Source organism: Ochrobactrum chromiisoli, assembly GCF_026241335.1.
Classification (GTDB): Bacteria; Pseudomonadota; Alphaproteobacteria; order Rhizobiales; family Rhizobiaceae; genus Brucella; species Brucella chromiisoli.
Map to the genome: position 1 here is coordinate 517,779 of NZ_JAPHAV010000001.1, position 57,671 is coordinate 575,449.

Genomic DNA, 57,671 nt, shown 5'->3' on the forward strand with positions numbered 1-57,671 from the left:
TCGATGCTTATTATGCGATGTTCTCAGGCGCAGGCGGTGGCGGTATTCCGGTCTGGGATTATTTCCGCAATTCGCTGATTATCTCGGTCACATCGACCCTCATTGCGCTGGTTGTCGGTGTTTCGGGTGGGTATGCCTTTGCGCGCTTCCGCTTCTTTGGCAAATCGACGACATTCCTTGGTCTCATGCTGACGCGTTCGGTGCCGGGTATAGCGCTTTCGTTGCCGCTCTTCATGCTCTATTCGCGTATTGGCATCATCGACACGCATTTCGGCCTGATTATCACCTATGTGGCGCTCAATGTGCCTTTCACCATCTGGCTGATCGACGGCTTCTTCCGTCAGGTGCCAAAAGACTTGGCGGAAGCAGCGCAGATTGATGGCTGCACACGCTGGCAGGCTTTCTGGCAGGTGGAGTTTCCACTGGCTGGTCCGGGCATTGCGACCGCAGGCATCTTCGCTTTTCTCACCTCATGGAACGAATATGCGCTGGCTTCCCAGCTCACCCGTTCTATTAATTCCAAGACCCTTCCTGTTGGTCTTCTCGATTACACCGCTGAATTCACCATCGACTGGCGTGGCATGTGCGCGCTGGCGGTTGTGATGATTATTCCGGCGCTGACCCTCACATTCATCGTTCAGAAGCATCTTGTTGCTGGTCTGACGTTCGGCGCGGTTAAAGGTTGATATAAAATGGCTCAGCTTTCCATTAAAAATCTTGTCAAGCGTTATGGCACTGTCGAAGTGGTGCATGGCATCAATCTCGAAATCGCCGACAAGGAATTTGTTGCGCTTGTTGGTCCTTCGGGCTGTGGCAAGTCCACGACGCTGCGCATGATCGCAGGTCTTGAAAGCATCTCGGATGGCGCGCTCGAAATCGGCGGCAGGCAAGTCAACGATTTGCCGCCGCGTGATCGCAACATCTCCATGGTGTTCCAGTCCTATGCGCTTTATCCGCATATGTCGGTGCGTGAGAACATGGGCTTCTCGCTCAAAATCGCTAAGCAGCCGCAGGCGGAAATCGACCGCCGCGTGAATGAAGCATCCAGCATTCTTGGCCTTGAAGCGCTGATGGAACGTCGTCCGGCGCAGCTTTCAGGCGGTCAGCGCCAGCGCGTTGCCATGGGCCGCGCGATCGTGCGCAATCCGGAAGTGTTTCTGTTTGACGAACCGCTTTCAAACCTCGATGCGAAGCTGCGCACGCAGATGCGCACTGAGATCAAGAAGCTCCATGCCAAGGTTCAGTCGACAGTTGTTTACGTGACGCATGATCAGGTCGAGGCCATGACGCTGGCTGATCGTATCGTCATCATGCGCGATGGCCATATTGAGCAGGTCGGAACACCGGATGAAGTGTTCAAGCGTCCGGCAACGCAGTTTGTCGCTGGCTTCATTGGCTCGCCGCCGATGAATATGGCTGAGGCAACGGTTCAAGGTGCAGAATTGGTTTTTGCCACGGGTGAACGTCTGCCAGTGCCCGCACAATTCAAAGCCAAGGTCACGGAAGGCGCGAAGGTGACATTCGGCCTTCGCCCGGATGATCTGTTCCCGACCGGCCACGGCATTTCTACCGGCGATGCCGGAACATCGCATGAGCAGGATATGACTGTCTCGATCACCGAACCGCTTGGCAATGAAACGCTGGTCTTTGTCGAGTTTGCCGGAAAGGAATGGGTGGCGCGCATGCTCAACCCGCGTCACCTTAACTCCGGCGAAGCGATCTCAATGCATTTTGATCTGTCGCAGGCGCATCTGTTTGATGCGGCAAGTGGTAAGAGTTTGGCGGTTTAATCATGGCACGGATTGAAAAAGTCGAACTGCGCATGGTTGACCTTCCGCCGAAGGTTAAGCGTACCGATGCGATCCAGAGCTTTGTCAGTCAGGAAACGCCAATCGTCACCATCACCGACAGCGATGGTGCTGTCGGCACTGGCTACAGCTACACGATCGGTACAGGCGGCTCATCCATCATGCGGCTGTTGAGCGATCATCTGGTGCCGCTGATTATCAACGAGGATGCCGATTGCATTGAGGCGATCTGGCGCAAGCTCGAATTTGCAACCCATGCCACAACCATTGGTGCGATTACGGCCTTAGCGCTTGCCGCAATCGACACGGCCCTCTGGGATCTGCGTGCGAAAAAGCAGAACCTGCCACTGTGGAAACTTGCGGGTGGTGCCAAGGATCGCTGTCCGCTTTACACGACCGAAGGCGGTTGGTTGCATATCGAGAAAGAAGCACTGGTTGAGGATGCACTAGTTGCCAAGGCCAAGGGCTTTTCCGGTTCCAAGGTCAAGATCGGCAAGCCGCATGGTTCGGAAGACTATGCACGTCTTGCGGCTGTTCGTGCAGCCGTTGGTAATGGCTTTGAGATCATGACCGACTGCAATCAGGGCTTTAGCGTGGATGAAGCGATCCGCCGCGCCGAGCGTCTGAAAGAACTTGATCTTGCATGGATTGAGGAGCCGCTTCCGGCGGATGATCTTGACGGCCATATCCGCCTGACCCGTTCCACACCGACACCGATTGCGGTGGGTGAATCGATCTATTCGATCCGCCATTTCCGCGAATATATGCAAAGGGGCGCGTGCTCTATCGTGCAGGTGGATGTGGCGCGTATCGGCGGCATTACGCCATGGCTGAAAGTGGCGCATACGGCTGAAGCTTTCGACATTCCGGTCTGCCCGCACTTCCTTATGGAACTGCATGTCAGCCTCACCTGTGCCGTGCAGAATGGGCGCTATGTCGAATATATTCCGCAGCTTGATGATCTGACCACAAAGGGCATGGAAATTCGTGATGGCCACGCCATTGCCCCATCGGAAGCTGGCATTGGTATTTCGTGGGATTGGGATTCTGTACGCGCTCGTTCGGTTTCCGAATTCACCCGCGAGATCGTGAGATCGTAATGGTTCAAAGAATGGGTATGGTGATCGGGCTGAAGCCTGAAAAGATCGCAGACTATAAAAAGTTGCACGCGAGCGTGTGGCCGGAAATTCTCGCACTCATTTCCGAATGCAACATCACCAATTATACGATCTTTCTCAAAGAGCCGGAAAACCTGCTGTTCGGCACCTGGGACTATGTCGGCACCGACTTTAGAGCCGACATGAAAAAGATGGCCGACAATCCCAAAAATCAGGAATGGTGGTCGGTCTGCATGCCATGCCAGAAGCCACTTGAAACCCGTAAAGACGGCGAGTGGTGGGCAATGATGGAGGAGGTTTTCCATCATGACTGAGGTCTTTGATCCAAAAGCCCTGCGCCAGTGGTGGCCGAAGCCCAAGCAGCCAAAGCCGATCGTGATTTTCGGTGCGGGCAGTATTGTCGGCGACGCGCATCTGCCAGCCTACAAGCAGGGCGGCTTGCCAGTTGCGGGCATTTTTGATCCCAATTTTGAAAAAGCATCAGCACTTGCTGATCAGTGGGGCGTGAAAGCTTTCGCAAACTTGCAAGAGGCGCTTGCGGTTGAAGACGCAATCTTTGATCTGGCAACGCCGCCCTCAGCCCATGCTTCGATCCTGTCGCAATTGCCGGAAGGTTCTGCGGTTCTGATCCAGAAGCCGATGGGCAGCGACTTGGAAAGTGCTACGAAAATCCTGAAAGTCTGCCGTGCGCGCAATCTCAAAGCCGCGGTGAATTTCCAGCTGCGTTTTGCGCCGATGATGTCGGCACTTTACGATGCCGTGGATAAAGGCTTGCTTGGCGAAGTGGTGGATTTCGACGCATGGCTGGCGCTTGCGACCCCTTGGGGTCTGTGGCCGTTCCTCAAAGGCCTGCCGCGCATCGAGATCGCCATGCACTCGATCCATTATCTTGATTTCGTGCGCGGTCTGCTTGGCAATCCGCAAGGTGTTCATGCCAAAACCATTGGCCATCCGAACCACGAAGTCGCCCAGACCCGCACGGCTGCTATTCTCGATTACGGCAACCGCGTGCGCTGTGCGCTGTCGATCAATCACGACCATGATTTTGGCCGCAAGTTTCAGGCCTGCGAGTTCCGCATTTGCGGCACCGAAGGGGCTGCCTATGTGAAACTCGGTGTCAATCTTGACTATCCGCGCGGGGAACCGGACGAGCTTTGGATCAAGCCAAAGGGTGGCGACGACTGGGTGCAGGTGGAGCTTCAAGGCGCATGGTTCCCGGACGCTTTCCTCAATCGCATGGCACAGTTGCAGCGCTTCGCCACTGGTGAAGATGCAGAACTGATCGGCTCGGTCGAAGATGCATGGCACACCATGGCGCTGGTCGAAGCCGCTTATCAGTCGAGCAGCCAGCCCGCCACGCCGCTCGCTGCAAAACCGGAGTTCTGATTATGTCTGAACAGACGATCTATTTTGAAGACTATGAGCTTGAGGCTCAGCGCATAACTTATGGCCGCACGATCACCGAAACGGATTTCGTGGTGCATGCCGGTCATACGGGTGATTTCTTTCCGCACCACATGGATGCGGAATTTGCAAAAACTCTGCCGGGCGGACAGCGTATTGCGCATGGGACAATGATCTTTGCAATCGGTGTCGGTCTGACTGCGACGCTGATTAACCCTGTTGCGTTTTCCTATGGCTATGATCGCCTTCGCTTCGTGCGTCCGGTGCATATCGGCGATACGATCCGCACGCGCGTGACGATCAGCGCAAAGGAAGACGATCCGAAACGGACAAATATGGGCCGCGTTACTGAGCGGTGCGAAGTGCTTAATCAGCGGGACGAAGTGGTGCTGGCTTGCGACCACATCCTGCTTGTTGAACGGAAGGCATGACTATGACGATACGATTTGATGGAAAAACAGCGCTGATCACAGCGGCTGCGCAGGGCATTGGCCGTGCCAGTGCTTTGGCATTTGCGCAAGCCGGTGCAAAGGTCTATGCGACCGACATCAACGAGGCAGCACTCAAAGAACTCGAAGGCGTTTCCGGCATCATCACACGCAAGCTCAATGTGCTTGACGAGGCCGAAGTAAAGACGCTCGTTGCCGAGATCGGTCAGGTCGACATTTTGTTCAACTGCGCGGGCGTCGTGCATGGTGGTTCTATCCTCGAAATGAAGGACGAAGACCTCGACTTCGCGATTAATCTCAACGTCAAGGCCATGATCCGCACGATTCAGGCCGTTCTGCCGGGCATGCTGGAACGCCAAGACGGCGCCATCGTCAACATGGCCTCCGTTGCTTCGAGCGTCAAAGGCGTGCCGAACCGTTTTGCTTATGGTGTCACCAAAGCGGCTGTCATTGGTCTCACCAAGGCTGTTGCTGCTGATTATGTTGCCAAAGGCATTCGCTGCAACGCCATCTGCCCCGGTACGGTTGAAAGCCCGTCGCTTCAGGATCGTCTGCGCGCACAGGGCGATTACGAAGAACAGCGCGCCGCTTTCATCGCGCGTCAGCCAATTGGTCGTATTGGTCAGCCGGAAGAAATCGCCGATCTCGCGGTCTATCTCGCAGGTGCCACTTACACGACTGGTCAGGCGTATAACATCGACGGCGGCTGGACAATTTAAGTTCGCTGCTGCAAATCCCCACAAGGAGTAAACTTATGAAATTTCTTCGTTATGGCGAAACGGGTCAGGAAAAGCCGGGCCTTCTCGATGCAGACGGCAATATCCGTGATCTTTCTGCGCATATCAGTGATCTGTCCGGTGCCGTTCTCAGCCCTGAAGCGCTCGCAAAGCTTGGCTCGCTTGACGTCAACGCACTGCCAAAGGTTGAAGGCAATCCACGTCTCGGCCCATGTGTTGCAGGCACTGGCAAGTTTATCTGCATCGGCCTCAATTATGCCGATCACGCAGCAGAATCCGGTATGGCTGTGCCGCCAGAGCCAGTTATCTTCATGAAGGCAACTTCGGCTATCGTTGGCCCGAATGATGATCTCATCATCCCGCGTGGCTCGGAAAAAACCGACTGGGAAGTCGAATTCGGTATCGTTATCGGCAAGACCGCGAAATATGTCTCGGAAGACGATGCGCTTGATTACGTTGCTGGCTATTGCACGCTGCATGACGTCTCGGAACGCGCTTTCCAGATCGAACGCGCGGGCCAGTGGACCAAGGGCAAGTCTTGCGACACATTCGGCCCGACCGGTCCATGGCTGGTGACAAAGGACGAAGTTGCTGATCCGCAGAACCTCAAAATGTGGCTCACGGTCAATGGCGAAACCATGCAGGACGGCTCGACCAAGACCATGGTCTATGGCGTGCGTTATCTGGTTTCCTATCTGTCGCAGTTCATGTCATTGCAGCCGGGTGACATCATCTCCACTGGGACGCCTCCCGGCGTTGGCATGGGCATGAAGCCCCCGCGCTATCTCAAGGCTGGCGACGTTGTTGAACTTGGCATTGAAGGCCTCGGCACACAGAAGCAAAACGTGCGCGCCGACGTTTAATTATTTTGGGCATGCCCCCAAACGGTTGAGGTTTGGGGGATCATGCTCGGATAACGGATAAAACATGACCAAAATTACTGATCTGCGCGTCTTCGATCTGCGCTTCCCGACTTCGCAAAGTCTGGATGGCTCTGACGCAATGAACCCGGACCCGGACTATTCGGCCGCTTATGTCATTCTCGATACGGATGACGAGGCGTTGAAGGGCCATGGTCTCACTTTCACCATCGGTCGCGGTAATGACATTTGCTGTCAGGCCATTCTTGCCATGCGTCATCTGGTGGTCGGCGTTGACCTTGACGTGGTCCGCGAGGCGCCGGGCAAGTTCTGGCGCCATCTGACAAGCGACAGCCAGTTGCGCTGGATCGGCCCTGAAAAGGGTGCGATGCATCTGGCAACTGGTGCTGTCGTCAACGCGTTTTGGGATCTGCTGGCAAAGCAGTCGGGCAAGCCGGTTTGGCGTCTGGTTTCAGAACTTTCCGCTGAGGAAATCGCCGACATCGTCGATTACCGCTATCTGACCGATGTGCTGACCCGTGACGAAGCTGTCGAAATTCTGCGCAAAGCAGAAAGTGGCAAGGCTGAACGTATCGCTAAGCTCGAAGCCACGGGCTATCCTTGCTACACGACTTCTGCTGGTTGGCTTGGCTATGATGATGAAAAGCTGCGTCGTCTGTGTCAGGAGGCCATTGATGAAGGCTTCAATCACGTCAAGATGAAGGTTGGCCGTGATCTCGAAGACGATATTCGTCGTCTCACCATTGCGCGTGAAGTGATTGGCCCGGATCGTTATCTGATGATTGACGCCAATCAGGTCTGGGAAGTCGATCAGGCAATCGCGTGGGTTAACAAGCTTGCCTTCTCTAAGCCGTTCTTCATCGAAGAGCCGACCAGCCCGGATGATGTTGCAGGACATCGCAAAATCCGCCAAGCCATTGGCGATGTGAAGGTTGCAACTGGTGAAATGTGCCAGAACCGCATCATGTTCAAGCAGTTTATCGCCGAAGGCGCTATCGATATCGTCCAGATCGATTCATGCCGCATGGGTGGCCTGAATGAAGTTCTGGCCGTGCTGCTGATTGCTGCGAAATACAACAAGCCTGTTTGGCCACATGCCGGCGGCGTTGGCCTTTGCGAATATGTGCAGCACCTGTCGATGATTGATTATGTTGCCGTTTCCGGCACTATGGATGGTCGCGTGATCGAATATGTCGATCATCTGCACGAGCATTTCATTGAGCCATGCATCATCAAGGATGCGGCCTATATGCCGCCATCACTGCCGGGCTTCTCAATTGAAATGAAGCCAGAGTCGATTATGCAATATACGTTCAAGGGCTGATACAAAAGCATTTGAGCTCGAAGCCGCGCTGCCGAAAATATCTTTCGTAGCGCGGCTTTTTATTATTGATCGCTTAAGAATACTCTGTTCCTTTGGGAACTGTTGATTTGGCAAAGGTGTTAAGATGAATAAGGCAATTTGGATACTCGGTGCTTCCGTTCTTTTGGCGGCAACATCATCCGGCTCTGCGCAGGTTAGCGCTGAAGTCGGCGTGCTTTCTTGCGATGTGTCCGCCGGTATCGGCCTGATCATCGAGCAGAAGCAGAAGGTTAGCTGTACGCTGTCGAACGGCAATGGTTTGTCACAGCAGTATAAGGGGTCGATTGATCAATATGGTCTGGAACTGGGTGAAACGACCGGCGGCCAGATGACCTGGACTGTTCTTGCTGCAACCACAACTGTTGAGCCGGGCGCACTTGCTGGCACCTATGCGGGCGCGCAGGCGGATGCAAGCCTTGGCCTCGGCGCAGGCGTTCAGGTTCTGGTCGGCGGAACCGGCCAGTCTTTCACATTGCAGCCGCTGGCTGTCGATACCGAAAAGGGAACAGCTCTCTCTGCCGGTGTTGAAACGCTGACGCTGGAATATGTTCAGCCGTAAATTGGGTTGCTGATGGCTTCAAAAAAAGCGCACCAAAGGTCGGTGCGCTTTTTTATTTGAGCATTTCCATTGGGTCAATCAAACAGGAAAGGCACGGGCGATGATGGCGGCTTGGACAGCTTTGTCATGAGCCGCAAAGCACTGCGGCACGAAGGCCGCGCTCACGAATCGTCGCTTTAAAACCCCAAATGAAAGCATCGCAGAATGAAAAATCAGCTGTTGCATGGGAAGTATTGTGCTAAAGCACGTCGCAGCTAAAGGGGCTCATTTAGCATTTGCAAATATGCGGCAATGACACGCTTTAAGCGCGACATATTCTAGTGCTCCTCGCGATAAATAGAAGTATGGAAATCTTCAAAAGATGGAATGGATTCCTATAGTTTTGATGGGGTTCAAGGTTGTCGTATTAGGCGTGGCCATGTTCTTTGCCATCAAGTGGCATTACGATAAAGATAAGGCGAAAAAGGATAGCGAAACAAACCTACCGTAAGTATTCGCAAATCGCGAGCAACCATGTTTGAGGGCAGAATCCTGAAACTGCATGTCATACCACGGCTCGCCGATCCGCGCGACAAGCCCGGATTTACCAGAAGCCGAGTTTGCGATTTTGGCGCGGTGAGGCATTGAGGCATTATACCATTGCTCCCGAATAGCCCACTCTAAGCGGGCTTTTTCGTGCGCGTAATAAAATGGGCCTGCAATAACGCTCGTTCTTATTGCAAGATTGTCAGTTTGTTATGAATCTAAAAACGAAGGACTTTGGGGGAGTGTGAATGGTGCCCGGAGACGGATTTGAACCGCCGACACGCGGATTTTCAATCCGCTGCTCTACCAACTGAGCTATCCGGGCATCCTCGCAGTGATTTCTCACCATGTGGCGGTGTTGGTGTCCGCCGGAAGTGGGTGCGTTATAGCATTAAATTTCACGCTGTCCAGCACCCTATCGCAATTTTTATAAGATTTCTTATAAGCTTGCTAAACTACCGATTTGACTGTGGAAATCAGAGCCACACATACTCAGTTGTCGTTCTCTTCCTCTTCATCAATCGGCTTACCGGGAATCACATAGCTTCCCGAAAGCCAACGATTGAGGTCAATGCTTTTGCAACGCGGTGAGCAGAACGGATAAGCATCACGAACCGATGGCTTGCCACATTCAGGGCAGGGACGAACAGGGCGCAAGGGCGTGACGCGAGCGTCCGGCGCTGTGGAGATATCTTTCTTGTCGCTCATGGGATTTTCAGACCTTGCCGTTTTGCCAATTGGCGTAGACAGGATAGCCACCATCGGCCAGCAGGCTCACCGTTTCCTGCAAGGGAAGCCCCACCACGCTGGTGTAGGAGCCAACAAGCTTGACCACGAAGCTGCCTGCAAGTCCCTGAATGGCATAACCACCAGCCTTGCCGCGCCATTCGCCGGACGCGAGATAGGCGTCGATCTGCAAGCGCGTCAAACGCTCAAAACGCAGACGTGTTTCAACAAGTGTCTGGCGCAGATTTCCATTGGGCAGAACAAGGCAGACACCGGTAAAAACCTTATGCGTACGCCCTGACAAAAGACGCAGGCATTCCCGCGCTTCATCGTTGATCTCGGCCTTTGGCAAAATGCGGCGCCCGACGGCAACAACCGTATCAGCCGCAAGAACAAAAGCTTTGCCGAAATTTTCATCGCCCTGCAATTGTTCCTGCGCAGCCTTTGCCTTTTCACGCGAAAGCCGCCGCGCCAGAGAACGCGGATGCTCCGCACGCTGGGGCGTTTCATCAATATCAGCTGGCTGAATATGATCCGGCTCAATGCCGGCTTGACCCAGAAGCTCAATTCTTCGGGGGGAGCCGGACGCAAGAACCAGCTTATGTTGCGCGCTTATAGACAAGGCTTTTTCCGAAAAAGCGAGTGATTGGCTTATTTGAAGCGGTAGGTGATACGGCCCTTGGTCAGGTCGTAAGGGGTCATTTCGACCAGAACCTTGTCGCCAGCGAGAACGCGGATGCGGTTCTTGCGCATGCGGCCGGCAGTGTGGGCAATGATTTCATGTTCGTTTTCGAGCTTCACGCGGAACATTGCATTTGGCAGCAGTTCCGTAACAACACCCGGAAATTCGAGGACTTCTTCTTTCGCCATGCGATACCTGTTTCTTTCTTTGATAGAATTGGCCCGAAACCGGGCCATAGCTTTAAATTTGGCCGGAACCTATATGATTAGACGGCATTTGTGAACAACCGAATTGGATGATGTTATTTTGGAGCTAAACGCTCTGTAATCTGGTGCTTCAAACGGTCTCGCACATCACGATAAGCATCCAAAATCTGCCCGCGGCTGCCTGTAACAAGTGTAGGGTCCGGTGTCGGCCAATATTCGACATCGACCGAAAATCCGCGCATACGTTCAAGCACCGTATGATGTGCAAGCGGAGTGAGCGTGATGATAAGGTCAAAATAGCCATCCGCCAGCTCTTCCAACCCGCGAGGTTGCCGGTCATCAAGCGACAAACCTTCTTCATTCAAAACGGCATCAACAAACGGATCACGCTCACCGCGCTGCACGCCTGCCGACGCAATATACATATTGGGCGACAACAGCTTTCTTGCAAGAAGCTCGGCCATTGGAGAACGGATTGCGTTTTTGCCACAGACGAAAAGTATAGACGTGGGCCGTTTGGCAGCTTCGGCGTCTTCCGCTTTTTCAACCGCATCATCACCGTGCATTTGATCTCAGCCCCGCCAATGCAGCACGCATACCAGTGTGAAGAGACGCCGCGCCGTCGCAAAATCAACTTCAATCTTGCCGTTCAGACGCGTTTGCAGCGTTTGGGATCCTTCATTATGCAGGCCGCGCCGTCCCATATCGATGGCTTCAATCTTGCTTGGAGACGCGGAACGGATTGCCTCGTAATAGCTTTCGCACACCATGAAATAATCGCGAACGATGCGTTTCAATGGTGTCAGCGATAGAATGTGGGTCGCAACGTTTTCACCGTTTTCACGTGTGATCGAAAAAATGAGTCGCGTTTCCATAAGCGACAGGCGAAGCTTGTATGGCCCACCTGTGGCATCGCCGACCGGATAGAAGGTATTTTCCTCAATCAGATCAAAAATAGCGACTGCGCGTTCATGCTCGACATCAGGCGTCGAGCGCCCGATGGTTTCATCCAGCTCGACGTCGATCAATCGGGCATTAGGAACGCCGACAGTCATGATCCCTCATAGGTTGAGCCGGATGGCAACGGATTGCGCGTGGGCGTCAAGGCCTTCTGCGCGAGCGATTTCAATAGCGGCAGGTCCAAGCGCACGCAGCTGATCGGGACCGAGCTTTAGAAGTGATGTGCGCTTCATATAATCAAGCACCGACAGGCCGGACGAGAATCGCGCCGAACGTGCGGTCGGCAGAACGTGATTGCAGCCGCCGACATAATCGCCGATCACTTCCGGCGTATAGGCACCAATGAAGATTGAGCCGGCATTGCGAATTCGGGGCAGCAAGGCTTCGGGATCGGCAGTGGCGATTTCCAGATGCTCGGCTGCAATGCGATTTGCCAGCGGGATGGCAGCATCAAAGTCCTCAACCAAAATGACTGCGCCAAAATCGCGCCAGCTTGCCGCTGCCGTTTCTGCACGCGGCAAAGTTTTCAGCTGGCGCTCAACGGCGTCTTCAACAGCCTTCGCGAAAGGCTCGTCATCGGTCATCAGGATAGATTGCGCGGCCGTATCGTGTTCTGCCTGCGCGAGAATGTCGGCCGCCAGCCAGTCCGGATTGTTGTCCTTGTCGGCAATCACCAGCACTTCGGAAGGTCCGGCAATCATGTCAATGCCGACCGTACCAAAGACAATGCGCTTGGCAGCCGCAACATATGCGTTGCCGGGGCCAACAATTTTTGCAACCGGCGCAATGGTTTGCGTACCAAAGGCGAGAGCCGCCACAGCCTGCGCGCCGCCAACACGGTAGATTTCTGAAACACCGGCAAGGCGGGCTGCCACCAGAACCAGCGGGTTGAGCTTGCCATCAGGCGAGGGCACAACCATCACAATCCGCTCAACCCCTGCAACCTTTGCAGGCACAGCATTCATCAACACCGAACTTGGATAGCTCGCAGTGCCGCCCGGCACATAAAGACCGACGGCTTCTATGGCTGTCCAGCGCGAACCGAGTTCCACGCCAAGCGCATCGGTGTAGCGATCATCCTTAGGGAGTTGGCGCGAGTGGTGTTTTTCAATACGTTCATGCGCCAGTTTCAGCGCTTCAATGGTTGAGGCAGGTGCTTGATCGAAAGCCGCATCGATTTCTGCTTCCGTAACCCGAATGCCGGTTTTATTCAGATCGATACGATCAAAACGCAGCGAATATTCAATCAGGGCGGCATCGCCTTCGCGGCGTACACGATCAACGATTTCGCGGGCAGCGCGATCCACATCTTCAGAGACCTCGCGCTTGCCGGTCAGGAAAGCTGCAAAGTTCTTTTCAAAATCGGGGTCGGTTTGTCTGAGCGTCGTGACCACGCTGGTATTCCTTTAACTGTCGGTCCGGGCAAAGCCCTGTTGTCTTGTGTAATGAGAAATCTTGTCGTGAACCGCAATCAGGCGTCGTGTCGCGGTACGGAACTGGTTTCCCACGCAGCCCCCAGATCCGTCAGCTGCGCTTCGATACATTCCACATCCAGACGGATAGCGGCATTTGCTGAAAAAGTCAGTTCCAAAGTTCCAGCAGGTGCTTCACCAGGAATAAAACGAATGGCCAGCAGTGACAAAACCTCTTCGGGTTTCTGCCGGTCGATGCCGCTGCCTTTGACAGCCGTGACGCGGTTAAAATGCAAAGCAGTGCGGCGACGCTGATATTGCGGCTTTCGGAAAAGCTTCGGTTTGACCTTTTCCCACGCAAAGCGATTGAGTGTCAGCACGAAGCGCTTCTCCGCCGCCAGATATTGCAGATCTGACACTTTGAGAACCGCGTCCTGAAGATGGGCGGACAGGACCTGCAAATCTTCTTCATCCAGCGCCACAAGCTTCAACATTTCCATATCTGGCCCATATCTTGCGTTGTTCCCTGCTACTCTCAAATATCGTGTGTGCAACTTTGCATGTCAGCACAAAAAAATCGACAGGCTTTTCAGCCTGTTGACGAATAAGCCGGAAATGAAAGAAAAGCCGGACTGCATTAGGCAAATCCGGCTTTTAAATGATTAACCGCTGATGCGCTCAACATGAGCGCCACAGCGCGAGAGCTTTTCTTCCAATCGCTCAAAGCCGCGATCAAGGTGATAGACGCGGTTGACGGTTGTTTCACCCTCAGCAGCAAGGCCCGCGATAACCAGTGAAACCGATGCGCGCAGATCCGTTGCCATAACCTGTGCACCCTTGAGACGTTCTACACCTTCAACGGTTGCAGTCTGGCCCGACAAAGAAATCTTTGCACCCAGACGCGCCAGCTCCTGCACATGCATGAAGCGATTTTCGAAGATCGTCTCGGTAATGCGTGATGTCCCCTGTGCCATCGTCATCAGGCCCATGAACTGCGCCTGAAGATCGGTCGGAAAGCCGGGGAACGGATCGGTGGTTACATCGACTGGATGAATACCATGGCCATTGCGCACGACACGCAGGCCGCTGTTGGTTTCGGTGATTTCCGCGCCCGCCTGACGCAAGGTTTCAAGCGCTGCGGTAAGCTGGCTTTCCTGTGCGCCTTCAAGCAGCACATCACCGCCTGTCATGGCAACAGCCATGGCGTAAGTGCCGGTTTCAATACGGTCTGGGATAACGCGAACGCGTGCGCCCGACAGGCTGGTAACACCCTGCACATGGATTGTGTCGGTGCCTGCGCCGGTGATTTTTGCGCCCATGGCATTCAGGCAGTCGGCGAGATTGACAACCTCCGGCTCGCGCGCAGGGTTTTCGATAATTGTTTCGCCTTTGGCAAGTGCTGCTGCCACCAGCATGACGTGGGTCGCGCCAACTGAAACCTTTGGGAAGCGATAGCGTGCACCAACAAGGCCGCCCTTTGGTGCGCGCGCCTTTGCATATCCATTCTCAATGTCGATCTGCGCACCGAGCGCTTCAAGGCATTCGAGCAGCAGATCAACCGGGCGTGTACCAATGGCGCAACCGCCAGGCAGCGAAACGGTTGCTTCACCCATACGCGCCAGAAGCGGGCCGATGACCCAGAAGCTCGCACGCATCTTGGAAACCAGCTCATAAGGAGCAACGGTATCGACAATGTTGCGCGCCGTGAAATGGATGGTGCGCGAATAGGCGCCATTCTGATGTTCGCGGCGCCCATTGACGGAATAGTCAACGCCATGATTGGAAAGAATGCGGATCAACTGCTCGACATCGGCGAGGTGCGGCACGTTTTCAAGCGTCAGCGTATCGTCGGTGAGAAGCGAAGCGATCATCAATGGCAGCGCTGCATTTTTAGCGCCAGAGATAGGAATGACGCCGTTGAGCTTGTTGCCGCCGATGATTTTGATGCGATCCATGCTGTTTCACCTTCTGGGCCGAAGCTTTTGCCCGGCAATCGATATTTGCAAATTCCGCAGCACTTGAGACTGGCAGCGTTGCATTAAGAAATGACTGTTCATGCGGCGGAATTACGTCGAACACGAATCACAGTCGTATCGCGGTACCACCGAGAATTGATCTGTGCTTTTAACGCAGCCGCTTTCTATCTTCAAGGAAGGCTTTATTACATGATATTCTGCTTGAAAAGCAGCGCCGAACGCGCAGGTGCTTTTTAGCGGGGAAAGGTTCAGTCTATGTCTTCTTTGCCCGCGGTTATGCCATCATTGCGTTCATCGGCATCGCCTGCACGTCGTGAGCGCGATTGCACTTTGCGCCGCATGAGATTCGCACGCAATTGCTCAGCGCGCCGCTTCTCGCGCGGATCGATATGATTTTTTTTGTCGTCTTTGGTCTTTTTTTCGCTCATGGCTTCTATGTACTCCGGTAAAAACCCTTCGAAAAGCGGGTTTTAAAGTGAGTATCCAATGATTTCCACATTAAGTGAAAAGAAATGCAATTGCTTGCTTGCGATTCACGCAATGATGTGGCAGAAGTCCGCCGCGTTCAAGAGAATGCTGCGGTAGCTCAGTGGTAGAGCACTCCATTGGTAATGGAGAGGTCGAGAGTTCAATCCTCTCTCGCAGCACCATTCTATCTACTTGAATTGATAGAACTTCCTGAAAAACAAAGACTTTTAGACGGCCTTCTGGTACACAGAGGTGGTCCACATGAGTTTGTCAATGCCTTCACCTGTTAAGCATTCGAAGACCGGAACGTATTACCTCAGGCAGCGAGTTCCCGTTGATTTGAAGGCGAAGGCACGGGGAAAGAGCGTCGCACTTCCTGTCGATCAAGCGCTGAAGTCCGTAACGATAGGCGAAAGCGTTAAGGTGTCTCTGGCGACCAAGGATCCAGCCGAGGCCAAGGCCCGTTACAGGGAGGCCGATGCTGTCTTATCGAAATTCTGGGGAGCTTTGCGAAATGGACCGATGAGGCTCACTCAGAAGGAAGTCGCGGAACGGGCTGGGCTTGTCTATGGGTTTTTTGCCGACACGTTCGAAGAGGACGCAGAAGACCCAGAATTTTGGGCAAGGTCGCAGCGCATAGACAAGGTAGTTCTGTGGAGGGCTAAGATAGGCGAGCGCCCTTGTTATCCCTTAACGACACACCAGCGCGAAACCCTTGAGCCACGATTTGGGCCGTTTGTCGATCAGGTCCTTTTTAACACAGGGGAGGAGATAGACGCCGAAAGCCGCGATAAACTGTTGGTAGCTGTGGCGTCCGCATTGCAGAACGCACAGGCGACAATTCTCAGAAGAGCAGATGGCGACTATAGACCCGATACCGAGATACGACAGCGTTACCCGGAATATGCGCCAAGCGTGGAACCAAAAGACGAACCTGACGCGACGTCGAATAATGCAGAGAAGGGAGCGGGACTCGATCTATTCATGCTTCTCGATCACAAGTTCAAAGACAAGGGAACGGCGAAGACATATCGGGCCTATCTCGGAGATTTGAAACTGTTTGTCGAATTTATCGGGCACAGTGATGCCGAGCGTGTCACAAAGGACAATGTTCGCGAGTGGAAAGATGCTCTGATCAAGCAAGGCTTGTCCGCCAAAACGATCAATGACAAAAAGTTGTCTGCTGTAAAGGCTACAATTGCGCATGGTGTCAATGAATTTAGCTTAACCCAAAACGTTGCTGTTTCGATCCGTGATAAGCGTGACGCCCCAGTGCCGATAGGTTCTCGTTCATACACACACGAGCAAGCTACAGCTATCCTTCAGGCGACCTTTAAAGGTACGGAGAAAGGCTTGGATCCCCATCACCAGAGGGCAGTCTTCTGGGTGCCGTGGATATGTGCCTATACAGGTTTGCGGGTATCTGAGGCCGCGCAAATTCAAGGCAAAAATGTTCGTATTGAGAATGGCCATCCAATCTTTTTCATCGATCCAGCAGATGGCGGAACGAAGAGCAAAGCAGCTTGGACGACTGGTATTCATGAGCATCTCATCAATATGGGCATTCTTGAAATGTTCAAGTCTGTAGGTGACGGTCCAGCGTTCTATCGTGCTTACCCTGAAGGTACTGATATGCGGGGGATGGAGGAAACGCACAGGGCGAAGTATAGCGGCTCACGTGTTGGGGACTGGACACAAAGCATTTTGACCGAACCTGCACCGGGAGGGCGACCTAACCACGCGTGGCGTCATCTATTTACGACCCTTTCACGTCGTTTCAAGATGACTAAGGAAACCCGTGATTATATGCTTGGCAGCCGGAAGAAGGCAGATGCCCGAGAAGGCTATGGCGATTTCACGCCGGATGTCGTTTGTGGTGAAATCAACAAGCTTCCTAGGTTCGGCGTGAAGGACACTGGATACCGCCCGACACTAGAAGTGTTGGAACCCGAACCCGTGAAAGATCGCCCAGAAAAACCCCAAAAGACAAAGGAAGGGAAGCTTATTCTCGTGCCGCCGAGACGCTAGCTAACCACCATTGACGTAAATGCGCGAACAATTCAACGGAGCTTAGGCGCTAATGATCGACTCGGTTTTCATGAGCATCTCTGAGGCTTTCATAAAGCTTCCCCGGCCCCAAGAGTATATCCTTTAACCCATCGCGTACCTTTTCCGAACCGAGTGCCTGTTTGCTCATTGTTTCATGTGCTGCAAATGCGTCCATGATAGCATCCACGATGGCATTCTTGAGATCAGGGGAGCTTGCGAACTGTTCCTTACTGTTGTTAGCTGCCTGTTTAACAAGGACAGGCGATTGCAGCAGTTTTCCCTTAAGGACGTTGTTCACGTAAACGAGCTGGTCATCGTCGGTGAGATCGCCGTCAAACAAATCGTTGATCTTATCTATGATCTCCTGAAGGAGCGCCTTTTCCTTTTCTTGAACAGATCCTGAGCCTGTTTCCGTCACTGGTTGCAGCAATGGTTTATCATTACCCTTGAGGGCTAACGGCTTCTTTCCAAGGTTTCTGAGATTATGATGGGTCAGCACAATCTTGGACAGATCAACGCCGTCGCGGTCTCTGCCGAACTGGAGTAGAGGGATCAGGCGTTTATAGAAGATTGAACGGGCTTCAATTGCCGAATTGCCATAGTCGAATATCTGAGAAAGAAAAGCGTACAGACGCTGAAATGCCTGCATGTCACTCTTGAACAGCAGAAGAGCGTTGATTTCGTCCTTGGCAGCTTCGATGACCTTCTCGTCAGCTTTGCTCTGCGCAGCTTTCAACTCGTCCTGTGCCTGCTTGTACTTCTTCAGGATACGGTCAGCGACAGGCTCAATTGCTGCGATAAGGTCCCCTTGTTTGGACTTAGGATTGAGCTCAACGGCCACGACGCGATCAACTTCAAAGTTATCGTAGTAGCCCTGCGCGTCGAGTTTTGCGCGAATATCGAAGATCAGGTTAGGGTCTGTCGTGGCTGCCAATTGCGCAGTGTCGAAGTATGTGAGGAATGCATCAAGGATCTCGTCGGCATTGTTCGCAAAATCGAGAACGTAAGTCGTGTCCTTGCCGGGATATGCTCTGTTCAGCCGCGACAGGGTTTGCACCGCCTGAATGCCAGCCAAGCGCCTATCTACATACATGCCGCAAAGCAGCGGCTGATCGAACCCCGTCTGGAACTTATTGGCGACGAGCAGAATTTGATATTCCGGCAGCTTGAACGCTTCCCGTATATCGCGACCTTTTAGATCCGGGTTCAGAGATTTACTCGCCTCGGTGAACGGATCGGGACCGCTCTCGGAATCATCTACCTCACCCGAGAATGCCACCAGCGTATCCATCTGGTAGCCCTTGGATTTGATATACTTCTTGATCGCTAGTTGCCAGCGGACGGCTTCCAGACGGCTTCCTGTGACGACCATCGCTTTCGCCTTGCAATCCAGCAGCGGTGCGACATTAGCAAGGAAATGCTCGACGACGATTTCAACCTTCTGGCTGATATTGTACGGATGCAGTCTTACCCATTTCATGATGTGCTTGAGTGCAGAGCTGGCTTCGACTTCAGTCTCTGTGAGTTCCTTCCCATCGTTGGCAAGTTTGAACGCCAAACTGTACGGAGTGTAATTTTGAAGTACGTCGAGGATGAAGCCCTCTTCAATTGCCTGCCGCATCGAATAGACATGAAATGGCGCTGGCAAATTGTGAGGGCCACTTGGCTGCTCTGGCTCAGGTTTGCGTCCGAAGAGCTCCAAGGTCTTTGCCTTGGGTGTTGCCGTGAATGCGACGTAAGTGATCCCTGCGTCATCTGCACGTGCACCCATTCTAGCAGCCAAGATGTCCTCAGCGCTCAATTCTGCTCCGTCTGCCAAGGCTTGCAATTCATCAGCAGCAAGCAACTCCTTCAGCTTTGACGCGGCTTCGCCAGTTTGTGAGCTGTGAGCTTCATCAGCAATTACCGCAAAATGTTTTCCTTGGGTTGCTGTAAGCTTTCGTACGGCTTCAATGGCGTAAGGGAACGTCTGTATCGTGCAGACGATGATTTTCTTCCCTTCATCGAGCGCCTTGGCCAGCGATCCGCTCTTGCTGCCGTCCTCGTTGCGAATTACGGCGACCACGCCCTGTACGCGCTGGAAATCGAAGATGGCTTCCTGAAGCTGGGTATCGATCACGTTACGATCTGAGACGACGATGATGCTGTCAAAAATCTTCTTGTGGCTAGCATCATGAAGATCCGCGAGGAAATGCGCAGACCAAGCAATCGAATTGGTTTTTCCTGATCCTGCTGAATGCTGGATGAGAAACTTTCCGCCGACACCCTCGCCAAGAACCGCTGCTTGAAGTTTCCGCGTGGCGTCCAACTGGTGGTAGCGCGGGAAGATGACTGAGGTGATGTTCTTCTTGGTGTCGCGTTTCGTGACCATGTAGCGCCCGAGGATTTCGAGGAAACTTTCGCGTTCCCAGACCTCTTGCCACAGATAAGACGTTCGGTGTCCGTGTGGATTAACGGGATTGCCTTTGCCGCCGTTGTCGCCCTTATTGAATGGCAGAAAGCGTGTCGACACTCCTTCGAGCTTTGTCGTCATCATCACTTCGGAATTGCTGACCGCGAAGTGTACCAGCGCCCCGCTCGGGAAAGTCAGCAATGGCTCTGGGGATTTCCCTTTTGGCTTCGGATCCCGGTCGAACCTGTACTGATCAATCGCATCGGTAACGCTCTGAGTGAAATTCGTCTTCAGCTCGGTTGTTGTGACAGGGATGCCGTTCAAAAACAGAACAAGGTCAATGCTGTTCTCGTTATGCAGGGAGTACCGAACTTGGCGGACTACCCGGAGACGGTTGGCGTGGTACTTGGTCAAGATGTCTGCATTCATTGCCAATGCAGGCTTGAACTGTGCAAGGCTCAGGGGTGCCCGAAGCCCGATCATTTCTACGCCATAACGCAGAACGTCGAGTGTGCCTCGGTCGTCTAGCTGTTTACGTACTCGGTCTAGCAGGACGGTTTCAGCGTTGGTACCGTGGGTCTTCTTAAGGCTATCCCAAGCTTTCGGCTGGGTCTCCTTGAGCCAAGACACGAGATCAGAAGGAAACAACGCCCGGGTGCGATCATAATGCGCTGCATCGCCGATATTACAGAGCCAGCTGTTCTCAGAGAGATGGCTGGTTATCTCGTCCTCAAAGCTGATTTCCTTGTGAATGCTCATTCTCGTGCCCCCTCGGCGGAATTATTCTGCTGCCACTTGCTGATCAGGAACAGAGCCAAGCACGTCGATCTTACCCGTAACAGCTGCGGAAATAAGTGCAGAGCGACGTTCAAGCAACAATTTAATTGCTGCTTCCGATTGATCCAATATTTCCTTAGTCCTTTGGATTTCCGTATGAATTTTATCAACTATTATTAGCTGCTCTTGTAGAGGAGGTACAACTAAACAAAAAGCCTTGAATTGATCCTGTGATAGGTTTTGCATACTCGAACTTGTTCCCGCACAAGCAATATGAACTTGCGCTCTGTATTCGAGCGTGAGCGTCCATAGATGAATAAAAGCTGCCGAAGCATCACAAAATTGAATTTGCCAAAGGCGATCTGGTAAAAATATGTTCGACAGATTTTCTATTGATAATCCTGCTGCTCCTACGAGATCCGGCGTATTCATTCTACTCACGATAAGCGAGTCAGATATCACTGGGCAAGATACCCTCGGGTATTCTTCAGGTATTATTGTTTTATTTTCTGATGGATTAAATTCGCCGCTATAAACGCAACTAGTTTTTAATACACCCAATTCATTTTCAGTAGCAGGTGTATCGATAGCGTTAACACTCGTTCCAGACAAAATAGACTTGATTAAGTGCCGAAGCTGCTTGACTTCCCAATGCTCTGGCACGTCACCTAGCCATTCCACACCGGACGACTTCAGTTTAACATTCGGATCGAGTCCTTTGGTAACCGCATGAGAAATGACCGCTTGACGTTTTTCCTTGAGCAGTTTGATCATGCGTTTTTGCTCGTTGACCAAGGCGTCGATTTTGGCTGTCTCACGGTCGAGGAACGTTGCAATCGCGTTTTGCTCGACGAGTGGTGGAAGCACCAATGGAAGCCATTTCACATCAGAGTACTTCATCGACTGACGAAGTCCTCCGCCCATTGAATACAAAACTTTGGATTGATCGTACGAGCGTAGCAGATAGTTAAGGAAGTTGGACGAGACGCCGGAGGGGCATATTGCGACATATGCAGAGGTAATAATTCCCTGCTGCTGTACACGAGCAGAACGTAAGCTTCGTTTATCATTCTGAAGATCAGTCAGCCGAAGAACAATATCATCTTGGTGAACAACCTGATAGGTTTCAAACGATTGAGGCAGCAGCCCGTCATTAGACGATATGTCCTTTGTTATAATTTTTCCATAACTTAATGAAAGTAGATTGTCTTCTTTCATCCCTGTATTGGGCTCTTTTCTTTCCGCTGCAACGCTGAACAAAGGTACAACTGACCAATGAGATGGAATAGAACCAATCCATGGGACATTTATTTCGCAATAATCTCTGTGAGGCGCAATCGTCATGCTGAAAGCCCCCCGATCATCTCAAGGATCCGCCCAGTGACCAACTTCAGATCAGCATCGATATCGTCTAATGAACGCGGTGGCTCGAACACATAGAAGTGCCGATTGAACGGGATTTCGTAGCCGACCTTGGTCTTCTCATGGTCAATCCAAGCGCCTTTCGCAAAGGGCAGCACTTCCCGCTTGAAGTAGTCTTCGACATCTTCCGAAAGCGGAACATTCTCAGTGTCACGTAAGGCCGCATTTGGCTGTAGAGCGCCTTTGTGCTTTCCTCTGGTTCCGACTATAGGCTTGCCGTCATCGTCGCATAGGGGGCGCTCTACGGTGATTGTACGATAGCCGAATGCATCGTTAGGGAAGATCTTGGAGATAGGCGCTAACTTGACCTTTCCACCTTCTGGGACATCAGGTTCCTGCTCACCATCTCTGACAATCTGTCTGCCTATTTCTTTGCCACCGGCATCGAATATCGTCGCCAACCTTGCCTCTTCAAAGCTTCCAAACAGCTTTGTCACCTCAGCAATGTCCGTCTCGCTCATTTCCTTGCGCTTGGACCCGAGGCTCTTTCTCATCTTCTGCCAAAGGCTTGACGCATCGATGAGCTGGGTTTTGCCCTTGCGATGAGATGGCTTGCGATTTGAAAGGATCCAGACGTATGTCGAAATACCTGTGTTGTAGAACATGTCGGTCGGCAGCGCGATGATCGCTTCGACAAGATCATTCTCAAGCACATAACGGCGAATTTCACTTTCACCGCTGCCAGCACCGCCAGTGAACAGAGGAGAACCGTTAAGGACAATGCCAAAGCGGCTACCACCTTCTGACGCTGGTCGCATCTTCGACAGCAAGTGCATCAGGAACAGCAGAGAACCATCGGAAACCCTTGGTAGCCCCGGGCCAAACCTTCCGTTGAACCCTTGGGCCTCGTGTTCCTTGCGGACTTCTTTCTCCACCTTCTTCCATTCAACACCAAATGGCGGATTGGAAAGCATGTAATCGAACTTGGAATTTGTATGACCGTCATCAGAAAGCGTATTGCCGGGAATTATGTTGCTGACGTCTTGACCTTTGATCAGCATGTCAGCTTTGCAGATGGCGTAGCTTTCGTCATTCAGCTCCTGACCGTTCATGATCAAACGAGCATGGGGGTTGTGCTCACTGAGATACTCATCGGCCACCGAAAGCATGCCTCCCGTTCCAGCAGTCGGGTCATAAATGCTGCGAACGATACCGGGCTTACTGAGGATCTGATCATCCTCGACAAACAGAAGGTGAACCATAAGCCGAATGACTTCGCGTGGCGTAAAGTGTTCACCAGCCGTTTCGTTGGAGAGTTCCGAGAACTTCCGAATGAGCTCTTCAAAGATCAGCCCCATCTGCATGTTACTAACGTGATCAGGATGCAGATCAATCTTGGTGAACTTCTCAGTTACCTGATAAAGCAGCCCAGCTTTGGCCAAGCGGTCAATCTGAGTGTGGAATTGGAAACGCTCGAAGATATCCCGTACAGCTGGAGAGAAGGCTTGTATGTAGGTGTAAAGGTTCGCAGCGATATTGTCCTGATCACCCATCAGCGTCTTCATATCGAGCTCTGACGTGTTGTAGAACGTCTGCCCAGCTTTGCGCAGCAGGAACGGAACAGGATTGATGCCGAGTTTCTCTTTTTCAGCGAACTCAGCAAGCACGTCAGCTTTGGTACTGGCAAGAACGCAATCAATGCGGCGCAGCACGGTGAATGGCAATATCACCTTTCCATAGTCTGCTTGCTTATAATCGCCGCGCAATAGATCAGCTACTGACCAGATGAACGCTGAAAGTGCCTGTTGGTTCATTCGAATGATTTCCCCGAGAATGCCTTACTGGACAACCTATGGCTGACGGGTCAGATGCAATCAAGCAAATTTAACAGCGGCTTCAACTGCCTGACCATCTTGACCATAGTTGCACTTAAAGTCAGCTGCGATGTACCACGACGAGCAATAATTACGCTTTCTGACCTGATGATATACGAGCATTCAATCGGGTTTTCTTTGGGTGAGCCGCAATTGATACCTTGGGTCAATTCTACGTTCGTAGGTCGACCCCAAGCATGCTGTTGCAGACGTGCAAAGCTGAATGACGTTAATGAGCAGAATATTAAGAATGCGAAGCACAATAATGATATGATTGTAATCGTGAATTCGGTTCAAATTCGTATCGAATGATTACCGAATATGACATTACGTAAATATTGATATGTTTTATTAATTTCTCTTCTCGAGGAAGAGCGAAGCGATAATCAAATAAAAGGAACAGGCTCAGGGTAAACTCATACAATGGTAAGATGGTCTTACCGAACAATGAGATCAACCTGAGGAAAACCCTAATTAATAGGTCTTCGCTTCTCGCTCCAAAGTCTCTTCGCCTTAAGGGTCTTCAGTCAAGTCGAGCAAAGCGAGGACCAACGAGAGGTTCCACTATAGTTATAGCGGAATGGTTTACGCTGATCCCCGCATTTCCGGGCTTTTTCGTCGATAACGCTTTGAGCAGTTACAGCGGGATGGTTTACGCTGCGATTTGCATTATAGTTTTCTCGTCGTCATCTTTCCATGATCCCTTGATAGGCCAGTCCGTCAATCGGGGTGGCAAGTTCGCTAGACGTTTACCTACGGCCTGTTTGCTGCATCCAAGCTGATTTCCGATTTCGGATAGTGAAAGCCCCGCCGCTCTTAGCTTCTCGACTTCGGTTTCCGTCTGGTTCGTTGCCTCGAGGTTGGTGACGATGAGCACCATTCCATCAGGCAGAATCAAATCATAGAACAACGTGGGCTGGTCCTTGGGTCGTTTCTGGTAAACCGTCCCATAACACTTTCTGATGGCGACCTCGGTCAATCTGTGCCGCTTTCCCGTGTGTTCCACGATCCCCAGCAGTTTCAGGCGGCGCATCAGGTCGGCTGTAGTCGTCCCGATCATATTCGCAAAGTCGCTGTAGGACTTAGTGCCGTCGTGCCACCGTCCGGTGTGATCCCGAACTTCACCAAGGACAGTGCTGGCGCAGCGCAAATCATTCATCGTGCGTTTCATGAGCGCACCTCATTCGGCGCTACAGATGTTATCGAACTGCTATCGCTGATGGGCTGCGTGTCATCGCCGAAGAAAGCTGCACGTTCACGCACGGCTCGTTTGCTTTTGGCTTCCAAGGCAGCAGTCTTTCGCTTGGCGATTTCCATGCCATAGGAAATGAACCCGGTCGGATAGACGATTTCCCAGAGTGTCCTGATGGTCTTCGGCGGTGTTTCCCTGAAGCGGCTGCGTTCCATCTTACCGTTGCGCCACTGGTATTGCGCTTCACGCGGATTGAGGCGCAAAAGCATGCGGATGGTCTGGAACCGGAAACCATCGTCATATTTCCAGAAACGGGGATCGTCCTGATACCAAAAGCCCATGGCGATCAGCAGGACACCAATGGTTTCGGCGTTCTGTTCCCGGTCAAGCGACAGGATGGCCCGATAAGCCTGCATTTCGTAGTTGATAAATGGCTTGCCTTGATTGGCCCGATCAATGAACCTCTCGGCGTCCCTCACGATACGCCTCCAAGCGTCACTGATGACAGCCTGAGCTTTGCCCTGATGGTTGCTCGTTAGGAAAGCGTAAATTTCCGCGATGTACGGCCTCAGGTCAGCTTTCTTGATACCGATCTGGTATGGATGCCCATGACGGGCGAGATTTCGTTTATGTTTTTCACAGTACGAACTATACCCGTATGCCTTCTTGCAGCATCCGTTGGCCTTGCATGCTCTCATAATAAATTCTTTTCATCATTATTGCTCTGGTCTCCTTTCAGGCGCTTAGGCCTACTATCGTTTCCGTACCTAGACCTACAGGCACGGGCGTGGACATATTTGAATGCTCCGGCGTCAGCGTGTCCGAAGCAAGGGAACTGTATATGTGGGCTGTAAAAACGCAAGAAGATTTTTAAAAAGGATAAGTGAATTCAAATACTTGGTCACAAAATCCGTTAACCCCCAATAAAAAAGCTCTAGTGCGGATCATTTGATTTCTCGGCAAAATTTGTGTGTATTCGTCACAGAATTTGTCACAAGGTCAGAATATCCGCCCATGAAAAAAGTTATTCAGGTGCGAGATCACGCTGGCGAAATTTACACGTTGATTGTCCATTGTTGCCGTTAGCTATTCGCCTGACCGGATCACATACCCCATTTGGCAAGCATAGCTTCTGCTGCTGCCGGATCGCTCTTTATTCGGATAACGGTTTGCCGAGTTAAATTTGTAGCTCTGGCAATCTCTGACGTACCACCATCGTTCGACAGCATATCCTGAATGACCGTCAGCTGTTCACGATTATAACTCGGCTTCCTTCCGAGATAGACCTTGCTGTTTCCAGATCTGGCTGCGGCAATTCCTGCCTTCTGAGCTTCTTTAGTGGCCTCAGCTTGCGCCTGTGCAGTTGCTGCCATGAACGCAATCAGCGCGTCTCTTACAGCCATTTGAATCGGGTCCTGTGTTGAGCCATCGAATGTCATGCCGTTTATGACTGTGCGGATAATTACGCCCAGGCGCATGAAATGCCGTATGGTATCCGTAACGTCCTGATAATTGCGCCCGAGACGGTCCACCCAACGGACGACCAAAGTGTCACCTCTTCTTAGCATGTCGAACAGGCGCTTGCCTTCTGGTCGATTGGCCATCGTCGTATTAATGCCCGATACTCCGTGATCGGCAATCACCTGATCAATAATGAACCCAGCCGCTTCTGCCTGTGTCTTCTGGTGGCCGATGTTCTGTTCGTCTGTCGATACACGGGCATAAAGGATGGTCTGCATTTCATTGTCCATTAGTGTACGTTGAAGTTATGTACATATGGATATGTGTACGTATGTTGAATGTCAACTCTTGCGTACATGTTGATAGCCATTAATTCACCTGTACGCTGTGGTATAGCCATACGGACATTTGCTTTAATGAGTGATCTTGGGAGGGGCGGCCCCTTACCGACGATTTCATTTAAAGCGAAATCTATGGACGAAGGGGACCTCCCATGATCGCGATATATTCATGTGATAGCTGAGGCGTCTCACGGTGGCTGAGCGGGGCTTAAAAGAGTGGGTAGGAGGGGGGGATACTCCAATCTTGATCTATTTGATCGGGTGCTCGAAAATTTATCGCAAAATATACCTGAATATTTTGAGGACCAACGATCTTAACAAACCAGCCTGATATTAATCACTAATCTTGCCCACAACCTTTCCGAGATGGGAGAGGCGCTTTGCCATTTCTTGAACAGTCATCACTGTTTGAGCCGGAGGCAGAACAATTGCTTTTTTAGATGCTTCGCGTCGTTTAGTCTTGTCTTCAAGCCGTTCTGCCGAGGTTGATGGTTTCTCATTGAACATCAATCTCAAAAGAAAATAGACCAGCCGCGGTGTCCATAACGAGCCTGAGGCTGTTTTATAGCCCTGCTCATTGAGACGATGAGAAACATCCCTTGGTTTACGAATCCCTTCTCGGGCATATATTTTTACGACTGGCTCTAATTTACTGAAGAGGTCTGAAAGCGAAACGCGCTTGTTATTGAAGTGCACCATTTCCGCCTCAGTAAGGTCCGATAAATGATTATTGGGATGGTTGGGTTTCGGCTGCTTGTGTAGGTTTCGCTTCGCTTTAGTCGAAGCCTTTGCGATGAGCCGTAAGTCCTTTGAGAGCGTTTCTCGGGGTGAGGCTTTGTCCGTAAATTGCTTGCCGATTATCTCGACAGATTTGGGTTTGGGGGCTTGCTTTTTAACAATGGTCAGGACTTTTTCGGCCGTCTCAGTTTTTTGTGTGACGTCCGGTTGGACTAGCTTTGCACCTGCCACGAAATGCATTGGCAACAGGGTCAGGGGATCAATGAACGAAATCTCATTGCCTTTGACGGATACGAAACCGCCAGCCTCAAACATAGGCGCTTCCGAATAACACGAGAATCGGAACTTCTCGTTTGTCTCAGAATCTAAGAATTCGCCTTCGACCAAATTCTCTTCACCAAAACGACTGACCGCCGAAATGATAACTAGCGACCACTCCGCGCTGCTTCTCTGGCCGAATAAACGGTAACTCGAGAGACCGGCTACGCTCGCAGCGTTAAGAAGTTCCTTAATTTCCCCTTTTTTGCGCCGAGTTGGGCGAGTTGTGGGGATGGAGTGGGAGGGAATAGATCGTCTTGGATTATCCGTACATTCGTGTTTTGGCCAAGGAGGGCCAAGATCGTTGAAATAGACTCGGCTTCCCGCAGCGTTGGCATAAAAAAACACGGGAGCCCCACAACAGGGACAACGTGCATTGGAATTAATGTAGCATCCCGCGACTGAGCCAGCGCCAGACTTTTTAAGAGTTAGCCGAGCAGTTCGCTCCTCAAAACTCTGCTCGTAATTCGCGAGTGTTGCCTTTGAACGACCATTGTTTACACACCATCCGCAAGTGCAATGAGGATAGTGATTATTGCCCGTCATGCTCGCCCCCGATTTACTATTTGTTCAAAAGTCTTTTTCCGTTCAAGGTAGCGTATGAGTGGAGGACGTGTCTACTTCGGGCGTCGATGTTGCGCACCCGAATATGCGTTTAGTGTATTCAAAATTAGGTGGCCGTAAAAATTTTAATAGGCTTGTGAACTAGACCCGCCGGTGGTACACAGACTGTATTGGTCACGAAGAAATTCTTAGTTTTTTCAGTGTCTTGCGATAAGAGGTCGAAAATTCAATCCTCTCTCGCAGCACCAGTCTTTTCCATAACAGAGTCAAAAGTTTAGCGTTTTCCGTGGCTTCCATCAGTGTGGATTGCGATTGAATCGTGCTTTGGCTATGGTTTTTAGGCGATGGCGGATGAGGGGCTCTTGAAACAAAAAGCTTCTGATGCTTGGCCGGACCGGTTTAGAATTCCAGAAGAGGCTTTGGCGTGAAAAGGCGCGGCTCACTGAGCTAGGCATCTCCGATATCGGTAAGAGTCAAGAATTTGCGCAGTCTACAGGGTGGGCTTTGAAAACAATCAAAGTTTATCACACGGGATGGGGCAGTTTGTCCTGGGGCAATTCTAGGTGTTAGAGGCGAGCTAAAGCGTATCCGGGGGGCACAATAACCTCAACTTATAAAATTCATCCATTTCAATTTCTTAGATGAAATATCTGGCGGAGAGAGCGGGATTCGAACCCGCGATACGGTTCCCCGTATACACACTTTCCAGGCGTGCGCCTTCAACCACTCGGCCACCTCTCCGTCTTTTGCTGTCTTGAAATCCGCAACTGCGGTAAGAACTCTTGCAAAAAGCACACCGCTCTTCAAATCAGGCATTGGTTCGTTGCCAAAACAGCTGGTGCGGCGCGCAATATAGCCAGAATACGCATATGTTCAACTGCTATTTGCCAGTTTTTGCTTTAATTTGTCCGGAACCGCTGGATCTAAACGTAAATTTACGCAAGTCTCTGTTTTATAAGGATATAATTCAATCAAAAACTTGTGCTTTGTTTAAGTCTGCTCCCTCTGTCCGCTTTATGTTATGATGAAGCAATGCTTTACGCAGAGGATTGATGGTATCAAGCACGCATTTTTGCATGATGAAACTGGGTAAAATCAAAGGCAGAGAATCGTGTTTCGTTTTGTTTTGCGCAGTTTTGCGGTCGTGTTTCTGGCGTTGGCAGTGATCTTCGCTGTTCTGGATGGTGCACGTTCGGTTGGTGCGTCGGAATGGGTCGTCAAACCGCTTCTGGATATATGGGCGCGCGGTGCGCCTGAAAGCTTGGGGGATGCAGAAGCCTTCATGACGCATTATATAGGGGCTGCGGGCTGGGACACTGTCTTCGTTCCCGTGCTTGAGCAGCCTGGTTGGTTGGTTTTTGGTGTTCTTGCGCTGCTTTTTTACCTGGCCGGTTATCGTCGCAAAAAGCCCTTTGGCAGTTTCAGCGCGCGCTGAAATGCATTTCAGGAGATGTTAAATGAGTTTGCTGGATAGCTATCGTAAGAAGGTCGAGATGCCTTCAAAACAAGACGCTTTGCCCGGTCGCGATGCAGCGCTCGCTACAGCCTCTGTGCATTTTGTATCTCAAAAGCCGCTGAAAGGCCCATGGCCCGCAGGTTTGAAACAGGTCATGTTTGGCATGGGTTGTTTCTGGGGTGCAGAGCGGCTTTTCTGGCAGGTGCCGGGTGTCTATGTGACGGCGGTTGGTTATGCCGGTGGAATAACGCCCAACCCAACTTATGAGGAAACCTGTACGGGTTTGACCGGCCATGCTGAAGTTGTTCTTGTGGTTTATGATCCGAAGGCGGTGAGCCTCGGTGCTTTGCTGACACTGTTTTGGGAAGAGCACGATCCAACGCAGGGTATGCGACAGGGCAATGATATCGGCACAACATATCGCTCGGTGATCTACACGTTCGATGAGACGGATCGTGAAGCGGTTGAGAAGAGCCGGGATGCCTATCAGGCAGCTTTGTCTGCGCGCGGTCTTGGCCTGATTACAACTGAAATTGCAGATGCTCCAACATTCTATTATGCGGAGGATTATCATCAGCAGTATCTGGCCAAGAACCCGAATGGTTATTGCGGCTTGCGCGGAACAGGTGTGAGCTGTCCGATACCGGCGGCATCATAAGAATGAAAATCGATCGCGCAGTTAAACCTGCGCGATTTTCTTATGGAGGATCAGCATGCCTTCATTTTCGCCGGAGAGTGTCTCAAAATCATCCCAGGCCATTTTGCGATAAAGATCAGGCTTGCTGGTATAGAGATAGGCTTCACCATAGCCCAGCTCCTGCGCTGCCGCTTCAATCGAGGCCATCAGTGCCTTGGCAACGCCGCGCCCACGAAACGCGGGTGCAACCAGGACACTTGCAACCCATGGTTTGAGGTGAGGGTGACTGTCAAGATCACTATGGATCAACAGGACAAAGCCCGCGAGTTCTCCATTCCATAAAGCTGCACGCGCCGTCTGACCGTCGGCCGAATGGATAATTTGCTGCAAGGCTGAAGCAACTTGCTCTTCGGTTGCACCCGCCGCTTGTCCCCACTCTTTGTGGTTCCATTTGGCACAGGTGGCAACAAGATCATTGCGATCTTCGAGTGTGATGATTTCAATCATGGCTTTACCAGTGTGGAGGCTTGGTGATCGGGATTTCGGGTGCTGTCTGTTCTTCGAGTGTCAGGAAACGGTCCGTCAGGGCCAAGTGTTTTTTATTCAGCCGGTCGATCGCTTTCCATTGTTCGGCAAGGACCGCAGACAGCTCTTCAATCGTCTTTTCCTGTTCGGCGACCCGAATTTCGAGTTCTGTCAGGCGGGCTTCGGTAGACATGATTGATGTTCCATCTTTGTGATGCTGAGATGATAAAAAATCCGCGCTGGCCACTCAATACCAATTGTCGAGCGGCCACAACGCGGATTCGTTTCTTGCTTATCGTAAGGTTTGAAACTTACTTCGTGCCATACATGCGATCACCGGCATCGCCGAGGCCAGGGATGATATAGCCCTTTTCATCAAGGCTGTCGTCGATGGAGGCGGTGAAGACATCCACGTCTGGGTGCGCTGTGGTAAAACGCTCAATGCCTTCGGGCGCTGCCAGCAGGCAGAGGAAGCGGATATTGGTTGCGCCGCGCTCTTTCAGCTTGTCGATGGCTGCGATGGCTGAATGGCCGGTCGCAAGCATTGGATCGACCACGATGATGAGGCGGTTAACGATGTCTTCGGGTGCCTTGAAGTAATATTCGATTGGCTGAAGTGTATCGTGATCGCGATAAAGGCCGATATGCGCCACGCGTGCGGCTGGCACCAGATCCAGCATGCCTTCGAGAAGGCCGTTGCCTGCGCGCAGGATGGAGGCGAAAACCAGCTTTTTGCCTTCGAGGATCGGCGCTTCCATTGGCATCATCGGGGTGTCGATGTGCATGGTGGTCAGTTCGAGATCGCGCGTCACCTCATAGCAAAGCAGCAGCGATATTTCTTTCAGCAGGCGCCGGAAGCTCGCGGTCGAAGTTTCGCGCTTGCGCATAATGGTAAGCTTGTGCTGGACAAGCGGATGGCTGACGACATTAACGCCCATGTTGTTTCCACTTTTCTTGTTATCGTTTTTCACTTTAACGGCGAATAGTGCCGGAGAAAACGCGTGGCAGGCGCGCACGCACAGTTTTCTATGTCTTTTAACATTTTGCACAGATGCGCAAGTGGAGATCACAAAAGGGGTATCGGCTTACGGTCTGTGCTTGTATCGTCCGGTACAAGCTTTATATGCATCAGGCAAACGGAAAGCGAAGATCGTCTTCGTTTCGCATACGAACCGGCAGGATAGTTATGAGCCAGCAGAACGGCAATGCAGACCGCGTGGGTGCACAAGGTGGCATGGAACATTCATTCGGCTTCAAAGCAGTCGATGAAGATGTCAAGCAGGGACTGGTCAACGAGGTTTTCCATAAGGTTGCCAAGCGTTACGATGTAATGAACGATCTGATGTCCGCTGGCATGCATCGTGTCTGGAAAGATGCGATGATCAGCTGGCTTTCGCCTTCCAGGCGTCCGGGCTGGACTTCGCTCGATGTTGCCGGTGGTACGGGCGATATCGCGTTCCGCATTGTTGAAGCTTCAGGCCGTCAGGCCCATGTCACCATTCTCGATATCAACGGTTCGATGCTTGGTGTCGGGCGCGAGCGCGCCATCAAGAAGGGACTTGCCGACAATCTCGAATTTGTTGAAGCCAGTGCGGAAGAACTGCCGTTTGAAGATGCAAGCTTCGATGCTTACACCATTTCATTCGGCATCCGGAATGTGCCGCATATCGACAAAGCGCTGTCTGAAGCCTATCGCGTATTGAAGCCGGGCGGGCGTTTTATGTGCCTCGAATTTTCCGAAGTCGAACTTCCTTTGCTTGATAAAATTTACGACCAGTGGTCGTTTCAGGCGATTCCGCGCATTGGCAAGATGATTACGGGTGATGCCGATTCCTACCACTATCTCGTAGAATCAATCCGCAAGTTTCCAAAACAGGAAGATTTTGCGCGGATGATTCGCGAGGCTGGTTTCGAGCGTGTCAGCTATCGTAATTTCACCGGCGGCATTGCTGCACTTCATTCCGGCTGGAAGCTCTGAGACCGACATGAGCAATATTTCTGCGGCCCTAAGGTTGATGCGTGCTGGCTGGATCATGGCGCGCGAAGGCGTGTTGAGCGCACTGCCTGTTGATGATGCGGCGGGTTTGCCTGCATTGGGGCATAAGTTTGCCAAAGTGCTGGCGCGCAAGCGTGCGAAAGATGCCCCGCGTTCAGAGCGCATTTCGCGGGCAATGAACAAGCTTGGTCCTTCTTATGTGAAATTGGGTCAGTTTCTGGCCACGCGTCCGGATATTGTCGGCAAGGATGTAGCCGCCGATTTGGAGCTATTGCAGGATCGGCTTGATTATTTTCCACAAGCTGAGGCAGTTTCTGCCATTGAAGCCTCTCTTGGCCGCAAGATTGATGATCTTTATGTAAGTTTTGATGCGCCGATTGCGGCGGCGTCCATGGCACAGGTCCATCCGGCCTATGTGATGAAAGATGGCGCACCGCACAAGGTTGCCGTCAAGGTGATCCGTCCGGGTGTCCGTCAGCGTTTTGCGCGCGATCTTGAAAGCTTTTTCATGGTCGCCCGAATGCAGGAGCGGCATGTGCCGTTCACGCGCCGTCTGCGCCCGGTTCAGGTGGTGGAAACACTGCACCAGACGACGCGCATCGAGATGGATCTGCGGCTTGAGGCGGCAGCACTTTCCGAGATTGCCGAAAATATCAAGGATGATGCAGGCTTTCGTGTTCCGAATGTCGATTGGGAGCGGACGGGCCGCGATGTTCTGACACTTGAATGGATCGATGGCATCAAGATGTCCGACATCGACGCATTGCGGGGTGCCGGTTTTGATCTCAAGAAGCTTGGCGAAACGCTGATCCAGTCTTTCCTGCGTCATACGTTGCGTGATGGTTTTTTCCATGCCGATATGCATCCGGGCAATCTGTTCGTCGATCCGCAGGGCGTCATTGTCGCCGTGGATTTCGGCATTACCGGGCGGCTCAACAAGCAGCAGCGGCGTTTTTTGGCCGAGATCCTCTATGGCTTCATCACCCGCGATTATATGCGCGTTGCGGAAGTGCATTTTGAAGCGGGGTATGTGCCGCATACGCATGATGTGGCAAGCTTTGCGCAGGCAATCCGCGCTATTGGCGAGCCAATCCATGGACAGCCTGCCGAAACCATTTCCATGGCAAAGCTGCTGACGCTTCTGTTTGAAGTGACTGAGTTGTTTGACATGGAAACACGGCCTGAGCTTCTGATGCTACAGAAGACGATGGTGGTGGTGGAAGGTGTTTCGCGCACGCTTGATCCGCATTTCAATATGTGGAAAGCGGCAGAACCTGTCGTTGGCGACTGGATACGCAAAAATCTTGGGCCACAGGGCATGTTGTTGGATGCAAAGGACAGCGCCTATGCGCTGCTCCATTTCACCCGCAAAACGCCGGAACTGGTCGCAAGAATGGATCGTGCGTCTGCGGCGCTTGATGCGATGGCCGCAAATGGTCTGCGCTTCGACAATGCGACCGCAGAAGCCATTGGTAAGGCCGAAGCACGGCATTCGCGCTGGGGACGTATCGCGCAGATTGTGATGGCAATTTCATTGGCTGCGATAGCGCTTAAGCTCTATATTGAGCTTTAATTCAACTGAATGTTGATTATTCGTAAGAATAGTGATTTCATTGATTGCACTGAAATTGATCCGGTGCAATCAAATGGCCAGCATTACAATCCGCAATCTTGATGATGCCGCGAAAGAACGGCTGCGTGTGAGAGCCGCCCAGAACGGCCGCTCCATGGAAGAAGAAGCAAGGCTTCTTCTTGGCGGTTTGGAAGAGGCAAAGCCGGTTGCTGTTGTTTCTTCACCGATTGCCGGTTCATTGCGCGATAAGCGTATTCTTCTCATCATCAGCGGTGGGATTGCAGCTTACAAAACACCGGATCTCATTCGTCGCCTGCGCGAGCGCGGTGCCCATGTGCGCCCGTTGATGACAGATGCAGCGCAACAATTCGTGACGCCACTAACCATTGGCGCAGTTGCTGCCGATCATGTGTTTACGGATCTTTTCTCGCGCGAAGATGAGCAGGATGTCGGCCATATCCGCCTTGCGCGTGATGCCGATCTGATCGTGGTTGCACCGGCAACGGCTGGGCTTATGGCGAAGATGGCCAATGGTTTTGCGGACGATCTCGCGAGTGCCGCGCTCCTCGCACGTAAAATTCCGGTGCTGGTGGCGCCTGCCATGAACCCTGCCATGTGGGACAATGCCGCGACCCGGCGCAACCGCCTGACACTGGAAAAAGACGGCGTACATTTCATCGGCCCTGAAAAGGGTGAGATGGCGGAAAGCGGAGAGGCGGGCACAGGCCGCATGAGCGAGCCGCTGACAATTGTCGCGGCAATAGAAAATCTGCTTGCACCACAGCCAAAGCCGCTTGCAGGCAAAGTGATCGTTATGACCTCCGGCCCGACCCATGAGCCGATTGATCCGGTGCGCTACATCGCCAACCGTTCCTCAGGCAAGCAGGGCCATGCCATTGCGAGCGCATTAGTGCAGTTGGGCGCAACCGTGCATCTGGTGTCTGGTCCGGTCACGATCCCCGACCCGCAGGGCGTCAATGTCATCCATGTCGAGACCGCGCGCGAAATGCAGGCAGCGGTCGAAAAGCATCTTCCTGCTGATGCGGCAGTGATGGTCGCAGCCGTTGCCGATTGGCGGACAGTCAATGCTGCGGATCAGAAGATCAAAAAACAGCCGGGCGAGGGTGCACCAACGCTCAGCATGGTTGAGAACCCGGATATTCTGGCGGGTGTGGGCCATAGCGACAAGCGCCCCGGTCTTGTGGTGGGCTTTGCTGCGGAAACGCAGGACGTTCTCGCCAATGCTACTCGCAAGCTCGACAAGAAAGGCGCCGACTGGATCGTTGCCAATGATGTGTCTGGCGATGTGATGGGTGGTGATCACAACCGTGTGCGTATCTTAAGCCACGCTGGCATTGAAGAATGGCCGGACATGAGCAAGGAGCACGTGGCCCGAAACCTTGCAGAAAAAATTGCAGCCGCACTTCTTGAAACAAAAAACTGATTTTTTGATGCGGGGCATGTCACATTCCCATGCAGCTATCTCGTCCTGATGGTGAACGACAAGATATTGGTCGGCATCTAGGAGAAAAATCATGGAACAGAGACTTGCCCCTTACACTTTCGCACCGCAGATCATGCAGGCAATGGTGGAGCTGGAAAAGCGTGTTGCTGCATCAGGGCTTGAATATAGCCTTTATGAGCTGGTGAAAATCCGCGCTTCGCAGATCAATGGCTGCGCCTATTGTATCTATATGCATACGGCTGATGCGCGGAAGGCTGGCGAAACCGAAGAGCGCCTCTATCTGGTTGCTGCATGGCGTGAATCCCCGCTTTATACTGCGCGGGAGCGGGCGGCACTTGGCTGGACAGAGGCGCTGACCCTGTTGGCGCAGACGGGCGCACCGGATAAGGATTTTGATGCTTTGAAAGCGCATTTCTCAGACGAAGAGATCGTCAATCTGACCCTGCTGATTACCACCATTAATGCATGGAACCGCATTGCCGTTGGCTTTCGTCTCGTTCATCCGGTCAAAACCGATGCAACCCTCGCCTGAGCTTGCGATAAATGATACGGATGTGTTCGAGGCCTTGCGGCCTCGGCTCATTCGCATTGCCTATCGTATGGTTGGCACCCATGCCGAAGCCGAAGACATTGTGCAGGATGCATGGTTGCGCTGGAGTGCTGCGGATCGGGCAACCATCCGTGAGCCGCAGGGCTGGCTCACGCGCGTGGTCAGCCGTCTAGCGCTCGACCATCTGAAATCTGCCCGTGTGCGGCGCGAGACTTATCCCGGCACATGGTTGCCTGAACCCCTTGTCGAGCATGAGGAAGATCACAGCGATGACATCACGCTGACACTGATGTTGGCGCTCGACCGTCTGTCGCCGCTGGAGCGGGCAGCATTTCTCTTGCATGACGTGTTCGATATGGGTTTTGACGAGGTTGCGCGCGTGCTTGATCGCGATGCTGTGGCCTGTCGCCAGTTGGCTAGCCGCGCACGCAGCCATGTCCGGCAGGAGAAGACACGGTTCTCCATGCCCGAGGATCGTGGGCGCACACTTGCCGAGGCTTTCTTTCAGGCGTCCCGCAGCGGTGACATGACGGCGCTGAAAGGTCTTCTCGCGGAAGATGTCGTGATGTATTCCGATGGCGGCGGTATCCGCAATGCGGCGCTGAACCCGATATATGGGCGTGAAAAGATTATGCGGCTTTATGAAGGGATCGCTCGAAAGGCTTGTGGGCAGGTGCCTGCCATCCATCATTTCGCGCTGTTTGATGGTTTGCCCGGCCATATGAGCCTTGAAGCAGATGGTTTGCCGCAAGTGGCAGCTCTTCAGATCGAAGCCGGGCTAGTCCAAACGATCTATCTGATCCGAAATCCGCAGAAGCTGACGCATCTGCGGATGGAGTAAGGGGTTGATCAGGCTTTATCGCGCACCTGATAATCCTTGATCGTGTCAAAGCGGATTGCCTTCCAACGCTCGGCTTCATAGTTGAGCGAGAAGCCGTTCTGCGCGAGAAATACCGGATCATTGTCGAGATCATGCGCAATGTCGGCGCGGTGTGCGGCAATGAAGCGGTCGAGTTCTGCCGGATCATCTGCCGAAATCCAACGGCAAATCGAGAAACGCGACATTTCAAAGCCAACGGGCAGAGAATATTCGATCTTGAGACGTTCGGTCAGAACATCAATTTGCAGCGCGCCAACCACGCCGACAATTGCCGGTGAACCATCATCCGGCACGAAGAGCTGCACGACGCCTTCTTCCGCCATCTGCTGAAGCGCTTCACGCAGTTTCTTTGCCTTCATTGCATCATCAAGCCGGACGCGGCGCAGGATTTCCGGTGCGAAGTTTGGCACGCCGCGGAACAGGATATCTTCCCCCTCGGTCAGCGTGTCGCCAATACGCAATGTGCCATGGTTCGGGATGCCCACAACATCGCCCGCAAAGGCTTCGTCAGCAATCTGGCGGGAGCGTGCAAAGAAGAATTGCGGCGCAGACAGGCTCATCGGCTTGCCTGTACGCACCAGCTTGGCCTTCATGCCGCGTGACAGCTTGCCCGAACAGACGCGCAGGAAGGCAATACGGTCACGGTGGTTCGGGTCCATATTGGCCTGAATTTTGAACACAAAGCCGGTCATCTTGTCTTCGGTCGCACCGACCATGCGGGTGTCGGCCTGCTGATCGCGTGGGGAAGGGCCGAAGTCGCAGAAGGCTTCGATCAGATCGCGCACGCCGTAATTTTTGAGTGCCGAACCGAAATAAACCGGCGTCATGTGGCCTTCACGGAAGGACGCAAGATCAAACGGGCGGCAGACGCCGCGCGCAAGTTCCACACTTTCAATCCATGCTTCGCGTTCATTTTCAGGCAGAAGCTTCGCGGCTTCTTCCGGTCCGCTGACCTTGGTGGGGTGCTCTTCGGCATCTTTCTGGCGCACGGTATCGTTGTGTAGGTCATAAGTGCCGGCAAAGCTTTTGCCCGAACCGATAGGCCAGGTGATCGGCGCTGTATCAAGCGCCAGCTTTTCTTCAATTTCATCAAGGATTTCGAGTGGATCGCGTGCTTCGCGGTCCATCTTGTTGATGAAGGTGACAATTGGAATGTCACGCATACGGCACACTTCAAAGAGCTTCAGCGTGCGTGGTTCAATGCCCTTTGCGGCATCGATGACCATGACGGCAGAATCCACAGCGGTCAGCGTGCGATAGGTGTCGTCGGCAAAATCTTCGTGGCCCGGCGTATCGAGCAGGTTGAAGATGCAATCCTTATACTCAAATGTCATTACCGAAGTGACAACGGAGATACCGCGGTCGCGTTCGATGTTCATCCAGTCCGAACGGGTCTGGATGCGATCCTTTTTGGCTTTCACTTCACCGGCGAGCTGGATGGCGCCACCAAACAGCAGCAGCTTTTCGGTCAGCGTGGTTTTACCAGCATCCGGGTGCGCGATGATCGCGAAGGTACGGCGCTTTGAAACAGGATGATCAGCGGGCATGAAGAAACTCGTAATGGCAAAGGGTGGGCGGCGCGACACGCAGCTGCGAAGATTGTGCGCAGCATCTAGCAGTCCTTGATGAAAAGGTCGAGTTGAAATGAAAAAGCGGCGTGGGATACGCCGCTTTTGAGGCTTTCGCGTTCAGATTTTAGCGCTTGATGCCAAGACCGAAAGCAATGAACGACCAGCCCTGGAAGATCAGATCGATTGCGAGAAAAAGGCCGAGAATGAACAGGCTATTGACCGGCCACTGAAATGCGATGACCAATCCGGCAAGTGCGGTGACAACGCCTGCCGCAACAATCCAGCCCCAACCGGCGGCAGGTTTTGACTGAAAGCCCATCCAGATACGGAAAATACCTGCACCGAGAAGGGCTGCTGCAAGCAGGAATGTCAGAACGCCAGCGGCCAGAATTGGATTGATAAAGGCAACGATTCCAGCTGCGGCATAGAGCAGACCACTCAAGAGCCAGAAGAAAAAGCTTCCCCAGCTTTTCACGCCGAATGCGTGGATGATTTCAATCACACCCGCAGTCAGCATCATAATGCCAACGTAATAAACGGAGACGACCGTTGCCAGAACGAGATTGCCGAACGCAATGCCACCAAGAATGAGCAATGCAACGCCAAGTGCGACAAACCAGCCCCATTTGGACGAAAGTTCGCTCGGAAGATTTGCCGGATTAAAATTACTCTGAGTTGTTGCCATGTGATGTCCCTCTAATTTCCAGTCCCGCCGCTAATATAAAGGAAAACATTCGGTTGAACAGTGGTCCTAAAAGAGTTTGGGCAGATCGAGAAAACATTGTTGGCTGATCGGCGGTTCCACTATATCTCTTGGCTGTTGCGTTGATTTATGGGGTAAGGTCAGGTCATGTTTGATATTCTTTCGCACTATTGGCCACATATCCTCGCCGCCGTGTCCATAATCCTGGGCACGATAGCTGCCATCCATGCAACGCTTACCAAAGACGAGGTGCGCACTGCGCTTGGCTGGGTTGGTGTTATTGTGCTTTCGCCGATCGTTGGAGCGGTCGTGTATGCCTTGGCGGGCGTCAACCGCATCAGGCGTAGCACGCTTGGCCATCAGCGCGACATGGGCAATATCGCGCTTTATCACCTGTCGCATTTCGATACGACCAATGATCGTGTTCGTGCAGCCTTTGGCCAACAATTTGGCGCGATGAAAATTCTCGGCGACACCGTCAGCCTTTATGATTTCACCAGTGGCAACACCATTCAAATGCTGGAAACCGGCGACGAAGCCTATGCGCAAATGCTTGAAGCCATTGGCAAAGCCGAGCGCAGCATTATGCTCGAAACCTATATTTTTGATCGCGATGCCATTGGCCAGCAATTTGCCGATGCTCTGGAGAATGCGGTTAAACGGGGTGTGGAAGTTCGCGTTCTGGTCGATGCAGTCGGTGCGCGCTATTCCATTCCAAGCATTGTCGGCCTTTTGAAGCAAAAAAATATCGCCGTTGATGTGTTCAATGGCAACATCATCATGGGGCTGCGTCTGCCTTATGCGAATTTGCGCACACACCGTAAGATACTGATCATTGACGGCAAGCTTGCCTTTACCGGCGGCATGAATATTCGCGGTGCTTTCGTGCAGGCCATTGCTGGCGACGCGGTGGCCTTTGACACGCATTTTCGCGTCGAAGGCCCGGCGATCGCTGATTTGTTTCATGTGGCTTCCGAGGATTGGCGCTTTGCAACGGGCGAGTTGCTGACGGGTGACGCATGGAGCATTGCCGCGCCCAAGGATCCGCCTGGAACGGGCAAGCTTATCCGCATTGTCGGGTCGGGGCCGGACAAGAATATTGAAACCAACCATCGCATGATGATGGGTGCGTTTTCGGTTGCACAGGAGCATATCCTGATTATGTCACCCTATCTTCTGCCGGATCGTGAATTGATCAGTGCGCTGGTCACAGCGGCACGACGTGGCGTATCGGTCGATGTGGTTGTGCCGGGTGTCAATAATCTCAAGCTGGTGGATCGTGCCATGCGTGCACAGTTCGATCAGCTGCTTCAGGGCGGCTGCCGCATCTGGCGCGCGGGCGGCGCTTTCAATCACTCCAAGCTCATGACCATTGATAGCGCCTGGTCTTATGTCGGTTCATCCAATCTGGATGCGCGTTCGCTTCGGCTGAATTTTGAGATCGATATGGAAATTCTGGATCGGGACATAGCCCTTCAGGTAGAAGAAAGAATCGGAAAAGCGATCGAAACCAGCCGTGAAGTGAACCTTGCGCGCCTCAAAAGTCGCCCATTTTATGAGCGGCTGATTGATCGTATTATTTGGCTCGGGTCGCCTTATCTTTAGAGCATTTCCAGCAAAAGTGCGTAGCGGTTTTGCGTAGGATAATGCGTGAGCAAAAGAGCATTTCCAGCAAAAGTGCGTAGCGGTTTTGCGTAGGATAATGCGTGAGCAAAAGAGCATTTCCAGCAAAAGTGCGCAGCGGTTTTGCGCAGGATAATGCGTGAGCAAAAGAGCATTTCCAGCAAAAGTGCGTAGCGGCTTTTGCGCAGGATAATGCGTGAGCAAAAGAGCATTTCCAGCAAAAGTGCGTAGCGGTTTTGCGCGGAATAATGCGTGAAAACAACAGGCAAAGCATTTTCAATGCTTCAATCGAAACAGGAAACACTTTAGGTCTCAAGAGTAGAATTGCTGGTCAGCAGTGACGGGTTGAATTCTTCCAGAAGGTGTGTGGCTGTCTTGAGGTCAAGATGGGCTTTGATTGGCAGATGATCCGATGCGATGCGTGCAAGCGGCGTGTTGTGCACTTCTACAGATGTCACCAGATTATGCGGCGTTCCCAGAACGCGATCCAGTGCAAAGACCGGAAAACGCGAGGGGAAGCTTGGCACGGCGGTCGCGACATGGTTGAAGGTCGGCATCAATGAGGCCAGCGATGAACGTTTGCCGATACGCCATTCATTGAGATCGCCAATCAACAGCGTCGGCAGCGTATCGGCTTCCTGCAAGGCGGAGAGGATGCTTTCGGCCTGCTGTTCGCGCGACCGTTTCAAAAGTCCCAAATGGGCCGCGATGACCCGCAACGGACCTGTGGCAAATTGCAGATCGGCAACCAGTGCACCGCGCGGTTCTACGCCGGGCAGCGATAATTGCCGGACATTGCGCACCACACCTTCGCGAAACAGCAACACATTGCCATGCCAGCCATGGCCTTTGGGCATGGTTGAGGTGATGGGGACCGGCACAAGGCCGTGCCGCTTTTCGAGCAGGCCGAGATCAAGCAGGCCCGAGCGCTCACCAAAGCGCTTGTCGGCCTCCTGCAATGCAATCACATCGGCATCAATTTCACTGATAACATCGGCCGTACGCTGTGGATCAAAGATCTTATCGACACCAATGCATTTGTGCACATTATAGGACGCAATCACAATGTCGCCCTCAGCGACATTGGCATGAGGCGGTCGGAATCCGGGCCTGTTGCGGATTGCGGTCAATATCTTCTTTGAAATGCGACCTGGGTCTTTTTTCTTCTGCACCCGTGACTGCCTCGTTGTTTGCCGGATTTTGAACAATTCTCATATAAATAGGGCATTTTACAGTTTGAACAGTATCTGTTTTCTATCTTGTGATGAAGCGAATGATACGGTCCGTGAGGCCGGAGTAGGGCGGCTTGATCAAATCGGTGGGCGCTGGCGCATATTTTGTCAGCACCGGCATGGCCTTTGAGAATGTCAAAAAGCCATCCCTGCCATGATAATGGCCCATGCCACTGTGGCCAACCCCGCCAAAAGGCAGATCACCGCAAGCAAAATGGTAGAGCGTGTCGTTAATGCAGACACCGCCTGCAACCACGTGTGAAAGCACGGCTTCGATTTCAGCTGTGTTGTCGCTGAAACAATAAAGCGCCAGTGGACGCTCCTGTGCGAGCATAATGGCAATGGCCTCATCAATGGAGCGATAGCTCAGAACGGGCAGCAGCGGGCCGAAAATTTCCTCATTCATGATCGCGCTGTCGGCGTGGGGTTCAAGAATGAGCGCAGGCGTCATCGCTCGCGTATGGCTTTGTGTGGGAGATGTTTCAAGAAGCGGAATAATGGCTTCGCTTTTGTCCTTCGCATCTTCGAGCAGACCGGAAAGGCGCGCATATTGCATGTCATTGATGATTGTCGTGCGATCGGCGGATGCTGAATATCCCGTATAGCGCTTTTGCGTTTCTTCACGCATTAAGGCCACAAACGCATCGCGCTTGCTGTGATGGATCAGCACATAATCTGGCGCTATGCAGGTTTGGCCTGCATTGAAATATTTGCCGGTGGCAATGGATGCCGCAGCCCGCTTGAGATTGGCGCTGTCACTGACAATTGCTGGCGATTTTCCACCAAGCTCAAGCGTGACCGGCGTGAGGTTTTCAGCGGCGGCTTTCATGATTTTTCGGCCTACAGCCGTCGAGCCGGTAAAAAGTAAATGATCAAAGGGCAGAGCGGAGAAAGCCGCTGACAATTTGGCATCCCCCAGCGCAACCGCTGCTCTTTCTGGAGCAAAGACGTCGCCAATCAGCCGGCGTAAAAATGCGGCGGTCTGAGGCGTGTGCTCGGAGGGTTTGAGAAAGACGTGATTTCCGGCAGCAATCGCTGCCACAAGCGGCGCCAGTGCCAGATTGACCGGATAGTTCCACGGCGAAATAATACCGACCACGCCAAGCGGCACAAAACGCACCTCCGCTTTCGCAGGCCATAATTTCCAGCCGGCCTTGCGGCGCTGCGGCTTCATCCAGCGTTTGAGATGATGGATGGTCTCGTCAATTTCGGCGAAAACAACACTTGCTTCGCCCAGCAAGGTTTCGTGCACAGATCTGTGTCCGAAATCCGCACTGACAGCCTTTGCCATATCGTCAAGGCGTTCATGGAGAGTTTTGCGCAGAAGGCGCAAATCATCCACGCGCTGCTCATAGGCGGGGCGATGGCTGATCCAGTTTTGTCGCAAGCGCTCAAAGGTGGTCTGCAATTGCTGCGGCTGCGATAGGGCTTGATCAGCGTTCATAGGCAAAATTCTCAGTTGAGCGGGCAAAAAGGAATTGCGCCACATAATAGGTGCCAAGAACCCAGAGTCCAGAAAGCGGAATGGGTGTGTGGAAGCGGTTAAAGGCAAGCAATGTATCACTTAACATGAAGAATAACCCGCCAGCCGCTGCAAGCCACGCACTGTAATGCGCGATGGTTTCAGACGCGGTTGAGAGTGCGCGGCTGAAAGCCTGCGCGCCCATAAGGCCAATTGCGCCTGCATAAATCACAACAGGTATTTTTAACGCGCCTGGTATGCCCGTCCACAAACCGGCAATGATAGCGATTGAAAGCGCGGCGAAGACAATGAGAACGCGTTTATGCTGAGTAAAATGCGCTTTGCGGCACAGAGCATAAATATAGATGCAATGGGTTATGAAAAAGCAGATCAGACCGGCCAGAAAATAATCGCCGGGAAGCATAAGGAAAAAATCACCGGCTGCGGCAAAGGCGAGGCCCGTTGCAATGGCAAAGCCATAAGCCTTTGAAATCAGGCGCGGGGCATTGAGGATCGCACACAGCAGAAGCAGTGTTGCCGTCGGCTTGGTGAGATAATGCACAGAGCGCCAGAAGCTGCTGTCACCATGCTGGCTCACCACGCTGCTGAGAACGGCACATGCGGCGCATACGAAAAACAGCCGGTAAAATACGCCCTGTCGTCCAAAAGATATGAGCCCTTTGCGGCGCATCTTTTCCCTCCTCCTTTTGCCGTGTCAGGTTAATTTGATCTGTGTTCTTTATGTCTTGGTTCGGTTGAATTCCCGGCCTCCCGCCGACGTTTTCGACCGATGCGTTCGGCGTGCGTCGATAGCTCTGCATTGCCTTCCAAATCGGATTGCAGAATGAGCTTATGTTGTTTCAGCCAACGGATCATTTCGCCGAATTCGAGATCATAGGCTGGCTGGTCCATTGGGTCTCTCCACAAATCATGTCGTGCAGGCAAAGGATGCGCGGAGTTGATGCATGTGGCAAGCTCCAAAGCTTTGCGGTGCGCTTGAGGATAAAGCGTGTAAACAAATGCGGGAATATTTCCAACAACGCAATCAAAGCGGGAAATGGCCCTCAAGGGAGCGCCTTCAAAATGATGTGGGGGTGATGCTTCAATGTCACAGCGCATGGGCGGGTCATAGCCCCCTTTCTGCGCTTGAGCTGCGGGTGGTGATGCTTCAATGTTTCGGGCTTTTTGCAAACCGCTGATCGGATTCTCAAATAAATTCAATTCATAATAGCAATTCTTATTTTAGCATGTAAAAACATAGTAACTATTATTTATTGGTATATATATGAAGAATATTAGATATAGCTAGCAATTTTCTACACGAATTGACAAATAAATATTTATGATCTTATTGTCATTTCGGTTTTTGAATTGTGATTCAGCTTGCTTTTTATTCTGTTCGTCTGCTTAAAGGGCGGCTGAATGTACAAGACTCGTTATTGATATATTGGACCTGTTGCCTTTTGTTTTTCGAAAACAAGCGGTTGCGGGAGCATAAGATTGCAGAAAAGCATGCGGGGCCGGTCGTTTTGGCCAGACAAAGCCCGAGCAACGGAGATGGATAATCGACATGACGGATAAGCAAAACATGAGACTGCGCAATGCTGCCGGTGCAAAGTCGCGTATGGCGGGGCGCACGTTGCTTTTATGTGGGGTTTCCACGCTGACACTCGCAGTCAGTGGCCTCTGTGCCACGGCAGCTTTTGCTGATCCGGCGATTACCTATAGTGGCGATCTCTCGCCTGCGCCCGTCACAGGCACCACCAACTGGACCCCTGATGGCCCCATCACCATGGGCGTCAATGAGAATTCAACCCTGACTGTCTCGGGCGGTGCAACCATAACGGACCCCGAGCAAACTTTCAGTTTTGGCGAGAAGGGTGCCACGGGGCACAATTCCACCTTCACCATCGACGGTGCTGGCACAAAGGTTGAGCTTGGTGGCATTTCGATGGGGATAGGCAATGGCAGCAATGACCAGCTTATTATACGCAACGGGGCTTCGTTGGACTTGGGGGAGTACAGCGTTACCCTTGCCAAAAACAAAGGCACTTTTACCAATCCGGGAACGGCAAGCATGCTTGTCACCGGACAGGGCACAACTGTTAAGACTGGTGGTATCGCTGTCGGTGGAAGTAGCAATGTGTCCGCTTCTGTGCGCATTGAGGATGGTGCCAAGGTTGATGCTGTAAAGCCAGGTCGGAATGGAAACTTTCTCATCGGTTCTGGCTCTGATCCTAACCCCGAAGGTGCTCGCCATGGCGAGGTTATTGTAACGGGCGCTGGCACAGAGCTAACGACTAACGCGTTGATAATAGGAACCCAGGCGCCGATGGCTACTACTGCCTGGGGGCAGGAACAAGGCGTGCTGACCATCGCCGATGGCGCGGTCGTGAAAGTGAATACAGGCGCATTCCAAATGTTCAATGCGAGTGTCATCAATATTGGTGCGGCCGCTGGTCAGGCGCCAACCGCTGCCGGAACACTCGACGCTTCTAATCTGTGCTCTGGTTGCGGTGTCCCCATAGCAGGGCTTCCTGGACCAATCATCAACTTTAACCATACGGGCGACACGGTTTTTAACGCGGCCATTTCCACTAAGGCTTCTTACTTCTCGACAATCAATCAGCTTGCCGGCGTCACGAAGCTGACGGGCGATAGCACTGAGGGTAAGTTTAACGGTGCTGTAAACATCAGCGGCGGCACGCTGCAATTGGGTGATGGTGGCACGACGGGGTCTCTCTACGCCGACATAACCAACAACAGCACACTCGCCTTCAACCGCTCCAATGCCTATAAGTTCGACACCGTCATTTCCGGCACGGGCGATGTTGTCCAGCTTGGCTCTGGCACGCTGACATTGAGCGGTGTCAACACCTATAGCGGCGGCACCAAACTCAATGCCGGTACCATTGCCGTTGCCTCCGATGCAGCCTTGGGTGCAGCAAGTGGCGCGCTATCTTTCAATGGCGGCGCATTGAACAACACCGCAGCCTTCACCTCTGGCCGCACATTTGACTTTGGTGCCAATGGCGGCTTCGTGAAGACGGATAAAACCTTAACGCTCAATGGTGCCATCACGGGTGCAGGCAACCTCATTAAGAACGGCGATGGCGAGCTGGTCTATAATGGTGATGGTTCTGCGCATACAGGCGCAACCAATGTCCTTGGGGGAACATTCACCTTGCATGGCAAGCTGGGCGGTGCTGTGCAGGTCTCGGAAAATGGGACACTTGATGGCGATGGCACCATCACGGGCAATACCCATATTGTGGGCGGCACACTTTCTGGCGTCTCAGGCCAGACGCTTCAATTCAACGGCGACCTCAAATTGGATACGAACAGCAAGACAAATGTTGCCATGGGTGCAGACACCGATGCAATGTTCAATGTCACTGGCGATCTGACCGTCGGAGGCACCCTCAACATCAGCGATGATGGTGGCTTTGGCATCGGCGTTAACAACGTCTTCCACGCTGACGGTGTTGTGACCAATACTAATCTGACAATCGGCACTGTGGATCCTGCGATTGAAGCTGCCAATATATCGCTTACTGTCGGGCAACATGACGTTACCCTCACCAACACAGGTGGTCTGACTCTGGGCTATTGGAATGGTGCCAACACGACAGGTGACGGCACTGTTCATGGCGGCACTGGCACGTGGGGAACCGGCAACAACTGGACAAATGAAAACGGCACAGCGAACGGCCCTTGGGTCGACGCCCAGTTCGCAATCTTTGGCGGAACTGCCGGTACAGTGACCATTGCTCCAGCAGGGGTCGGCGCTGCGGGTATGCAGTTTGCCGTTGACGGTTATACGATGGGCGGCGGCACGCTGACCCTCGCAAATGGCAACACGGCCCCGATTATTCGCGTGGGCGATGGCTCAGCAGGCAGCGATGCAACCAAAGCGACGATCAGTGCTGTGATCGCGGGTACAAATGGTCTCAACAAGACCGGCAAAGGCACGCTCATTCTGACCGGTGCCAATACCTATACCGGTGACACCAAAATCAGCCTCGGCACATTGCAGCTTGGTGCAGGCGGCGCAATGGGCACGCTGGCATCCACCAAGGTCGACGTGAACACCAAAAGCACCTTGGCGTTCAATCACAATGATACGCAGAACTTTACAGCCCAAATCACCGGCGAAGGCTCGGTCGTGCACACGGGTTCCGGCACACTCACACTGAGCGGCGATAACAGCTTCACCGGTGGTCTCACAGTGGCTGAAGGTATAGTTAACGCAGGTTCCGATGACCTTGCTTTCGGCACGGGGGTTCTTACCGTCAACGCACCTGGTGTTGTCGATCTGACAACGCACAATATAACTGTCGGTGGACTTGCGGGTGATGGCACCATTCACACCAAAGCAAAAACCCTGACAGTCGCTTCGGATGATGACGGCGTCTTTGCCGGTAAGTTTGATCATACCGCTGGCGATCCAACGGCAGCGCTCTACAAGATGGGCAATGGCACACTGGCACTGACCGGTGACAATACTGGCAATGTGCGGATCGCAGCGGGTACTGTGCAAATCGGCAACGGAGGCACAACCGGTAGTGTTGCTGGTGATGTGACCGTTGATGCGAATGCAAAGCTTGCCTTTAACCGCACGGACACTCTTACCTTCGATCATACGGTCAGCGGTGCCGGTAGTCTCAACCAGTTCGGTTCTGGCACGATAATTCTGACAAAGGCCAATACCTATACCGGCGGCACCAACATTGGGGGCGGCACATTGCAGCTTGATGATGGCGGCAGCATTACCGGCGATGTGAGCAATAACGGCACATTTGCATTCAACCATAGTGGCAATGTCGGCTTTGGTGGCGTGATCAGCGGTGATGGCCGGGTTGTGCAGATGGGTGGCGGTGAGGTCAATTTCTCCGGTGCCAACAGCTTTACGGGCGGCCTTGATGTTCAGAAGGGCATTGCAAAGGCAGGCATCGCCGATGTCGCCTTCGGTACGGGCACATTGAATGTCGCAAAAGACGGAACTGCCGATCTGAACGGCTTCAACACCAAGGTTGCAGGTCTGAGCGGCGATGGCACTGTCAAGTTGACCGGCGGTGATCTGACCCTGACGATGGGCGATCATTTCTCTGGCACATTGACCGGCTCTGGCGGTCTGACACTGGATGGTGCTTCGCAGCTTCTGGATGGCACTTCCGACTATAGCGGCGCGACCAATATCGCTAGCGGCGAGTTGCATATTGGCTCAAATCAGGCTTTGAGTGACGCATCCGCCTATAGCATTGCAGACAAGGGCAGCCTCGACATTGGTGGCTTCAGCGGCACCGTCGCATCTTTGACCAATGCTGGCATGATCACCAGTTCGGGAAGCGCTGGTGCACGGTTGAATGTCAAGGGCGACTACACCGGGCAGAACGGAACGCTCGTTCTCAATACAGTTCTCGGCGACGATAATTCCGCAACGGACATGCTCAAGGTTGGCGGTAACACATCGGGTGAGACAACGTTGCGGATCCACAATCAGAATGGTGTTGGTGCCAAGACGGTTAACGGCATTCAGATTATCAATGTTGGTGGCAAATCGGATGGTGACTTCCAGCTGGCAGGCGATTACGTCACCAAAGACGGCAAGCAGGCTGTTGTAGGTGGTGCCTATGCCTATACGCTGCGCAAAAACAGCCCCGCTTCATCGCAAGACGGCAACTGGTATCTCACCAGCAATATGGAAACCAATCCGGTCGATCCAAACAACCCTGTCGATCCAAACAACCCTGTCGATCCAAACCACCCTGTTGATCCAAACCACCCGGTCAACCCGCCAGCTACCCGCTATAGTGCCGGTGTTCCGGTCTATGAAGGCTATGTATCGAGCATGCAGACGCTCAACAAGCTTTCAACGTTGCAGCAGCGTGTTGGTGAGCGTTACCTGAACGGTAGCAGTGGCGATGGTCAGAGCTCTGGTGCGGTTGTCGACGAGCATGGCGTTTGGGCTCGCGTTGAAGGTGCGCATAACCGTCTGGAGCCGAACTCTTCGGCAGCTCGCATGAAGCAGGACGTTAATACCTTTGTCATGCAGTCCGGTGTTGATGGGCAGTTCTATGAAAGCGAAAGCGGACGACTGATTGCTGGAATCAACGGCCAGTACGGCCATGGCAAGGCTGATGTTTCGTCCGACTCCGGCGATGGAACCATCACCACCGATGCCTGGAGCCTTGGAGCAACCGCAACCTGGTATGGTAATAATGGTTTCTATGTCGATACACAGGGTCAGGTGACCTGGTTCAACAGTGACCTCGATTCTTGGACAGCCAATACCGGTCTTGCCAATGGTCGCAAGGCGACAGGTTACGCGATGAGCGTTGAAGTCGGACAGCGTATTGATATGGCCCCAAGCTGGTCGCTGACTCCACAGGCTCAGTTGATGTGGTCTTCGATTAATGCCGATTCATTCAACGATGTCTGGGGTGCGCGTGTTAGCACCAATGATACTGACAGTCTGACCGGTCGTCTGGGGCTTGCCGCAAACTATCGAAATGACTGGAAGGGTGAAGATGGTCTGATGGTCAATACCACTGTCTATGGTATTGCCAATCTCTATCAGGAGATGCTCAGCGGTTCATCAGTCAAGGTGGCAGGCGTGAAGTTTGATACTGACAATGACCGGACATGGGCTGGCGTCGGCTTTGGTGGGACATATGCCTGGGCGGATAGTAAATATGCCATCTATGGCGAAGGCACTATCAACACCTCACTTAATCATTTTGCGGATAGCTACGCATATAAGGCTACAGCTGGCTTCAAAGTGAAGTGGTAACGCGTTATAATCAAGAATAGATAACTTAAAAGGGTCCCGGAAACGGGGCCCTTTTTCGTGTGGAGTCCTGGCAAAATAATGCCAAAACTATGGGGTATCCAGACTGTTTCAGTTTTAACAAAAGCGGGTTTGTCACTGAGGCAGTGCCTGGAATAGAACGATATAAACTTTGATTTATTAAGGGGGCTTTTATGGCACTCAACTTAAATATAGCATTAATTATTGCCGGGTTTCTTTTTTGGAATTTTAAATTTCGAAAAATAAGCTTTTTGTTTATTGCGGCTGGCACCATTCTTTATATTTCGATTGCGTCAAATTTTTTGCCCGGTTACCTGCTGCATCGTTTGCAATCTCCTTATTCATCAAAAATGCAATCCTCGATCAAAGACAATACAGCATTTCTTATTTTCGGTACGGGAACGCAATCCGTTGATGAGATCGGTCAAAAGACCGTGGAACCCCTTCTGTTTTCCTATGGGCCAATATTGGCGGCAGTTCGCGCGAACCATGAGTGTGTTCAAGCTGGCTTGAAGTGCACATTCATTGCCAGTGGCGCTGATGTTGCACGAACGGGCGTATCGGAAGCCGCAATCATAGCGAGAGAACTCGAAAAGGCCGGTATTAACCCTAGAGATATCCTTCTTGATGAGAATAGCCGCAACACATGGCAGAATGCGAAAAATACGGCTGTCATTCTGAAAAATATCAAGCCATCTCAGACTGTTCTGCTTCAAGCAGCGCCGATCATAAAACGCGACTTGCTCTATTTGGCGCATTTTGGCGTTCATCCTGAGCCTGTCGCTGCGGTATATCTGAAAACGACGCATACAAATATGTCTTCTTCAGCGATGTCATTTCTTGCATTCGATATGGTCTTACATGAAGAAATTGGTATCTGGCGTTATGCTTTTTACAATTTAATGGGCTGGAATGAGCCGAGCACTCCTGTGGCAGGAGTTTAGTTTTGGGATTTAAGAAGAGTCCACTTTGACGGAGGCTGTCGATGGACGAGGATTGGCAGGCGGATCTTGAGCAATGGCGCGCGCCTTGCCTGAAAAATCTGGGCAACAAGACTTGGCATCGGATGTGCCCCCATATATTGCGGGCCAGATCGCTCCAGATGATCGGAATCGCTTCCAGCCCCGGGCAGTGCGCTCGGATACGATAGTTTATGATCGGGGGATTATCCCCTCAAGCGCTGTGGTTTTCGATCCTCTTCTCAAAGCTAGGGCGCAAGCTACTTTATGATTTAATCAAAATCTTTGCCGTCACATAGACGCTTTGGAAAGTGTGACAGAAGCTGTTGACTCAATAGCTTGCTTATTTTCTAGGCTTTAATTTTCAAAGCGCTGTTTGGTGGCGCTATCAAAAAAGTGCGGTTTCGAAGTTTCGAAAGAAACATTCACTTTTTGACTAACTTCAAGCGTTGTTCTCTCGCGCACCACCCAGGTTAATTCTTGACCCTGAACATCCAGGACAATGTGCGTTTCAGAGCCGGTGGGTTCTACCACCTTCACAACAGCCTCAATGTCGTCAGAACCTCCGATAGAAATGTCTTCCGGTCTGATGCCGAAAACCACGTTTTTGCCAACCGCAGCGGAGGGTGCGCCGGCGATTTTTACACTCGAGCCATTTTCCAAATTCAATTGCTTGGTATTTTTAAGGGTTCCGCTTAGAAAATTCATTGCGGGAGATCCAAGGAAGCCAGCAACGAAAATGTTTTTCGGATGATCATAAAGCTCAAGCGGCGATCCGATTTGCTCAACTTTGCCGCCGTTCAGGACAACGATTTTATCGGCCATGGTCATGGCTTCGATCTGATCATGTGTCACATAGACGATTGTTGTCTTCAATCGTTGATGAAGAGCCTTAATTTCTGCGCGCATTTTAACGCGAAGTTTTGCATCAAGGTTCGATAGCGGTTCGTCAAACAAGAAGACCTTGGGATTGCGTACGATTGCGCGTCCCATTGCTACACGCTGCCGCTGGCCACCCGATAGCTGTGCCGGCTTTCGATCAAGAAGCGGCTGAAGTCCAAGAATATCGGCCGCTTCATTTACCTTTCTGGCAATCTCCTGTTTGCTGGAGCCAGCAAGCTCCAGCGCAAAGCCCATATTCTGAGCAACAGTCATTTGCGGATAAAGCGCATAGTTCTGGAAAACCATTGCAATATCACGGTCTTTGGGTTGCAGGTTGTTAACGACGCGTCCACCGATGCTGATCTGACCTGAAGTGATATCTTCAAGGCCCGCAATCATGCGCAGCAGTGTCGACTTTCCGCAGCCTGAGGGGCCAACGAGAATGACAAACTCACCCTCGTTAATTTCGACATCGACACCATGAATAATGTCGACCGTTCCATAAGATTTTTTGACATCCGCAATGCTTAATCCAGACATATGCAAACCTTCCTGATTTATTTCTTACGGCGCACGCGCAGTGCTTGATACGGTTTGCGCGGGATTGACACGCCGAATGCAGCGTCGGGCTTTCCCCCGCGCACGATTGCGCCGTGTCTTACTGGGTGGGTGACAGGGGCGGCTATCTTTTTGGCCGGTTCAATGGTCATTGCCCATGTGTCGATCAGGTCGACTTCATAGTCATCGCTATCCATCGGGAGCCCGGATGACCAGACGACGGGCTGGTGTTCACCAAAATAGATCAGTCTGAAATCGCCATCGCCGTCGCGTGCACCTGATACGCGTGACCAGGGCCATTGTTTGACAGGCCCAAGAGGTTCAAGACCGTACTGAACATCCGCTTCCAGCAGGTCACGGAGAAAGCCGATGCGCTTCCACGCTTCGCCGTGCAGTTTGCCGCCTTTTGCCCACCAGATGAGATCATTGTCATCGGAATATGTTTCACCATGTCCGACATATCCACCGCGTGCCATCGATATCCAATAACGGTGCACCAGTTCCTGCGGGCTCAGATTGCCCCAGGATTCAAGAATGTCCCCTTCATATTCCGGCTCGTCATTCACCACCGGCTTGCCGTACGTGTCACGCCATTCCTGCGTTTTCTTCACATCCGGGTTTTGAATGCAGATATGTGTGACCCATGGTTTGCGGTGATCGTAGTTGGAATTCACGTCGCCATTATGGATTGAGCGCAGATGCTGATAGGGATCGTTCTCTTCTAAAATTTGGAAGTATCGGTCCCATTGTTCGATTGGCTTTGTGTTGAGCAGGAAATCATACTCGTTGGCAAGCGACCACCATACATTGCGATAGGCAGACAGGCGGGCAGCCAGATATTCGACATATCGGTAATCCTGATCTGCGCTCATATCCGCATAGCCCCATCGATCATAAGGATGGAACATGATAATGTCAGCTTCAATACCAAGCTCACATAGCGCCGCAATCTGCTTTTCAAAATGCCTGAAATGGGCAGGATTCGGTCTGTCGAAATCTTCTTTACCATCTGCGTCTTTTTCAAAGCAGGCATGCAGTGGCTCGTTGGTGTTGTAAGGATAGTCTTTCGGGAAAACGCCCATACGGATCTTGTTGAAGCGCGTTTTTGAAAGCGTCTCCAGAGTTTCGTCCTGCATATCGAGCGGCTGATGTGTCCAGGCATAGCAAGTCGTTCCGAACGGAAAGAACGGGGCTCCATCCGCATAGGAGAAGTGGAACTTGTTACGAACACGAACGGGTCCGTGATTGTTCGCTGAAGGTCGTTCTACCAGAACGCAGCCTTTATGGCCGTTTAGTTCTTTCGTTGCTGAGCGTGTCGTGAATGTCCACTCACCTTCAATATCGGGCATAAAACGGAGACGATAGGTTCCATCGCCGTCATAGAAACCCGGAACACGAACTTCGCGGCTTTTATGTTTGAAAATCGCATCAAAAGCCACGTCGAGAAAGGGGTTGCCAGTGGAAGGTCCGGCAAAGGATGCTTCAAAAACACCCCATTTTTCGACGGTTGCACCAGACATGCATTTCTCCTCGGAATTTACTGAATGCTCGTCAGCCTTTGACCGCGCCAGAGGTCAGGCCAGAAACGAAATAGCGTTGAAAGATCAGATAGACGATCGTAGCGGGAAGGACCGTCATCACAATTGCTGCATTTAACTGCCCGTAATCACTGGAGAATTGGCCTTGAAAAGACATCAGCCCCAGTGGAAGCGTCCACATGCCCTGATCTTGTAAAAGCACAAGGGCCATCGCGAACTCGTTCCACGTCGACACGAAGTCAAGAATGAACAGCGCTGCGAGGACAGGCAGGCAGACAGGAAGAAAAATCCGCCGGAAAATGGTGAAGTGACTTGCCCCATCAATCAGAGCAGCCTCAGACAATTCTTTCGGAATTCCCCTGAAGAACCCATGTAGAATGAAGACCTGATAAGGTACACCGAATGCAATGTAGGGAAGAATAACGCCGATATAGGTGTCAATCAGTCCAAATGAATTGACGAGTGTGAACAGTGGAGCCAGCATGACCTGAAATGGGATCATAGTTCCAAAGACCACAATAAGAAGTAACAGCTTACCGAGCTTGAGCTTTATCTTGGCCAAAGCATAAGCGGCCATGGCAGATATAAGCAGCCCAATTGGGACCTTGATCGCGGTTATGATAACGCTGTTGAAAAATGAACTGGCAAAGCTGCCCCGGTTCCATGCTCCCGAATAGTTACCCCACGCCCATTCTACAGGCGGCATGAAGGCGCCGGTGCTTGTGACAGCGGCAGGTGTTTTCAACGATGTGAAGACGATGAATACAAAGGGAGCAATCCAGATGACCGCGATCAGTAACAGGCTGATCCACAAACCGATCAGGACTGGATCTCGTCGCATCTTAGATGGAACTTGAGAGAGTGAAGTGGTGGTCACGATTCCAACTCCTCGTTCTTCTGCATCCAGCGCAGATATGGAACAACAATCGCCATCGTGATTAACAACAAGACGACGGAAATTGCAGCGCCACGCCCGAAGTCGAAAATCTGCATAGCTTGTGTAAACGCCCAAAGTGCCAGCATTTGTGTGCCTTGCGCTGGGCCACCACCTGTCAGGCCATAAACAATGTCAAATGCTTTGAGCGAGGAGATGATGGATAGCACCAGAACAACAGTCATCGTCGGCCGAAGCGCAGGCAATGTTACATGCTTGAAAATTGCCCAGCGTCCGGCGCCATCTATCCGTGCGGCTTCTACCAGTGTCTGCGATACGTTCTGAAGCCCAGCCAGAAACAAAACCATCGAGAAGCCAACGGTTTGCCAAATGTAGGCAACAAATACGGAATAAAGTGCGATGCTTTTGTTGCCGAGCCAGTCCTGAATCCAAGACTGCAATCCCCAATTGGTCAGCAACTGATTAAAGAGCCCGAAGAACGGATCGTACATCCACTTCCACATCGTCGCGACAGCGATGGGGGCGATGATAACTGGGAGGTAGAATATTGCACGCAGGCTGTTGCGGCCAAATATTTTCTGATTGAGGCTCAAAGCCAGAAGCAAGCCTATGAAGGGAGGTATTGCGAGGCTCAACAATGTCCAGATGATGGTATTTTTGAAGGCAACCCAGAAGACGGGGTCATTGGTGAATATGGCAGAATAGTTGGAGAGGCCCACGAACCGGCGCTCCGGATCAAGCCCGTTCCATTTCTGGAAACTCATAACAATGACATCCAGCATCGGATATAGTGCGAATATGCCATATATCGCCAAAGCCGGGATGAGCAGAATGGACGCTTGGATACGCGGTGTCTGAGTGATTGCTTTCAGCGACATGCTTTCCTCCAGGCAATGATGAGACTGCCTTGATGATTGTGGCCCTGCGAGCTGTCTGAGCGATCAAGCTCAGGCAGCTCGCATCCGGGGAGGATTAGTTTCGAGCCTTGATGAAAGCCTGCATCTGTGTCGACGCTTCATCGGAGGTCATATCACCAGCAGCCACACTGTTGATGACGCGGAAATATTCAGTGGTAACATCCAGCGGAAATGCTTGGTCGCCGTTCATGTAAACGGAGCCGTAATCATTAAAAATGTCCAGCCACTCAGCTTCAAGGGGCTGCTGGTTTTCGTATTTTACATTCTTGTTCACTGAAACGGTGCTGAATTGTCCGACAAGGTCCTGTTGAACCGGGGTAGACGAAAGATAATCAAGGAATTTAGCCGCCGTATCAGGGTTTGGGCTTTTTGAACTGATGTAATTATACTCACCAAATCCATACAGGCGGTTTGTGTCTGTAGGGAATGGAAAGATGCCATAATCATCAAGGTTCGCACCTGTGCCTTTTAACTGGCTTACCAGCCAGTCTCCTTCCAGCATCATGGCCGCGCGCCCGGCAGTAAAGAGACTATAAGACTGTTTGTTATCGATTCCCATGAATGGCTGGAGTGTGTAATCCTTTGTCCATTTTGCGAATTCGTCAAAAGCCTCTTTCGTGCACGGCTCGACTGCCCAGTCTGCCTGCATCGCTTTTAGCGCATCATGCTTTTCTGCACCGCATTTTGTTTCGAGGATGACGTCCATCAGACGCATGACATGCCAGTTAACGGATCCACCAAAGGTAAAGGCGGGGATACTGGCATCTTTGAGTTTTTGTGCAGCAGCAAGAAGCTCTGCGTAGCTTTTTGGCTCTTCAGTGATGCCTGCCTGTTCAAAAAGCTTCTTATTGTAGTAAACTGCCTCACCTTTGAAAGTGAAAGGAACGCCGTGTTTGCCGCCTTCATACAGGTCTGCAAACGCAGCTGAAGCTGGCAGCAATTCATCTTGCCACTTGTACTCGGTATAATATTTATCAAGCGGCAACGATAAGCCTGCTTTGACATATTCACCGCCAAGGCCCAAGCCAGCCCAGCTGAAATAAATATCTGGTCCGCGATTAGAACCTGCAGCAACACGTAGCGCGGTCTTGTGCTC

The 57,671-nt window shown here is 52.1% G+C and carries 51 protein-coding genes and 3 tRNA genes (2 of these 54 cut by a window edge); 23 read left to right on the forward strand and 31 right to left on the reverse strand.

The features are described 5' to 3' along the window. The 10 genes from OPR82_RS02460 to OPR82_RS02505 all read left to right on the forward strand — a co-directional run. Positions 1-686 carry the 3' portion of a carbohydrate ABC transporter permease gene (locus tag OPR82_RS02460; RefSeq protein ID WP_265982813.1) on the forward strand. Its footprint begins 193 nt before the window's first position, so the window shows 686 of its 879 coding nt (coding positions 194-879); its start codon lies off the left edge, out of view; the stop codon is at positions 684-686. 6 nt (positions 687-692) lie between these two features. Further along, entirely contained in the window at positions 693-1,790 is a 1,098-nt protein-coding gene (locus tag OPR82_RS02465; RefSeq protein WP_265982814.1) for an ABC transporter ATP-binding protein, read from the forward strand. Positions 1,791-1,792: 2 nt separating this feature from the next. After that, positions 1,793-2,908 carry a mandelate racemase/muconate lactonizing enzyme family protein gene (locus tag OPR82_RS02470; RefSeq protein WP_265982815.1) on the forward strand — a complete coding sequence of 372 codons (1,116 nt, stop codon included), beginning with the start codon at positions 1,793-1,795 and terminating at the stop codon, positions 2,906-2,908. Then, positions 2,908-3,240 carry an L-rhamnose mutarotase gene (locus tag OPR82_RS02475; protein WP_265982816.1) on the forward strand — a complete coding sequence of 111 codons (333 nt, stop codon included), beginning with the start codon at positions 2,908-2,910 and terminating at the stop codon, positions 3,238-3,240. Before OPR82_RS02470 ends, OPR82_RS02475 begins: the two co-directional genes overlap by 1 nt. Further along, positions 3,233-4,312, forward strand: a complete 1,080-nt coding sequence (locus OPR82_RS02480) for a Gfo/Idh/MocA family protein (RefSeq protein ID WP_265982817.1) — start codon at positions 3,233-3,235, stop codon at positions 4,310-4,312. The genes OPR82_RS02475 and OPR82_RS02480 overlap by 8 nt, the downstream gene beginning before the upstream one ends. Positions 4,313-4,314: 2 nt before the next feature. Further along, the gene (locus OPR82_RS02485; RefSeq protein WP_265982818.1) at positions 4,315-4,761 is read left to right on the forward strand and encodes a MaoC/PaaZ C-terminal domain-containing protein; all 447 of its coding nucleotides are present in this window, start codon (positions 4,315-4,317) and stop codon (positions 4,759-4,761) included. Between the two features lie 2 nt (positions 4,762-4,763). Beyond that, positions 4,764-5,498 (forward strand): SDR family oxidoreductase, encoded by a 735-nt coding sequence (locus OPR82_RS02490; RefSeq protein ID WP_265982819.1) that lies wholly within the window; start codon positions 4,764-4,766, stop codon positions 5,496-5,498. Between the two features lie 35 nt (positions 5,499-5,533). Next, positions 5,534-6,379, forward strand: coding sequence for a fumarylacetoacetate hydrolase family protein (locus OPR82_RS02495; RefSeq protein ID WP_265982821.1), 846 nt, complete (start codon positions 5,534-5,536; stop codon positions 6,377-6,379). A gap of 64 nt (positions 6,380-6,443) precedes the next feature. Continuing rightward, positions 6,444-7,721: an L-fuconate dehydratase gene (locus OPR82_RS02500; RefSeq protein ID WP_265982822.1), complete on the forward strand. Its 1,278-nt coding sequence runs from the start codon at positions 6,444-6,446 to the stop codon at positions 7,719-7,721. A gap of 124 nt (positions 7,722-7,845) precedes the next feature. Continuing rightward, positions 7,846-8,319, forward strand: a complete 474-nt coding sequence (locus tag OPR82_RS02505; protein ID WP_265982823.1) for a DUF992 domain-containing protein — start codon at positions 7,846-7,848, stop codon at positions 8,317-8,319. A 774-nt stretch (positions 8,320-9,093) separates the two neighbouring features. Here the strand turns inward: OPR82_RS02505 and OPR82_RS02510 are convergent. From OPR82_RS02510 to OPR82_RS02555, 10 genes are all read right to left on the reverse strand, one after another. Then, positions 9,094-9,169, reverse strand: a tRNA-Phe gene (locus OPR82_RS02510). 167 nt (positions 9,170-9,336) lie between these two features. Then, the gene (yacG, locus tag OPR82_RS02515; RefSeq protein WP_265982824.1) at positions 9,337-9,552 is read right to left on the reverse strand and encodes a DNA gyrase inhibitor YacG; all 216 of its coding nucleotides are present in this window, start codon (positions 9,550-9,552) and stop codon (positions 9,337-9,339) included. 7 nt (positions 9,553-9,559) lie between these two features. Next, positions 9,560-10,186, reverse strand: coding sequence for a Maf-like protein (locus OPR82_RS02520; RefSeq protein ID WP_265983834.1), 627 nt, complete (start codon positions 10,184-10,186; stop codon positions 9,560-9,562). 35 nt (positions 10,187-10,221) lie between these two features. Beyond that, entirely contained in the window at positions 10,222-10,440 is a 219-nt protein-coding gene (gene infA, locus OPR82_RS02525) for a translation initiation factor IF-1 (RefSeq protein WP_002965531.1), read from the reverse strand. Positions 10,441-10,553: 113 nt separating this feature from the next. Next, positions 10,554-11,024 carry an arsenate-mycothiol transferase ArsC gene (locus tag OPR82_RS02530; protein ID WP_265982825.1) on the reverse strand — a complete coding sequence of 157 codons (471 nt, stop codon included), beginning with the start codon at positions 11,022-11,024 and terminating at the stop codon, positions 10,554-10,556. A 6-nt stretch (positions 11,025-11,030) separates the two neighbouring features. Continuing rightward, a complete protein-coding gene (locus tag OPR82_RS02535) occupies positions 11,031-11,513 on the reverse strand; it encodes a UPF0262 family protein (protein ID WP_265982827.1) in 483 nt (160 codons plus the stop codon). Between the two features lie 6 nt (positions 11,514-11,519). Then, on the reverse strand, positions 11,520-12,812 hold the full coding sequence (hisD, locus tag OPR82_RS02540) for a histidinol dehydrogenase (protein ID WP_265982829.1): 1,293 nt from the start codon (positions 12,810-12,812) through the stop codon (positions 11,520-11,522). A 77-nt stretch (positions 12,813-12,889) separates the two neighbouring features. Then, complete coding sequence (locus tag OPR82_RS02545) at positions 12,890-13,330, reverse strand: DUF2948 family protein (protein ID WP_265982830.1); 441 nt, start codon at positions 13,328-13,330, stop codon at positions 12,890-12,892. 162 nt (positions 13,331-13,492) lie between these two features. Further along, a complete protein-coding gene (gene murA / locus OPR82_RS02550; protein ID WP_265982831.1) occupies positions 13,493-14,785 on the reverse strand; it encodes a UDP-N-acetylglucosamine 1-carboxyvinyltransferase in 1,293 nt (430 codons plus the stop codon). A gap of 269 nt (positions 14,786-15,054) precedes the next feature. Then, a complete protein-coding gene (locus tag OPR82_RS02555; RefSeq protein ID WP_265982832.1) occupies positions 15,055-15,234 on the reverse strand; it encodes a hypothetical protein in 180 nt (59 codons plus the stop codon). A gap of 147 nt (positions 15,235-15,381) precedes the next feature. Between OPR82_RS02555 and OPR82_RS02560 the strand changes: the two genes are divergently transcribed. After that, positions 15,382-15,456 (forward strand) — tRNA-Thr (locus OPR82_RS02560). A 79-nt stretch (positions 15,457-15,535) separates the two neighbouring features. Continuing rightward, positions 15,536-17,302 (forward strand): DUF6538 domain-containing protein, encoded by a 1,767-nt coding sequence (locus tag OPR82_RS02565; RefSeq protein ID WP_265982833.1) that lies wholly within the window; start codon positions 15,536-15,538, stop codon positions 17,300-17,302. A gap of 49 nt (positions 17,303-17,351) precedes the next feature. Here the strand turns inward: OPR82_RS02565 and OPR82_RS02570 are convergent, their stop codons facing one another. The 8 genes from OPR82_RS02570 to OPR82_RS02605 form a co-directional block, all read right to left on the reverse strand. Beyond that, positions 17,352-20,474 (reverse strand): type I restriction endonuclease subunit R, encoded by a 3,123-nt coding sequence (locus OPR82_RS02570; RefSeq protein ID WP_265982834.1) that lies wholly within the window; start codon positions 20,472-20,474, stop codon positions 17,352-17,354. A gap of 21 nt (positions 20,475-20,495) precedes the next feature. Then, on the reverse strand, positions 20,496-21,836 hold the full coding sequence (locus OPR82_RS02575) for a restriction endonuclease subunit S domain-containing protein (RefSeq protein ID WP_265982835.1): 1,341 nt from the start codon (positions 21,834-21,836) through the stop codon (positions 20,496-20,498). Continuing rightward, a complete protein-coding gene (locus OPR82_RS02580; RefSeq protein WP_265982836.1) occupies positions 21,833-23,668 on the reverse strand; it encodes a type I restriction-modification system subunit M in 1,836 nt (611 codons plus the stop codon). Before OPR82_RS02580 ends, OPR82_RS02575 begins: the two co-directional genes overlap by 4 nt. Before the next feature lie 712 nt (positions 23,669-24,380). After that, positions 24,381-24,899, reverse strand: a complete 519-nt coding sequence (locus OPR82_RS02585) for a hypothetical protein (RefSeq protein WP_265982837.1) — start codon at positions 24,897-24,899, stop codon at positions 24,381-24,383. Beyond that, complete coding sequence (locus tag OPR82_RS02590; RefSeq protein ID WP_265982838.1) at positions 24,896-25,399, reverse strand: hypothetical protein; 504 nt, start codon at positions 25,397-25,399, stop codon at positions 24,896-24,898. Before OPR82_RS02590 ends, OPR82_RS02585 begins: the two co-directional genes overlap by 4 nt. A 624-nt stretch (positions 25,400-26,023) precedes the next feature. After that, positions 26,024-26,659 (reverse strand): recombinase family protein, encoded by a 636-nt coding sequence (locus OPR82_RS02595; RefSeq protein ID WP_265982839.1) that lies wholly within the window; start codon positions 26,657-26,659, stop codon positions 26,024-26,026. 396 nt (positions 26,660-27,055) lie between these two features. After that, positions 27,056-28,126: a hypothetical protein gene (locus tag OPR82_RS02600; RefSeq protein WP_265982841.1), complete on the reverse strand. Its 1,071-nt coding sequence runs from the start codon at positions 28,124-28,126 to the stop codon at positions 27,056-27,058. Between the two features lie 867 nt (positions 28,127-28,993). Further along, positions 28,994-29,083 (reverse strand) — tRNA-Ser (locus OPR82_RS02605). Between the two features lie 370 nt (positions 29,084-29,453). Between OPR82_RS02605 and OPR82_RS02610 the strand changes: the two genes are divergently transcribed. After that, a complete protein-coding gene (locus OPR82_RS02610) occupies positions 29,454-29,777 on the forward strand; it encodes a hypothetical protein (RefSeq protein ID WP_265982842.1) in 324 nt (107 codons plus the stop codon). A gap of 22 nt (positions 29,778-29,799) precedes the next feature. Then, on the forward strand, positions 29,800-30,456 hold the full coding sequence (gene msrA / locus OPR82_RS02615; RefSeq protein ID WP_265982844.1) for a peptide-methionine (S)-S-oxide reductase MsrA: 657 nt from the start codon (positions 29,800-29,802) through the stop codon (positions 30,454-30,456). A gap of 21 nt (positions 30,457-30,477) precedes the next feature. Here msrA and OPR82_RS02620 read toward each other — a convergent pair whose 3' ends face one another. The 3 genes from OPR82_RS02620 to upp form a co-directional block, all read right to left on the reverse strand. Then, the gene (locus OPR82_RS02620) at positions 30,478-30,942 is read right to left on the reverse strand and encodes a GNAT family N-acetyltransferase (RefSeq protein WP_265982845.1); all 465 of its coding nucleotides are present in this window, start codon (positions 30,940-30,942) and stop codon (positions 30,478-30,480) included. Positions 30,943-30,946: 4 nt separating this feature from the next. Next, the gene (locus OPR82_RS02625) at positions 30,947-31,153 is read right to left on the reverse strand and encodes a SlyX family protein (RefSeq protein ID WP_265982846.1); all 207 of its coding nucleotides are present in this window, start codon (positions 31,151-31,153) and stop codon (positions 30,947-30,949) included. A 118-nt stretch (positions 31,154-31,271) separates the two neighbouring features. Continuing rightward, on the reverse strand, positions 31,272-31,898 hold the full coding sequence (gene upp / locus OPR82_RS02630; RefSeq protein WP_265982847.1) for a uracil phosphoribosyltransferase: 627 nt from the start codon (positions 31,896-31,898) through the stop codon (positions 31,272-31,274). Positions 31,899-32,146: 248 nt separating this feature from the next. Between upp and ubiE the strand changes: the two genes are divergently transcribed. From ubiE to OPR82_RS02655, 5 genes are all read left to right on the forward strand, one after another. Further along, positions 32,147-32,938 carry a bifunctional demethylmenaquinone methyltransferase/2-methoxy-6-polyprenyl-1,4-benzoquinol methylase UbiE gene (gene ubiE, locus OPR82_RS02635; protein WP_265982849.1) on the forward strand — a complete coding sequence of 264 codons (792 nt, stop codon included), beginning with the start codon at positions 32,147-32,149 and terminating at the stop codon, positions 32,936-32,938. A gap of 7 nt (positions 32,939-32,945) precedes the next feature. Further along, positions 32,946-34,529, forward strand: a complete 1,584-nt coding sequence (gene ubiB, locus OPR82_RS02640) for a 2-polyprenylphenol 6-hydroxylase (RefSeq protein ID WP_265982850.1) — start codon at positions 32,946-32,948, stop codon at positions 34,527-34,529. 73 nt (positions 34,530-34,602) lie between these two features. Next, positions 34,603-35,973: a bifunctional phosphopantothenoylcysteine decarboxylase/phosphopantothenate--cysteine ligase CoaBC gene (gene coaBC / locus OPR82_RS02645; protein WP_265982851.1), complete on the forward strand. Its 1,371-nt coding sequence runs from the start codon at positions 34,603-34,605 to the stop codon at positions 35,971-35,973. A 91-nt stretch (positions 35,974-36,064) separates the two neighbouring features. Beyond that, the gene (locus OPR82_RS02650) at positions 36,065-36,526 is read left to right on the forward strand and encodes a carboxymuconolactone decarboxylase family protein (RefSeq protein ID WP_265982853.1); all 462 of its coding nucleotides are present in this window, start codon (positions 36,065-36,067) and stop codon (positions 36,524-36,526) included. Beyond that, the gene (locus OPR82_RS02655; RefSeq protein WP_265982854.1) at positions 36,510-37,385 is read left to right on the forward strand and encodes a sigma-70 family RNA polymerase sigma factor; all 876 of its coding nucleotides are present in this window, start codon (positions 36,510-36,512) and stop codon (positions 37,383-37,385) included. The genes OPR82_RS02650 and OPR82_RS02655 overlap by 17 nt, the downstream gene beginning before the upstream one ends. Positions 37,386-37,393: 8 nt before the next feature. Here OPR82_RS02655 and OPR82_RS02660 read toward each other — a convergent pair whose 3' ends face one another. Both OPR82_RS02660 and OPR82_RS02665 read right to left on the reverse strand, forming a co-directional pair. Continuing rightward, positions 37,394-38,971 (reverse strand): peptide chain release factor 3, encoded by a 1,578-nt coding sequence (locus OPR82_RS02660; RefSeq protein ID WP_265982855.1) that lies wholly within the window; start codon positions 38,969-38,971, stop codon positions 37,394-37,396. A gap of 148 nt (positions 38,972-39,119) precedes the next feature. Then, entirely contained in the window at positions 39,120-39,680 is a 561-nt protein-coding gene (locus OPR82_RS02665; RefSeq protein ID WP_265982856.1) for an HdeD family acid-resistance protein, read from the reverse strand. A 165-nt stretch (positions 39,681-39,845) separates the two neighbouring features. On the opposite strand from OPR82_RS02665, the gene cls reads away from it, so the two are divergent. Continuing rightward, positions 39,846-41,303, forward strand: coding sequence for a cardiolipin synthase (gene cls / locus OPR82_RS02670; protein ID WP_265982857.1), 1,458 nt, complete (start codon positions 39,846-39,848; stop codon positions 41,301-41,303). A 323-nt stretch (positions 41,304-41,626) separates the two neighbouring features. Here cls and OPR82_RS02675 read toward each other — a convergent pair whose 3' ends face one another. The 3 genes from OPR82_RS02675 to OPR82_RS02685 all read right to left on the reverse strand — a co-directional run bounded on the left by OPR82_RS02675 (position 41,627) and on the right by OPR82_RS02685 (position 44,706). Next, positions 41,627-42,493, reverse strand: a complete 867-nt coding sequence (locus tag OPR82_RS02675; RefSeq protein ID WP_265982858.1) for an endonuclease/exonuclease/phosphatase family protein — start codon at positions 42,491-42,493, stop codon at positions 41,627-41,629. Between the two features lie 82 nt (positions 42,494-42,575). Next, entirely contained in the window at positions 42,576-43,997 is a 1,422-nt protein-coding gene (locus tag OPR82_RS02680) for a coniferyl aldehyde dehydrogenase (protein WP_265982860.1), read from the reverse strand. After that, a complete protein-coding gene (locus OPR82_RS02685; protein WP_265982862.1) occupies positions 43,987-44,706 on the reverse strand; it encodes a lysoplasmalogenase in 720 nt (239 codons plus the stop codon). Before OPR82_RS02685 ends, OPR82_RS02680 begins: the two co-directional genes overlap by 11 nt. 274 nt (positions 44,707-44,980) lie before the next feature. Here OPR82_RS02685 and OPR82_RS02690 point away from each other — a divergent pair, with 274 nt between their 5' ends. The 3 genes from OPR82_RS02690 to OPR82_RS02700 all read left to right on the forward strand — a co-directional run bounded on the left by OPR82_RS02690 (position 44,981) and on the right by OPR82_RS02700 (position 51,770). Next, positions 44,981-45,214, forward strand: coding sequence for a hypothetical protein (locus OPR82_RS02690; protein ID WP_265982864.1), 234 nt, complete (start codon positions 44,981-44,983; stop codon positions 45,212-45,214). 371 nt (positions 45,215-45,585) lie between these two features. Continuing rightward, positions 45,586-50,808 (forward strand): autotransporter outer membrane beta-barrel domain-containing protein, encoded by a 5,223-nt coding sequence (locus OPR82_RS02695; RefSeq protein WP_265982866.1) that lies wholly within the window; start codon positions 45,586-45,588, stop codon positions 50,806-50,808. A 191-nt stretch (positions 50,809-50,999) separates the two neighbouring features. Further along, positions 51,000-51,770, forward strand: a complete 771-nt coding sequence (locus OPR82_RS02700; protein WP_265982867.1) for a YdcF family protein — start codon at positions 51,000-51,002, stop codon at positions 51,768-51,770. Between the two features lie 372 nt (positions 51,771-52,142). Here OPR82_RS02700 and OPR82_RS02705 read toward each other — a convergent pair whose 3' ends face one another. The 5 genes from OPR82_RS02705 to OPR82_RS02725 form a co-directional block, all read right to left on the reverse strand. Next, positions 52,143-53,207 (reverse strand): ABC transporter ATP-binding protein, encoded by a 1,065-nt coding sequence (locus tag OPR82_RS02705; RefSeq protein WP_265982868.1) that lies wholly within the window; start codon positions 53,205-53,207, stop codon positions 52,143-52,145. A 17-nt stretch (positions 53,208-53,224) separates the two neighbouring features. Next, positions 53,225-54,745: a DUF5060 domain-containing protein gene (locus tag OPR82_RS02710; RefSeq protein WP_265982870.1), complete on the reverse strand. Its 1,521-nt coding sequence runs from the start codon at positions 54,743-54,745 to the stop codon at positions 53,225-53,227. Between the two features lie 31 nt (positions 54,746-54,776). Then, on the reverse strand, positions 54,777-55,604 hold the full coding sequence (locus OPR82_RS02715; protein WP_265983835.1) for a carbohydrate ABC transporter permease: 828 nt from the start codon (positions 55,602-55,604) through the stop codon (positions 54,777-54,779). Positions 55,605-55,636: 32 nt separating this feature from the next. Beyond that, positions 55,637-56,536 carry a carbohydrate ABC transporter permease gene (locus tag OPR82_RS02720; protein WP_265982871.1) on the reverse strand — a complete coding sequence of 300 codons (900 nt, stop codon included), beginning with the start codon at positions 56,534-56,536 and terminating at the stop codon, positions 55,637-55,639. Between the two features lie 94 nt (positions 56,537-56,630). After that, on the reverse strand, positions 56,631-57,671 hold the 3' portion of the coding sequence (locus tag OPR82_RS02725; RefSeq protein ID WP_265982872.1) for an ABC transporter substrate-binding protein. 213 nt of this gene lie beyond the right edge of the window; the window shows 1,041 of its 1,254 coding nt (coding positions 214-1,254); the start codon falls outside the window, past its right edge; it ends in the stop codon at positions 56,631-56,633.

Coding starts and splice junctions, on each gene's coding strand:
- OPR82_RS02695 (WP_265982866.1), top strand. CDS start 45,586: ATGACGGATAAGCAAAACATGAGACTGCGCAATGCTGCCGGTGCAAAG.
- OPR82_RS02665 (WP_265982856.1), bottom strand. CDS start 39,680: ATGGCAACAACTCAGAGTAATTTTAATCCGGCAAATCTTCCGAGCGAA.
- OPR82_RS02545 (WP_265982830.1), bottom strand. CDS start 13,330: ATGGAAATGTTGAAGCTTGTGGCGCTGGATGAAGAAGATTTGCAGGTC.
- OPR82_RS02485 (WP_265982818.1), top strand. CDS start 4,315: ATGTCTGAACAGACGATCTATTTTGAAGACTATGAGCTTGAGGCTCAG.
- OPR82_RS02620 (WP_265982845.1), bottom strand. CDS start 30,942: ATGATTGAAATCATCACACTCGAAGATCGCAATGATCTTGTTGCCACC.
- OPR82_RS02500 (WP_265982822.1), top strand. CDS start 6,444: ATGACCAAAATTACTGATCTGCGCGTCTTCGATCTGCGCTTCCCGACT.
- murA (WP_265982831.1), bottom strand. CDS start 14,785: ATGGATCGCATCAAAATCATCGGCGGCAACAAGCTCAACGGCGTCATT.
- OPR82_RS02480 (WP_265982817.1), top strand. CDS start 3,233: ATGACTGAGGTCTTTGATCCAAAAGCCCTGCGCCAGTGGTGGCCGAAG.
- OPR82_RS02570 (WP_265982834.1), bottom strand. CDS start 20,474: ATGAGCATTCACAAGGAAATCAGCTTTGAGGACGAGATAACCAGCCAT.
- OPR82_RS02680 (WP_265982860.1), bottom strand. CDS start 43,997: ATGAACGCTGATCAAGCCCTATCGCAGCCGCAGCAATTGCAGACCACC.
- OPR82_RS02555 (WP_265982832.1), bottom strand. CDS start 15,234: ATGAGCGAAAAAAAGACCAAAGACGACAAAAAAAATCATATCGATCCG.
- infA (WP_002965531.1), bottom strand. CDS start 10,440: ATGGCGAAAGAAGAAGTCCTCGAATTTCCGGGTGTTGTTACGGAACTG.
- coaBC (WP_265982851.1), top strand. CDS start 34,603: ATGGCCAGCATTACAATCCGCAATCTTGATGATGCCGCGAAAGAACGG.
- OPR82_RS02660 (WP_265982855.1), bottom strand. CDS start 38,971: ATGCCCGCTGATCATCCTGTTTCAAAGCGCCGTACCTTCGCGATCATC.
- yacG (WP_265982824.1), bottom strand. CDS start 9,552: ATGAGCGACAAGAAAGATATCTCCACAGCGCCGGACGCTCGCGTCACG.
- OPR82_RS02530 (WP_265982825.1), bottom strand. CDS start 11,024: ATGCACGGTGATGATGCGGTTGAAAAAGCGGAAGACGCCGAAGCTGCC.
- ubiE (WP_265982849.1), top strand. CDS start 32,147: ATGAGCCAGCAGAACGGCAATGCAGACCGCGTGGGTGCACAAGGTGGC.
- OPR82_RS02495 (WP_265982821.1), top strand. CDS start 5,534: ATGAAATTTCTTCGTTATGGCGAAACGGGTCAGGAAAAGCCGGGCCTT.
- OPR82_RS02470 (WP_265982815.1), top strand. CDS start 1,793: ATGGCACGGATTGAAAAAGTCGAACTGCGCATGGTTGACCTTCCGCCG.
- OPR82_RS02490 (WP_265982819.1), top strand. CDS start 4,764: ATGACGATACGATTTGATGGAAAAACAGCGCTGATCACAGCGGCTGCG.
- OPR82_RS02685 (WP_265982862.1), bottom strand. CDS start 44,706: ATGCGCCGCAAAGGGCTCATATCTTTTGGACGACAGGGCGTATTTTAC.
- OPR82_RS02595 (WP_265982839.1), bottom strand. CDS start 26,659: ATGCAGACCATCCTTTATGCCCGTGTATCGACAGACGAACAGAACATC.
- OPR82_RS02625 (WP_265982846.1), bottom strand. CDS start 31,153: ATGTCTACCGAAGCCCGCCTGACAGAACTCGAAATTCGGGTCGCCGAA.
- OPR82_RS02705 (WP_265982868.1), bottom strand. CDS start 53,207: ATGTCTGGATTAAGCATTGCGGATGTCAAAAAATCTTATGGAACGGTC.
- OPR82_RS02505 (WP_265982823.1), top strand. CDS start 7,846: ATGAATAAGGCAATTTGGATACTCGGTGCTTCCGTTCTTTTGGCGGCA.
- OPR82_RS02690 (WP_265982864.1), top strand. CDS start 44,981: ATGTGGCAAGCTCCAAAGCTTTGCGGTGCGCTTGAGGATAAAGCGTGT.
- OPR82_RS02475 (WP_265982816.1), top strand. CDS start 2,908: ATGGTTCAAAGAATGGGTATGGTGATCGGGCTGAAGCCTGAAAAGATC.
- upp (WP_265982847.1), bottom strand. CDS start 31,898: ATGGGCGTTAATGTCGTCAGCCATCCGCTTGTCCAGCACAAGCTTACC.
- OPR82_RS02655 (WP_265982854.1), top strand. CDS start 36,510: ATGCAACCCTCGCCTGAGCTTGCGATAAATGATACGGATGTGTTCGAG.
- cls (WP_265982857.1), top strand. CDS start 39,846: ATGTTTGATATTCTTTCGCACTATTGGCCACATATCCTCGCCGCCGTG.
- OPR82_RS02465 (WP_265982814.1), top strand. CDS start 693: ATGGCTCAGCTTTCCATTAAAAATCTTGTCAAGCGTTATGGCACTGTC.
- OPR82_RS02700 (WP_265982867.1), top strand. CDS start 51,000: ATGGCACTCAACTTAAATATAGCATTAATTATTGCCGGGTTTCTTTTT.
- OPR82_RS02580 (WP_265982836.1), bottom strand. CDS start 23,668: ATGAACCAACAGGCACTTTCAGCGTTCATCTGGTCAGTAGCTGATCTA.
- OPR82_RS02650 (WP_265982853.1), top strand. CDS start 36,065: ATGGAACAGAGACTTGCCCCTTACACTTTCGCACCGCAGATCATGCAG.
- OPR82_RS02585 (WP_265982837.1), bottom strand. CDS start 24,899: ATGAAACGCACGATGAATGATTTGCGCTGCGCCAGCACTGTCCTTGGT.
- OPR82_RS02715 (WP_265983835.1), bottom strand. CDS start 55,604: ATGCGACGAGATCCAGTCCTGATCGGTTTGTGGATCAGCCTGTTACTG.
- OPR82_RS02710 (WP_265982870.1), bottom strand. CDS start 54,745: ATGTCTGGTGCAACCGTCGAAAAATGGGGTGTTTTTGAAGCATCCTTT.
- msrA (WP_265982844.1), top strand. CDS start 29,800: ATGAGTTTGCTGGATAGCTATCGTAAGAAGGTCGAGATGCCTTCAAAA.
- OPR82_RS02565 (WP_265982833.1), top strand. CDS start 15,536: ATGAGTTTGTCAATGCCTTCACCTGTTAAGCATTCGAAGACCGGAACG.
- OPR82_RS02720 (WP_265982871.1), bottom strand. CDS start 56,536: ATGTCGCTGAAAGCAATCACTCAGACACCGCGTATCCAAGCGTCCATT.
- OPR82_RS02575 (WP_265982835.1), bottom strand. CDS start 21,836: ATGACGATTGCGCCTCACAGAGATTATTGCGAAATAAATGTCCCATGG.
- OPR82_RS02535 (WP_265982827.1), bottom strand. CDS start 11,513: ATGACTGTCGGCGTTCCTAATGCCCGATTGATCGACGTCGAGCTGGAT.
- ubiB (WP_265982850.1), top strand. CDS start 32,946: ATGAGCAATATTTCTGCGGCCCTAAGGTTGATGCGTGCTGGCTGGATC.